Source organism: Streptomyces sp. NPDC014623, assembly GCF_043088245.1.
In the GTDB taxonomy this organism is placed as follows: Bacteria; Actinomycetota; Actinomycetes; order Streptomycetales; family Streptomycetaceae; genus Streptomyces.
This window is the reverse complement of the sequence record NZ_JBIBZU010000016.1, coordinates 112,685-170,355: the sequence shown is the minus strand read 5'-3', so window position 1 is coordinate 170,355 and position 57,671 is coordinate 112,685. Positions and strand designations below refer to the sequence as shown.

Annotated in this window: 43 protein-coding genes and 5 pseudogenes (2 of these 48 running past the window's edge); 19 read left to right on the top strand and 29 right to left on the bottom strand. The window is 70.9% G+C overall.

Going from position 1 to position 57,671, the window contains the following annotated elements:
• Window positions 1–3,860, top strand: partial view of a beta-ketoacyl synthase N-terminal-like domain-containing protein gene (locus tag ACF1FZ_RS24960; protein ID WP_391775613.1) — the 3' portion only. It extends 3,745 nt beyond the left edge of the window; the window shows 3,860 of its 7,605 coding nt (coding positions 3,746–7,605); the start codon falls outside the window, past its left edge; it ends in the stop codon at window positions 3,858–3,860.
• Window positions 3,861–4,335: 475 nt separating this feature from the next.
• On the top strand, window positions 4,336–4,896 hold the full coding sequence (locus ACF1FZ_RS24955) for a transglycosylase SLT domain-containing protein (RefSeq protein WP_391775644.1): 561 nt from the start codon (window positions 4,336–4,338) through the stop codon (window positions 4,894–4,896).
• Window positions 4,897–5,059: 163 nt separating this feature from the next.
• Here the strand turns inward: ACF1FZ_RS24955 and ACF1FZ_RS24950 are convergent, their stop codons facing one another.
• The 5 genes from ACF1FZ_RS24950 to malX form a co-directional block, all read right to left on the bottom strand.
• Entirely contained in the window at window positions 5,060–5,428 is a 369-nt protein-coding gene (locus ACF1FZ_RS24950) for an STAS domain-containing protein (protein WP_391775612.1), read from the bottom strand.
• An 83-nt stretch (window positions 5,429–5,511) separates the two neighbouring features.
• A complete protein-coding gene (locus tag ACF1FZ_RS24945) occupies window positions 5,512–6,003 on the bottom strand; it encodes an ATP-binding protein (RefSeq protein ID WP_391775611.1) in 492 nt (163 codons plus the stop codon).
• Between the two features lie 223 nt (window positions 6,004–6,226).
• Window positions 6,227–6,649 (bottom strand): VOC family protein, encoded by a 423-nt coding sequence (locus ACF1FZ_RS24940; RefSeq protein WP_391775610.1) that lies wholly within the window; start codon window positions 6,647–6,649, stop codon window positions 6,227–6,229.
• A 709-nt stretch (window positions 6,650–7,358) separates the two neighbouring features.
• Window positions 7,359–8,558 carry a MalY/PatB family protein gene (locus tag ACF1FZ_RS24935; RefSeq protein WP_391775609.1) on the bottom strand — a complete coding sequence of 400 codons (1,200 nt, stop codon included), beginning with the start codon at window positions 8,556–8,558 and terminating at the stop codon, window positions 7,359–7,361.
• A 1-nt stretch (window position 8,559) separates the two neighbouring features.
• Window positions 8,560–10,176: a maltose/glucose-specific PTS transporter subunit IIBC gene (gene malX / locus ACF1FZ_RS24930; protein WP_391775608.1), complete on the bottom strand. Its 1,617-nt coding sequence runs from the start codon at window positions 10,174–10,176 to the stop codon at window positions 8,560–8,562.
• Window positions 10,177–10,580: 404 nt separating this feature from the next.
• Between malX and ACF1FZ_RS24925 the strand changes: the two genes are divergently transcribed.
• Window positions 10,581–10,658: a 50S ribosomal protein bL37 gene (locus tag ACF1FZ_RS24925; protein WP_374104540.1), complete on the top strand. Its 78-nt coding sequence runs from the start codon at window positions 10,581–10,583 to the stop codon at window positions 10,656–10,658.
• A gap of 303 nt (window positions 10,659–10,961) precedes the next feature.
• On the opposite strand, the gene ACF1FZ_RS24920 is transcribed toward ACF1FZ_RS24925, so the two are convergent.
• Window positions 10,962–11,102, bottom strand: a complete 141-nt coding sequence (locus ACF1FZ_RS24920) for a hypothetical protein (RefSeq protein WP_391775647.1) — start codon at window positions 11,100–11,102, stop codon at window positions 10,962–10,964.
• 133 nt (window positions 11,103–11,235) lie between these two features.
• Between ACF1FZ_RS24920 and ACF1FZ_RS24915 the strand changes: the two are divergent.
• Window positions 11,236–11,381 (top strand): annotated as a pseudogene (locus tag ACF1FZ_RS24915) (30S ribosomal protein S14); the annotation flags it as partial.
• Between the two features lie 184 nt (window positions 11,382–11,565).
• On the opposite strand, the gene ACF1FZ_RS24910 reads toward ACF1FZ_RS24915, so the two are convergent.
• The 4 genes from ACF1FZ_RS24910 to ACF1FZ_RS24895 all read right to left on the bottom strand — a co-directional run bounded on the left by ACF1FZ_RS24910 (window position 11,566) and on the right by ACF1FZ_RS24895 (window position 14,853).
• Complete coding sequence (locus ACF1FZ_RS24910; RefSeq protein ID WP_391775607.1) at window positions 11,566–12,351, bottom strand: ABC transporter permease; 786 nt, start codon at window positions 12,349–12,351, stop codon at window positions 11,566–11,568.
• Window positions 12,348–13,355 (bottom strand): ATP-binding cassette domain-containing protein, encoded by a 1,008-nt coding sequence (locus ACF1FZ_RS24905; protein WP_391775606.1) that lies wholly within the window; start codon window positions 13,353–13,355, stop codon window positions 12,348–12,350. The genes ACF1FZ_RS24910 and ACF1FZ_RS24905 overlap by 4 nt, the downstream gene beginning before the upstream one ends.
• A gap of 57 nt (window positions 13,356–13,412) precedes the next feature.
• On the bottom strand, window positions 13,413–14,255 hold the full coding sequence (locus tag ACF1FZ_RS24900) for a DUF4097 domain-containing protein (protein ID WP_391775605.1): 843 nt from the start codon (window positions 14,253–14,255) through the stop codon (window positions 13,413–13,415).
• 82 nt (window positions 14,256–14,337) lie between these two features.
• Window positions 14,338–14,853, bottom strand: coding sequence for a hypothetical protein (locus ACF1FZ_RS24895; protein ID WP_391775604.1), 516 nt, complete (start codon window positions 14,851–14,853; stop codon window positions 14,338–14,340).
• A gap of 386 nt (window positions 14,854–15,239) precedes the next feature.
• On the opposite strand from ACF1FZ_RS24895, the gene ACF1FZ_RS24890 reads away from it, so the two are divergent.
• A complete protein-coding gene (locus tag ACF1FZ_RS24890; protein WP_391775603.1) occupies window positions 15,240–15,896 on the top strand; it encodes a class I SAM-dependent methyltransferase in 657 nt (218 codons plus the stop codon).
• 466 nt (window positions 15,897–16,362) lie between these two features.
• Here ACF1FZ_RS24890 and ACF1FZ_RS24885 read toward each other — a convergent pair whose 3' ends face one another.
• From ACF1FZ_RS24885 to ACF1FZ_RS24865, 5 genes and pseudogenes are all read right to left on the bottom strand, one after another.
• A complete protein-coding gene (locus ACF1FZ_RS24885) occupies window positions 16,363–16,974 on the bottom strand; it encodes a dihydrofolate reductase family protein (protein ID WP_391775602.1) in 612 nt (203 codons plus the stop codon).
• Between the two features lie 173 nt (window positions 16,975–17,147).
• A pseudogene (locus ACF1FZ_RS24880) lies at window positions 17,148–17,613 on the bottom strand (aminotransferase); the annotation flags it as partial.
• Between the two features lie 151 nt (window positions 17,614–17,764).
• Window positions 17,765–19,165 (bottom strand): hypothetical protein, encoded by a 1,401-nt coding sequence (locus ACF1FZ_RS24875; protein ID WP_391775601.1) that lies wholly within the window; start codon window positions 19,163–19,165, stop codon window positions 17,765–17,767.
• A complete protein-coding gene (locus ACF1FZ_RS24870; protein WP_391775600.1) occupies window positions 19,162–19,962 on the bottom strand; it encodes a TIM barrel protein in 801 nt (266 codons plus the stop codon). Before ACF1FZ_RS24870 ends, ACF1FZ_RS24875 begins: the two co-directional genes overlap by 4 nt.
• 98 nt (window positions 19,963–20,060) lie before the next feature.
• A pseudogene (locus ACF1FZ_RS24865) lies at window positions 20,061–21,107 on the bottom strand (zinc-binding alcohol dehydrogenase).
• 137 nt (window positions 21,108–21,244) lie between these two features.
• Here ACF1FZ_RS24865 and ACF1FZ_RS24860 point away from each other — a divergent pair.
• The 5 genes and pseudogenes from ACF1FZ_RS24860 to ACF1FZ_RS24840 all read left to right on the top strand — a co-directional run.
• Entirely contained in the window at window positions 21,245–22,648 is a 1,404-nt protein-coding gene (locus ACF1FZ_RS24860; RefSeq protein WP_391775599.1) for an ABC transporter substrate-binding protein, read from the top strand.
• A 33-nt stretch (window positions 22,649–22,681) separates the two neighbouring features.
• Window positions 22,682–23,662: a carbohydrate ABC transporter permease gene (locus tag ACF1FZ_RS24855; protein WP_391775598.1), complete on the top strand. Its 981-nt coding sequence runs from the start codon at window positions 22,682–22,684 to the stop codon at window positions 23,660–23,662.
• 80 nt (window positions 23,663–23,742) lie between these two features.
• Window positions 23,743–24,609: a carbohydrate ABC transporter permease gene (locus ACF1FZ_RS24850; RefSeq protein WP_391775643.1), complete on the top strand. Its 867-nt coding sequence runs from the start codon at window positions 23,743–23,745 to the stop codon at window positions 24,607–24,609.
• An 87-nt stretch (window positions 24,610–24,696) separates the two neighbouring features.
• Window positions 24,697–25,911, top strand: coding sequence for an ROK family transcriptional regulator (locus ACF1FZ_RS24845; RefSeq protein ID WP_391775597.1), 1,215 nt, complete (start codon window positions 24,697–24,699; stop codon window positions 25,909–25,911).
• A 36-nt stretch (window positions 25,912–25,947) separates the two neighbouring features.
• Window positions 25,948–26,241: pseudogene (locus ACF1FZ_RS24840) on the top strand (Gfo/Idh/MocA family oxidoreductase); the annotation flags it as partial.
• A gap of 127 nt (window positions 26,242–26,368) precedes the next feature.
• Here the strand turns inward: ACF1FZ_RS24840 and ACF1FZ_RS24835 are convergent.
• Window positions 26,369–26,653: a hypothetical protein gene (locus tag ACF1FZ_RS24835; protein WP_391775596.1), complete on the bottom strand. Its 285-nt coding sequence runs from the start codon at window positions 26,651–26,653 to the stop codon at window positions 26,369–26,371.
• A 12-nt stretch (window positions 26,654–26,665) separates the two neighbouring features.
• Window positions 26,666–28,480 (bottom strand): SpoIIE family protein phosphatase, encoded by a 1,815-nt coding sequence (locus ACF1FZ_RS24830; RefSeq protein ID WP_391775595.1) that lies wholly within the window; start codon window positions 28,478–28,480, stop codon window positions 26,666–26,668.
• 395 nt (window positions 28,481–28,875) lie between these two features.
• Here ACF1FZ_RS24830 and ACF1FZ_RS24825 point away from each other — a divergent pair.
• Window positions 28,876–29,148, top strand: a pseudogene (locus ACF1FZ_RS24825) (IclR family transcriptional regulator C-terminal domain-containing protein); the annotation flags it as partial.
• A gap of 72 nt (window positions 29,149–29,220) precedes the next feature.
• On the opposite strand, the gene ACF1FZ_RS24820 reads toward ACF1FZ_RS24825, so the two are convergent.
• Window positions 29,221–30,894, bottom strand: coding sequence for a protein kinase (locus ACF1FZ_RS24820; RefSeq protein WP_391775594.1), 1,674 nt, complete (start codon window positions 30,892–30,894; stop codon window positions 29,221–29,223).
• A gap of 309 nt (window positions 30,895–31,203) precedes the next feature.
• Here ACF1FZ_RS24820 and tkt point away from each other — a divergent pair, with 309 nt between their 5' ends.
• Window positions 31,204–33,384: a transketolase gene (tkt, locus tag ACF1FZ_RS24815; protein ID WP_391775593.1), complete on the top strand. Its 2,181-nt coding sequence runs from the start codon at window positions 31,204–31,206 to the stop codon at window positions 33,382–33,384.
• A gap of 9 nt (window positions 33,385–33,393) precedes the next feature.
• Here tkt and ACF1FZ_RS24810 read toward each other — a convergent pair whose 3' ends face one another.
• From ACF1FZ_RS24810 to ACF1FZ_RS24795, 4 genes are all read right to left on the bottom strand, one after another.
• A complete protein-coding gene (locus ACF1FZ_RS24810; RefSeq protein ID WP_391775592.1) occupies window positions 33,394–36,252 on the bottom strand; it encodes an NHLP bacteriocin export ABC transporter permease/ATPase subunit in 2,859 nt (952 codons plus the stop codon).
• A gap of 1 nt (window position 36,253) precedes the next feature.
• The gene (locus tag ACF1FZ_RS24805; protein ID WP_391775591.1) at window positions 36,254–38,524 is read right to left on the bottom strand and encodes an NHLP family bacteriocin export ABC transporter peptidase/permease/ATPase subunit; all 2,271 of its coding nucleotides are present in this window, start codon (window positions 38,522–38,524) and stop codon (window positions 36,254–36,256) included.
• On the bottom strand, window positions 38,521–39,327 hold the full coding sequence (locus tag ACF1FZ_RS24800) for an HlyD family efflux transporter periplasmic adaptor subunit (protein ID WP_391775590.1): 807 nt from the start codon (window positions 39,325–39,327) through the stop codon (window positions 38,521–38,523). The genes ACF1FZ_RS24805 and ACF1FZ_RS24800 overlap by 4 nt, the downstream gene beginning before the upstream one ends.
• 83 nt (window positions 39,328–39,410) lie before the next feature.
• Window positions 39,411–39,638: a type A2 lantipeptide gene (locus ACF1FZ_RS24795; RefSeq protein ID WP_391775589.1), complete on the bottom strand. Its 228-nt coding sequence runs from the start codon at window positions 39,636–39,638 to the stop codon at window positions 39,411–39,413.
• A 767-nt stretch (window positions 39,639–40,405) separates the two neighbouring features.
• Between ACF1FZ_RS24795 and ACF1FZ_RS24790 the strand changes: the two genes are divergently transcribed.
• Window positions 40,406–43,108 (top strand): cellulose binding domain-containing protein, encoded by a 2,703-nt coding sequence (locus tag ACF1FZ_RS24790; protein WP_391775588.1) that lies wholly within the window; start codon window positions 40,406–40,408, stop codon window positions 43,106–43,108.
• Window positions 43,109–43,377: 269 nt separating this feature from the next.
• On the opposite strand, the gene ACF1FZ_RS24785 is transcribed toward ACF1FZ_RS24790, so the two are convergent.
• A complete protein-coding gene (locus tag ACF1FZ_RS24785; protein WP_391775587.1) occupies window positions 43,378–45,558 on the bottom strand; it encodes a discoidin domain-containing protein in 2,181 nt (726 codons plus the stop codon).
• Between the two features lie 659 nt (window positions 45,559–46,217).
• Here ACF1FZ_RS24785 and ACF1FZ_RS24780 point away from each other — a divergent pair.
• Window positions 46,218–47,018 carry a hypothetical protein gene (locus tag ACF1FZ_RS24780; protein ID WP_391775586.1) on the top strand — a complete coding sequence of 267 codons (801 nt, stop codon included), beginning with the start codon at window positions 46,218–46,220 and terminating at the stop codon, window positions 47,016–47,018.
• 117 nt (window positions 47,019–47,135) lie between these two features.
• Complete coding sequence (locus ACF1FZ_RS24775) at window positions 47,136–47,834, top strand: class F sortase (RefSeq protein WP_391775585.1); 699 nt, start codon at window positions 47,136–47,138, stop codon at window positions 47,832–47,834.
• Between the two features lie 919 nt (window positions 47,835–48,753).
• Here ACF1FZ_RS24775 and ACF1FZ_RS24770 read toward each other — a convergent pair.
• Window positions 48,754–49,329: a DNA polymerase ligase N-terminal domain-containing protein gene (locus tag ACF1FZ_RS24770; protein ID WP_391775642.1), complete on the bottom strand. Its 576-nt coding sequence runs from the start codon at window positions 49,327–49,329 to the stop codon at window positions 48,754–48,756.
• 129 nt (window positions 49,330–49,458) lie between these two features.
• On the bottom strand, window positions 49,459–49,986 hold the full coding sequence (locus tag ACF1FZ_RS24765) for a DUF4232 domain-containing protein (RefSeq protein ID WP_391775584.1): 528 nt from the start codon (window positions 49,984–49,986) through the stop codon (window positions 49,459–49,461).
• 194 nt (window positions 49,987–50,180) lie between these two features.
• Between ACF1FZ_RS24765 and ACF1FZ_RS24760 the strand changes: the two genes are divergently transcribed.
• Window positions 50,181–51,101 carry a family 16 glycosylhydrolase gene (locus tag ACF1FZ_RS24760; protein WP_391775583.1) on the top strand — a complete coding sequence of 307 codons (921 nt, stop codon included), beginning with the start codon at window positions 50,181–50,183 and terminating at the stop codon, window positions 51,099–51,101.
• A gap of 52 nt (window positions 51,102–51,153) precedes the next feature.
• Window positions 51,154–52,146, top strand: a complete 993-nt coding sequence (locus ACF1FZ_RS24755) for an aldo/keto reductase (RefSeq protein ID WP_391775582.1) — start codon at window positions 51,154–51,156, stop codon at window positions 52,144–52,146.
• A 10-nt stretch (window positions 52,147–52,156) separates the two neighbouring features.
• On the opposite strand, the gene ACF1FZ_RS24750 is transcribed toward ACF1FZ_RS24755, so the two are convergent.
• The 3 genes from ACF1FZ_RS24750 to ACF1FZ_RS24740 form a co-directional block, all read right to left on the bottom strand.
• Complete coding sequence (locus tag ACF1FZ_RS24750) at window positions 52,157–53,386, bottom strand: serine/threonine-protein kinase (RefSeq protein ID WP_391775581.1); 1,230 nt, start codon at window positions 53,384–53,386, stop codon at window positions 52,157–52,159.
• A 190-nt stretch (window positions 53,387–53,576) separates the two neighbouring features.
• Window positions 53,577–54,266 carry an HAD family hydrolase gene (locus tag ACF1FZ_RS24745; RefSeq protein WP_391775580.1) on the bottom strand — a complete coding sequence of 230 codons (690 nt, stop codon included), beginning with the start codon at window positions 54,264–54,266 and terminating at the stop codon, window positions 53,577–53,579.
• Window positions 54,267–54,288: 22 nt separating this feature from the next.
• Window positions 54,289–54,768, bottom strand: coding sequence for an Lrp/AsnC family transcriptional regulator (locus tag ACF1FZ_RS24740; protein WP_391775579.1), 480 nt, complete (start codon window positions 54,766–54,768; stop codon window positions 54,289–54,291).
• A gap of 293 nt (window positions 54,769–55,061) precedes the next feature.
• Here ACF1FZ_RS24740 and ACF1FZ_RS24735 point away from each other — a divergent pair, with 293 nt between their 5' ends.
• Both ACF1FZ_RS24735 and ACF1FZ_RS24730 read left to right on the top strand, forming a co-directional pair.
• Complete coding sequence (locus ACF1FZ_RS24735) at window positions 55,062–55,241, top strand: hypothetical protein (RefSeq protein ID WP_391775578.1); 180 nt, start codon at window positions 55,062–55,064, stop codon at window positions 55,239–55,241.
• A 410-nt stretch (window positions 55,242–55,651) separates the two neighbouring features.
• On the top strand, window positions 55,652–56,737 hold the full coding sequence (locus ACF1FZ_RS24730; protein ID WP_391775577.1) for an amidinotransferase: 1,086 nt from the start codon (window positions 55,652–55,654) through the stop codon (window positions 56,735–56,737).
• 67 nt (window positions 56,738–56,804) lie between these two features.
• On the opposite strand, the gene ACF1FZ_RS24725 is transcribed toward ACF1FZ_RS24730, so the two are convergent.
• Window positions 56,805–57,671, bottom strand: the 3' portion of a protein-coding gene (locus ACF1FZ_RS24725; RefSeq protein WP_391775576.1) for a hypothetical protein. It continues 813 nt past the right edge of the window; the window shows 867 of its 1,680 coding nt (coding positions 814–1,680); its start codon lies beyond the right edge, outside the window; its stop codon occupies window positions 56,805–56,807.

Here is a 57,671-nt window from a genome sequence, read left to right as displayed (position 1 = left end):
AGGCGACGGACATGCGCACGCTGATCGTGCGGCAGACCAGCCGTGTGATCGCGCTGCACCAGGAAGTCCTCGCCCACCAGCTGCACCTGCACCAGAGGTTCCTGGGGGCCAGGGCCGCACTCGCCACCGCGCTCGCACGGGCGGCGGACGGGGCCGCCCCGCCGGCCCCGTCCGGTCCGGACGCGCATCCGGCCGTTCCGCCCGCTCCCGTCACCGCCGGGGCCGGGCGGTCCGGTCCCGCGCCGGTGACGGTGTTCGACCGGTCGCAGCTGGAACACCTCGCCTCTCATCCGGTCTCCGCCCTGCTCGGGCCCAGGTTCGCCGCGCAGGACGCGTACGAGCTGCAGACCAGGATGCCCGGGCCGCCGATGCTGCTCGCCGACCGGGTCACCGGCATCGACGCCGTCCCCGCCGCCCTGGCCGAACTCGGTGAGGAACACGCCACCGGCACGATCCGGACCGAGACCGACGTCCGCCTCGACAGCTGGTACCTCGACCCGGCCGGGCGCATGCCGGCCGGCCTCATGATCGAGGCGGGTCAGGCGGACCTGCTGCTGATCAGCTGGCTCGGGATCGATCTGCTCAACCGGGGCGAACGGGTCTACCGGCTGCTCGGCTGCGAACTGACCTATCACGGCAGTCCGCCCAGGGCGGGGGAGACGCTGCGGTACGAGATCCACATCGACAGGCACGCCCGGCACGACGGCATCCGCCTGTTCTTCTTCCACTACGACTGCTACGTCGGCGGCGAACTCCGGCTGAGTGTCCGGGACGGGCAGGCGGGCTTCTTCACGAAGGCCGAACTCGACGACACGGACGGTGTGCGCTGGGACCCCGCCTCCTGCTCACCGGCCGCCGACGTCCCGCACGACGCCCCGGCCGTGCACTGCCCCCGGCCGGCCTTCACCGCTGAACAGGTCCTGGCCTTCGCGGCCGGCCGGCCGGCGGACTGTTTCGGTCCCGGCTGGGACATCACCCGGTCACACGTACGCTCTCCCCGCCCGGACGGCGGCCGGCTGCTGCTCCTGCACGAGGTCACCGAGTTCGACCCGGCCGGAGGACCGTGGGGCCGCGGTTACCTCCGCGCGGAGACGCCTGTCTCACCGGACGACTGGTTCTTCGAGGGGCACTTCAGGAACGACCCGTGCATGCCCGGGACACTGATGCTCCAGGCCGGTCTGCAGGCGATGGCCTTCCACCTGGCCGCTCTGGGCTTCACCGTGGCCAGGGACGGGTGGCGTTTCGAGCCGGCCGCCGGGCAGCCCTGCACCGCCCGGTGCCGTGGACAGGTCACCCCCGACAGCCGGCGGATCGTGTACGAGGTGTTCGTGCGCGGCGTCTCGGCCGGCCCCGAGCCGACGCTGTACGCCGACATCCTGGGCACCGTCGACGGGGTCAAGGCCTTCCACGGTCAGGAAGCCACACTCCGGCTGGTGCCGGACTGGCCCCTGGAGCACTGGCGGCAGCTCGGCGGACGCACGGAGCAGACCAGCGGGAGCCCGGTGCCGCTCGCCCGTCTCGGCGGGCTCATCGGCCACAGCGAGTCCGAGCCGGTGACGCAGTCCGACGGTTTCGTGTTCGACTACCCGTCGTTGCTGGCGTGTGCGTGGGGGAAGCCGAGTGCGGCGTTCGGCGTCCAGGCGCAGGAATTCGACGGCACGCGCAGGATCGCACGGCTGCCCGGACCGCCGTACCACTTCATGACCCGCATCGTCTCCGTGGACGGTCCGCAGCGCGCCATGCGCCAGGGCAGCCGGGTGGTCGCCGAGTACGACGTACCCGGCCAGGTCTGGTACTTCGAGCAGAACGGTGACCGGACCATGCCGTTCGCCGTGCTCATGGAGATCGCCCTGCAACCGTGCGGGTGGCTGGCCGTCCACGCGGGCTGCCCCTCGGCCACCGGCGTCGATCTGCTCTTCCGCAACCTCGACGGGAGCGGGACGGTCACCGGCGAGATCACGCCGGCCACCCGGACCGTGCGTACCGAGGCCGAACTGACCTCGGTCTCGCGGACCGGTGAGATGATCATCGTGTCGTTCTCGGTCAGGTGCTCGGCCGACGGTGAAGAGGTCTTCGCCCTCTCCACGGTCTTCGGGTTCTTTCCGCCCTCGGCCTTCGAGCATCAGGCCGGGCTTCCCGTCCCGGAGAGGGACAGGGCCGCGCTGGAGGCACCCGGTGAGCGCGTGGTCGACCTGACGACGAGGCCTGCCCGGTACTTCGCCGGCGCGGCCGCCCTGCCCGGTCCGATGCTGCTGATGATCGACAGGATCACCGGTTACTGGCCGGACGGCGGCAGCGCGGGGCTGGGGCGGCTCCGGTCGGAGAAGGACGTCGACGCGGGAGAGTGGTTCTTCAAGGCCCACTTCTTCCAGGACCCGGTGCAGCCGGGTTCACTCGGCATCGAGGCCATGTGCCAGCTGGTCCGGTTCTACCTGATCGAGCGAGGCCTCACCGCAGGGGTTCCCCGTCCCGCGTTCGAGCCCGTCATGCCCGGCCACGAGATCACCTGGAAGTACCGGGGCCAGATCACCCCGCACCATCGCCTCATCAGGATCGATCTGGAGATCCTGGAGGCCGCGGAGGACACGCGTGGGCCCTACGCGGTTGCCGAAGCCCGTCTCTGGGGCGATGACACCTGCCTCTACCACGTCCGCGGACTCGGTGTCCGCGTCGTGTCCGGAGACGTTCTCTCCGGCGTGGCGGAGAAGACGCTCGATCCCGCCGTCGACACCTGGACGGGTGACCACTGCCCGACGTTCACGGTCCCCGCGCTGCCCATGATGTCGGTCGTCGACCAACTCGCCCAGGCCGCGGCGGACCACACCGGCAGCCAGGTGGCCGCCGTGCGCGACGTCGACCTCCGGCACTGGATTCCGCTCGCCGGACCGGTCCGGCTGAGGACGGAGGTGGCGTCCACCGAGGCAGGGCTGGAAGTGAAGCTGCTGACGTGGCGTGAGGCGACGACGCCCTCGCTGTCCCGGTTCGAGGTGGCAGCCAGTGGCACCGTGCTGGTGGGTGACCGGCCCGGCCGCCCCGAGCGCTTCGCCCCGCTGCCGGACGCCGTGGCGCAGCCGGACCCGTACGCTTCGGCCGAGCTGTTCCACGGACCCGCGTTCCAGTACCTGACGTCGTTGGCCATCGGGGCGGCCGGCTCCTCCGGAGTGGCAGACCTCACCCGTGGCACGGTGCCGAAGGGCTGCCTCAACCAGGGACTCATGGACACGCTCCTCCATGTGATCCCGTCCCACAGTCCGTGGCGGTGGTCCCGCGAGGTCGGCCGGGGCGTGGTCGGCTACCCCGTCAAGGTGGAACGGCTCGAGCTGTTCGAGGCGCCGCCGGAGGCCGGTGAGGCCGAGATCGAGGCCCGGTTCGACGGCTTCGTACCCCAGGGGGCGAGCCCGTGGCCCATGTCGGCGATCGACGTCCAGCTGTGTGTGGGCGGGCGGGTCGTTGCCGAACTGCGGATGATCAACGTCCTGCTGCCTGTCGGCCCGCTCTCCTCCGCCTCGCCGGCCGAGCGCCGGGATTTCCTCGTCCGGCGCCGTGTCGTCCCAGGAGTGGGCTTGGGCAGGGACGTCGGGGGGACGACGGAACTCCTCGCCGAGGAGGTCGACGAAGTGGACTGGCTCAGGGGCACCGTCGCGAGGGCCGTGGGCCTGCCGCCCGGCTCCAGGGGCAGGGACCACCTGGAGGTCATCGCAGTGAAGGACCATGTCGGCCGGCTGGCCGGCGTGCATCCGTGCACGGTGCAGGTGAGCGAGGATCTGCGGTCCGCCCGTACCGCTTCGGGCGGGGTCCACGCCGTCCAGGTGGCCCGCAGCGGAGACAAGGTCACGGTCCGCTCCGTCGGCGAGCAGTGACCGGAAGACCGGACCGCGTCCCCGGCCCGGGCATGGGAGAGACGTGCCCGGGCGCCTCGGTGTACCCGCTGTCAGGCGGCGGTACGTGCTTGACGTGCTGACCGTGCCGGTGACGATCGGTCCGGTCACGTCGGGCGTGGTCCCGCACCCTCCCGCGGACGGCTGCGGACCGGGCCGGAGCCGGCATGCGACTGTGAGCCGGCCCATAGGCCGCAGATCACATACGAGGCGCGGCAGTAGGGGGCGGCACGGGAGCTCGCGGTGGTGGAGCGCACCGTTCGGTCTCTCGGCGGCTTCCTGCGTAGGCGTGTAGTAATGCCGGTCGTTGCCCTCGTCCCGGCGTGCCGCTCACCATGGCCGGAGCCCACGGGAGCTGGGGCTCCGGACCGGTCGGGCGCCGTGTTCCGCCCTCACGCGCCCCCGTCCGCAGCCGGCCCCCGTGGCGTCCCTGACACCAGCGCGAGGAGAGTGTTTTATCCGTACGTCCACCCGGTCCACGACCTCCGCGGCCCGTGCCGCCCGGATCCACAGCTTCGCGGTTTCCGGATTGTGCGCCGTCGGAGCCGCAGCAGCGGCCCTGGCTCTCGCGCCGTCCCCCGCGCAGGCCGCCGAGCCGGCCTCGCACAGCGCCTCGGTGACGGCCGGAGTCCCGGCAGCCGGAGTCTCCGCGCAGGCGGACGCCCTCGCGGAGAAGGCCGACAAGGCGGCGGCCGACCCGGACAACCTGGACGGCTGGATCCGAGAGGCCCTCGAGGTCATGGATACCAAGGGAATCCCGGGCACCTACGAGGGTCTGCACCGCAACATCATGCGTGAGTCCGGCGGCGACCCCGAGGCGGCCAACGGCTGGGACGTCAACGCGCAGAACGGCACGCCCTCCAAGGGCCTCCTGCAGGTGATCCAGCCGACGTTCGACGCCTACCACGTCTCCGGCACCCCGCAGGACCTGACCGACCCGGTCGCCAACATCGCTGCGGCGGCCAACTACGCCGCCGACAAGTACGGCTCCATCGACAACGTCGACTCCGCCTACTGAGCACCTGCGGCACCACGGCACGGCGGCACACCCGAAGGGGGGTGCGGCCGTGCCGTACCGCGTGGGCGCCTCCCACGGACTGCCATTGCGCCGTCATGGGTGCACCACGGCAGAGATCCTGTCCGCGTCCCCGGCCGGGGACGCGGACAGGATCTCTGCCGTGTCAAGCCGTGCGTGCTTCTTCCACGGTCGGTCTGACGGTCAGGACCCGGTCGGCGCCCGTGATCCGCATCAGCTGCAGGAGAGCCGGGCCCGGGGCCGCGATCCTGAACGCGGTGGCCTGGTGCATGCGCAGGAGGAGGGTCAGGGCGGTGGAGTCCGCGAAGGTGATCGCACCGGCGTCCAGGATCACCGAAGGATGCGAAGCGGCACCCGCTTCCAGAGCTCCCTGAAGCACGGGCACCGTATCCATGTCGAGCTCACCGGCCGCGACGACGACCCAGGCACCCTCGATCGGGTACCGGTCCACGATCACGGGGCGGACCGAGACCTCGGGCTGGGTGGATTTTTTGTGATCGTCGTGTGTGGACATCCCTGCAGTATGCACGTGTAGGGGAGCACTTCCTTCACGGGGTGCTCACATCTCCGCTCCGCGGCGGACGAGTCACGAGGGCATCACCAGGGAGTGGGGCCGGCCGGATCCCCGTGAGGGCCTTCGAGCAGCGAGATCTGCACGCGGACGCGTTTTCCCACAGGCTCACGTCGTACCTCGAAGCTCTGGCAGACCGCGAGAACGATCTCCAGGCCGTGCTGCCCGGCGCGAGTGGGGTCGGCCTGCAGGGCGGCGGGGAGCACGGAGCCCGAGTCCCACATGGTGATGCCCAGCATGTCACCGTCCACTTCGAGATCCAGCAGACAGGGGCCCGGGGCGTACTTGCAGACGTTCGTGGCCAGCTCGCTCACCACCAGTTGCGCGATGTCCAGGGTCCGCGAAGGCACCTCCAGACCGTGCGTGGACCGAGCATCGGACAGGAACTGCCGTACGAAGCCGCGAGCGCGGGCGATCTCACCCGACGTCATGTCGTAAGCAGCGCTGTCCGTCAGAACACCCGGGCCGGAAACCCGCCTGTCCCGTTCCGTCCCGCAGTCCGTCGTCAGCCGTTCCATCGCACATCCCCCGTCCACTCAGCCGCACCACGCAGCCGGCACATCGCCCCGTCTACCCGCCCCCACACGTTTCAGACCGGACAGAAGCGAGAAATCGAATCCGGCTCCTCACCGGTGCGGCGAGACGTGCGGGCCCGGTGGACCCGCACGGGCAGGCGGCCGCCCCCCGGCGCCTCGCCCCGGGCAGGTGCCCGGGGCGGTCCGGCACAGCCACCCCGCTACGTCAGCCGTCGTACGGCACCGCCACGTCCAGGACCCAGACGACGCCGAAGCGGTCCTTGAGCATGCCGTAGAGCGGCGCCCACCGCGCGGGCTCCAGCGGTTGCACCACGGTCGCGCCCACGGACAGCTCGGACCACAGAGCGGTCACCTCGTCCACGTCGTCACCGCGAACGGAGACGAAGACGGCGTTCTCGCCGGGGTTCCACGGCATCCGGGAGGGCACGTCGCAGGCCATGACGCGGAAGCCGTTGTCCGCGACGACCTGACCCCACATCACCCAGTCCGCCTCATCCGGATTCTGCACGTTGCCCGCGTCCTTGTAGGTGACGGCAACCACGTTGCCGCCGAAGACGCAGTGGTAGAAGTCGAGCGCTGCGCGGGCATCGCCACGCAGGTTCAGGTGGGTCGTGGTGGTGACGGACATGATGACTCCTGGCTTTCGGTCGACTCGGAAGAGGGCGCCGGACGAGGTCGTGTCACCCACGGTGATCGTGTTTCCGCGGGTCCGGTCGACGCCGAGGGCCCACACTTCCACCGGTGGAGGACAGGTGCGGTCCTCTGCTCCACAACCGCTTCCCGGTCCGCCCGATCACCTCAGGGGCGGCCTCACGGCACAGGCAGGCCACGCAGACCGGCACCGTGCGGCCGACAGCGGTGGGGCCGGTGTCGGCCGCACCACGGTGCACGGATGCGCATGTGCCTCTCCTCGTTCCGCGGGGCCGCCTTTCCCGCACCACTCCCCGGCAAGGAGGCTCTGCCCATCGGAACCGGGCGGCGTCCCCCACGGACGTGGAGAAGGCCGGTCTGGGCGAACTGGCTGCCGAACTGCCGTTCGTCCTCGGCTGACCGTCCGGCCCGGGCGGCCGAGGGCCGCCGCCGCGCACCGCCCGGCCCGCGCGCTGCTCCAGGGATCGGTGCCCCGCGAGTCGCCGGCCGTGCGGCTCACCGGACCAGGGGTGTCCGAGTGCGGCGTTCCGTCGACGAAGAAGCGCACCGACGGTGCGCGCGCGAAGAAGAGGGCGGCGCGCCGCCCGGCTCCTGTCCGTCCGCGCGGCGAGCACGCGGACGTGCGGCCCGCCCAGCCCGCCGCACGGGCAGGCCCGCAGGGGGCAGGGCCTGCCCGCCTGCTCCGCTCATGCGAGCCGGAGCAGCGCGCGCACCAGTGCATCGACCCCCGCTTCCGCCTTGGACCGGGGGCATCCCACGTTGAGCCGCACCCACCCCGGAGAGCCGTAAGCCGCCCCCGGCATGATGGCCACCTTCTCCACCTCGACGAGTTCGCGCTGCAGCGTGCCGTCGTCGACGCCGAGCTCCCGCAGGTCGATCCAGGCGAGGTACCCCGCCTGTGGGGGCGCCCATCCGAGCTGCGGGAACTCCTTGTGGAGGCGGTCCGCGACCATCGCGAGGTTGGCCGCGAGGTACGCGCGCAAGGAGTCCAGCCAGGACGCCCCTTCCCTGTACGCGGCGATGTGCCCGACGAGCGACAGCACCGCGGGGGAGGAGAGACCGTCCGCCTCCTTGAGCTGACGCAGGTAGGCGGCGCGCGACTCGGGATCACCGATGATCCCGTAACTCCCGGTCAGAGCCGGTATGTTGAACGACTTGGATGCCGAGGTGATCACGGCCCACCTCCCCTCGCCGCAGAGTCCGGCCCACGGGCGGTGCACATGCGGGGCGTGCGCCAGGTCGGAGTGGATCTCGTCGCTGATGACGGCCACGCCGTGCCGTGCGCACAGCCTCGCCATCCGGTCCAGGTCGTCCGCGGACCAGACCCTCCCCGTCGGGTTGTGCGGCGAGCACAGCAACAGCACCGCCGTGTCGGGCAGCGCCAGGAGCCGTTCCAGCTCCGCCCAGTCGTCGAGCGGGCACTCGCGGAGCCGCCGCCCGTGTGCCGCCACGGTCTTCGGGAACGCGTCGTACATGGGGGTATGGGAGACCACACCGTCACCGGGGCGCGACCACAGCCGGAGCAGCTGCGACAACTGGTAGACGACGGAGGGGGCGTAGACGATCTGTTCGGGGTCGAGGGCCGTCGCGTGCCGCGTCGCGTACCAGTGGACGATCGCGGAGAGGAAGTCGTCCTGTCGCCACCGCGAGTAACCGAGCACGCCGTGGTCCAGACGGCCGCGGAGGGCGGCCAGGACCTCCGGCGCGGTCTCGAAATCCATGTCGGAAATCGTGAAGGGCAGCAGACCGGGCACGCCGAAGCGGTCCTCGACGTAGTCCCACTGCGTGCACCAGGTGCCGTGCCGGTCCACCGGGATGCCGAAGCCGTACGGGTCCTGCGCGGCTCCACGGGGCCGGCCGGAGGAGGCGGAGTGAGGGGGAGTCATCTCAGCCCACCGGGAGCATGGCGGCGATTGCGTCCTTCACCGACTGCACCTGCGGCCCGATGACGACCTGCACGTTGTGGCTGTCGAGCTTGACCACGCCTACGGCGCCGAGCTTCTTCAGCCGTACCTCGTCGACCTGTCCGGCGTCCTGCACCGTCATGCGCAGACGAGTGATGCAGTTGTCGAGGGACCGGATGTTGCCGGCACCGCCGATCGCGTCGAGGATGGCGACGGCGTCGTACTTCCCCGCCACCAGCTCACGCGCAGGCTTCTCCGCCCGGCCGGGAGTGGCGTCCTCACCGTGGTCACCGCCCTCGTCGTCCGGCTCCGGGTCCTCCTCACGGCCGGGAGTCCGGAGGTCGAAGCGAGTGATCGCCCAGCGGAACAGGAAGTAGTACACGGCGAACCACACAGCCGCGATCACCGGCACCAGGTACCACTTGGTCGTCGAACCCTGCAGGACGCCGAAGACCAGCCAGTCGATGACGTTGCCGTCGGTGTTCCCGATGAAGACCCCGAGCACGGCCGCGGTGAGGAAGCCGAGGCCCACCAGGACCGCGTGAACGGCGTAGAGCCACGGTGCGACGAACAGGAACAGGAACTCCAGCGGCTCCGTTATACCGCCGACGACACAGGCCACCACGCCGGACACCAGCAGGGCCTTGATCTCCGGGCGCATCTTCTTCTTCGCGCAGTGGTACATCGCGAGGGCCGCACCCGGGAGGCCGCCCAGATAGGCCGCCATCTTGCCCTGGGAGAGGAAGTGCGTCGCGTCCGTGACGGCGGCATTCGGCGCGCCCGCACACTCCAGGTGCGCGTAGAACATGCTCAGGGCCCCGGAGACGTCGTCCCCGCACACGGTCCCCGAACCGCCGACGTCGGTGAACCGGAACATGGCGACGAGGATGTGGTGCAGCCCGATCGGTCGCAGCAGCACCTCTCCCATGCCGAAGAAGAACGGTCCGAAGACACCGGTGTGCCCGATTCCGCGGCCGACGGCGGTGATCCAGCCGTTGAAGACCGGCCACACCAGGGGGATGAGCAGGCCAAGGGCACTGAGGACGAGAGCGGAGACGATCGGGACGAAGCGCAGACCGCCGAAGAAGGCCAGCGCGTCGGGCATCCGCTGGGTACGAAAGCGCTGGTGGAGAAGGCTGACAACGATGCCAACAGCCACGGCTCCGAGCAGTCCCGTATCGATCGACTGCACTCCGAGCACATCGGCTGTGCCGTAGTGCTTGATCGCTTCCTCGTCCTCGAAGTCGACGCCCTTCGCGGTGAGGTAGAAGTTCACCGCGAGATTCATGGCGGCGAAGCCGACGAAGCCCGAGAACGCGGCCACCCCCTTGTCCTCGCGGGCGAGACCGAGCGGAATCGCCATCGCGAAGAGGACGGGCAGGAAGGTGAAGGCGACCAGGCCCGTGTTGGCCATCCAGGTGAAGACGAGGTGGAAGCCCTCGGCCTTCAGGAAGGGGAGGTTGTCGCTGACGGCCTCGCTGGAGAGTGAGGAACCGATGCCCAGCATGATGCCGCAGAACGCGAGCAGAGCCACCGGGAGCATGAACGTCTTGCCGAGCCCCTGGAGGAATTCCCAGAGTGCGGTCTTGGTCTTCTGCATGTGTACGGAACTTTCGAGCCTGGGGGGACGGACCCGGGCGCTCGCCGTGGCGATGCGGGGACCCACGGGTGATCGAGCGGCGTAAGACATGGTGCGGGGTTCGGTCCACCCGTGTGCGCGGCATACCCGGGGGTCGCCCGGTGAGCAGCACCGGACAGAGCCGTTCCGCCGCACGGATCACATCACAGCAGGTCGGCGGCTGTCCATGGAGGTCGGAGTGCCGATCCGGTTCGGAGCGCAGGAGGCGACGCGCGGAGTGAACGAGCTGTCGCACGCCGTGACGTACGCCACTCACTCGCTTCCTCGTCGGGTGTTTGCCGTGGAGTGGGTGGGTAAGGGCTCTGTGATCACCGGGCCGACAATCCGGTGGATAGCCCGTAAAAGCTATTGAATGAGGAGGCTCGATGTCCTCGAAGCGACGTCGTAAGAAGAGGGCCCGCCGCAAGAACGGCGCGAACCACGGCAGCCGTCCCCAGAGCTGAGCGTGTCGGCGCTTACGGGGGTGGCTGGGGCCACCCCCGTAAGTGCTCCCAGGCGTGTCCGGATGACCGGGCGCACCGGGCTGCGGGTCCGGGCCGGCGGCGCTCCGGACCGTGGCCGGGTGAGCAGTCGGCCGCGGTGGGAGGCGCGAGGGGCGGCGGACAGCAGGGCGTGGATCTGGGGGCCGGCCTGGCCGAGGCGTGTCACGGCCTTCGGGAACGGCGGGCGCACGTCGCGGTGGGCCCCGGGGTGCTCCAGGCACAGGGGTCCGCCGGAGCGGTCCATCGCGAGCGGGAGGGCGCGCGTCACACCCTTGTCCGGCTGCGGTTGTGCGAGGCGCAGAAGCAGGGGGCCAGTTCGCCGTGCCCGTCCATCAGGTGGGTCGGCATCGCCCTCTCACCGGTGGCGATCGGACCGGGATCCGTCTCCCGCAGGGCGTCCAGCACGTCGAAGGCACGGCCCCTGGTCCTCGAAGTCCGCCCGGCCGGGCTCCACGCAGGTGTTTTCCGCGGCATCCGTGCTGTACGGGGCCGGCGGCAGACCGGTCACCGTGACGCGGGCGCGCATGCGGTCCCGCGCCGGCGCCGGCCGCGTGACGCCGGTGTCACGCGTGTCCGCAGCAGGGACAGCGTGGACGGACGGTCCCGGGGCGCCTGCGGAAGTTCGGGTCGTCCTGCGTCAGGATGCGGGGACAGGCCCACGCCGGGCTTCTGTCCGGGGTGACGAGCCGTCCTGCTGGGGCTGCTTCTCTGCGTCCGGGTGGATGGCGTCCGGTTGCCGGGCGGCCGTTGACGGGGTTCCCGCGCCCGGGGTACGCCGACGGGGCGGCGTATCCCGGAACCGTTCCGGGGTACGCCGCCCTGCAGCCGGGCGAGTTGCCGGCCGCGGCTCTTTCGAGCTGCCCTCCCGCTACTTCGGGTCGCGGTTGAACTTCGAGGTCGACCAGAAGTAACCGAGCACCACGAGCGCCAGGCACCAGGCGACGGCGAGCCACCCGTTGTGGCCGATCTCGGTGCCGAGGAGGAGTCCGCGCAGGGTCTCGATGGCGGGGGTGAAGGGCTGGTACTCGGCGATCGGCTGGAACCAGCCGGGCATGGCGTCCAGGGGGACGAAGGCGCTGGAGAGGAGCGGCAGCAGGATCAGCGGCAGCGCGTTGTTGCTGGCGGCCTCGGCGTTCGGGCTGATCAGCCCCATGCCGACCGCGATCCAGGTGAGCGCCATGGCGAAGAGCACGAGCAGACCGAACGCCGCCAGCCACTCCAGTGCGGTTGCGTCTGCGGACCGGAAGCCGATGGCGACGCCGACGGCGCCGACGAGGACCACGCTCATGACCGACTGCAGGACGCTGCCGGTGACGTGTCCGACGAGTACGGAGCTGCGGTGGATGGCCATGGTGCGGAAGCGGGCGATGATGCCCTCGTTCATGTCGGTGGAGACGGACACGGCGGTGCCGACGACCGTGGAGCCGATGGTCATGAGCAGGATGCCGGGGACGATGTAAGCGATGTAGGCGGAGCGGTCTTTGCCGCCGATGCCCGCGCTCATGGTGTCGCCGAAGATGTAGACGAACAGCAGCAACAGCATGACCGGGGTGAGCAGCAGGTTCAGGGTGAGGGAGGGGTAGCGCCGGGCGTGCAGGAGGTTGCGGCGCAGCATCGTGGAGGAGTCGCGGACGGCGAGGGAGAGGTTGCTCATCGGGCGTTCTCCTTGGGCTGGGTGGCCTGGGCGGGGACGGTGGAGCCGGTCAGGGCGAAGAAGACGTCGTCGAGGTCGGGGGTGTGCACGGTCAGTTCGTCGGCCTCGATGCCGACGGCGTCCAGGCGGTCGAGGATGGAGCGCAGTTCGCGCTGGCTGCCGTCGTTGGGGATCTGCAGGGTCAGTGCCCGGTCGTCCTGTGTGACGTCGCCCAGTGCGGAGGCGGCGCTCCGGTAGGCGTGCGGTTCGGAGAAGCGGAGCCGGACGTGTCCGCCGGGGATGAGCCGCTTGAGTTCTTCGGCGGTGCCCTGGGCGGCGATCTTGCCGTTGTCGAGTACCGCGATGCGGTCGGCGAGCTGGTCGGCTTCTTCGAGGTACTGGGTGGTGAGGAAGACGGTGACTCCGTCGGTGACGAGCTCGCGGATGATCTGCCACATGTTGTGGCGGGCACGGGGGTCGAGGCCGGTGGTGGGCTCGTCGAGGAAGATGATCCGCGGGCCGCCGACCAGCGTCATGGCGATGTCCAGGCGGCGCTTCATACCCCCGGAGTAGGTGGAGGCGGGCTTCTTCGAGGCCTCCACCAGGTCGAAGCGCCGCAGGAGTCCGGCGGCGACCCGCCGGCCCTCGCTCCTGGACAGGTGGTGCAGGTCCGCCATGAGGAGCATGTTCTCCTCGCCGGTGATCAGACCGTCCACGGCGGAGAACTGCCCGGTGACACCGATCGCGGCACGCACCCCGTCCGCTGATGTGGACAGATCGTGGCCTGCGACCTGAGCCTGCCCGCCGTCGGCGGTGACGAGCGTGGAGAGGATCTTCACCGCGGTGGTCTTGCCTGCACCGTTCGGACCGAGCAGCGCGAACACGGACCCGGCCGGGACGCGAAGGTCGATGCCGTCGAGGACGACCTTGCCGCCGTAGGACTTGCGCAGACCGAGCGTGGAGACGGCGTCCGGGGACGGGGGACCGTACGTTCCATTGGATGTGGGCATGACAGAACTGGGCATGGTGCTCTCCGTTCGAAGGGCGGGGTGACTGGGGGCCTGCCGGGGGCGGTGGTGTGCTCAGACCTTGGCGCGACGGATGTCGATGTTGCCGTGCCGGGTGCGCGCGTGGACCTTGACGGTGTCCTCGGCACCCTCCGGGGACTCGGACGTGGTGAGCGTGTTGCGCACCTGGCCGGAGCCCGAACTGACGTCGAGCCAGGCAGCCGTGCCCTCCCGGACCCCGACCTCGATGGCGCCGTACGAGGTCTGCAACTGCACGGTGCCCCGGGCGACCTCCCCCACCCGCAGGGTGCCGTGGGCGGTGGTGGCGGTGACCGAGTCCTCGGTGCGCCGGATCTCGATGTCGCCGTTGGCGCCGCTCACCCGCAGCTCGCCGGCCGCGGCGCCGACGGTCGTGGTGCCGTGCGAGTTCTTGAGGACGGCGGGGCCGTCGACGAACCCGACGCGAAGGCTGCCGGAGCTGGTGGTGATCTCGGCTGTGCCCTCCACCCGGTCCACGGTGATCGAACCGTGCGACGCGGTCAGCTTCAGCGGCCCGGTCGTGTCGAGGCGGACGTCACCCGAGGAGACCTTCACGCGGACCTCGCCGAGCCGGCCCTCGCCGAGCACCTGGGCCCAGGCGCCGGTCGTGTCGACGTGGGAGCCCGTGGGCAGTTCGACCGTCACGTCGACGACGCCGGTGCGGCCGAACAGATTGGGCTTGGGCGTCCGGATGGTCAGCACGCCGCTCGCGTACGTGACTTCGGTCTGATCGGCAGTCCGTACGTCCTGGTCCTTCTTCGGGTCCCGCGGTCGTACCTCGACGACGGTGTCGAGGCGGTCGCCCGCGGTGAACTGGATGGAGCCGGCTTCCACATGCGCTCCGGCCGAGATCGCTTCGGGAGTTTCGAAAGAAGGCATGGCTGTCCCGTCCTCATGGGTCTGCAGGACGTCCCCGCTGGTGGGACGTGGTGTGAGTGGAAGTGGTGCGGGCTGGGCGCGGTCAGCGCACCCAGCCGGTGAAGCTCTGTCCGACCGTCCGGGCCTTCTCCGCCGTACGCGGCTGGGTGCCGCCGGCGTCCACCGCGGCCGACACGGCGCGCACCAGCCACGCGTTGACCGACAGGCCCTCGCGGGCCGCGGCCTCCTCGGTGCGGGCCTTCAGGTGGGCGGGCAGGCGCAGGTTGACGCGGGCGGTGCCGCCCTCGTCGCTCTCGGCCGGGGCCCTGGGCGGTTCGACGGACCCGGCCGGCTCCGTGGCGGCGCCGCTGTCGGCGGGCGGGGGTGTCACCACGAAGTCGGGATCGAGCCCGCGCAGTCGTACGTCGACCGAGCCGGGGGCGAGTTCGCGGGTGATTTCGTCCGCTGCGGCCGAGAGCACGTTGAGCATCGTCAGCCGGGCCGCCGACTCCAGGGGGGCGGTGAGCCTCTCCGCCAGCTCGCGGGCGTCGTCGCCGCCTGCCTCGGCGGCCACCGCGAGCTCGCGGCGGAGGGTCTCGACATAGGGGGTGAGGTCCATGGCGTCATAGTGGCATCATTGTGGCGCCATGCGCAAGCGGTAAGGATGCAGTTCTGGGTCCGGCTTCTCGTGATGAGCGTCTGGCCTGCGAAAACCTTCTGGTGTACACGGGATCGGTACGGTGTCACGCCTGTTCAGGAGCGTCGTGGGGCGGGGAATGGTGCAGCTTGGCGCCGGATGGCGCCAAGCTGTGCCATTCGATGCCGTGTGGTGCCGTACGAGGTCGCAGGGCGGCGCCGGGCAGAAGCGGCTGGGTCCGGCACGGCGCCGTCGGCGCGCCTTCTGCGCCACCTGATTCCACGGGCCGAGGCCGGCGGGCGTCCGGGAGGTGGTCGCGTTGTCCGCAACAGGGTGTGCGTGCTGCCGGGGCTTGGTGAACTGGGGGGATGAAGTCGATGGCATCCCGCATCCTGCAGGCTCTTGAGCGGTTCAACGCCGCCTACCCCTGGGACCACAACGCTCATTACCATCGCTGGATCCTGCGGCAGCTGCCGAGACGCTACAGCCGTGCCCTGGACATCGGTTCGGGCAGTGGCGACCTCACGAGACTCCTGGCCCGGCAGGCCGCCTCCGTGACGGCGGTCGATCGCGACCCGGTGATCACCGCCCGGGCCCAGGCGCTGACCCCTGCCGAACTGCCTGTGGCCTTCATCGTCGCGGATGCGGCGGCCGGACTGCCCGCCGGCCCCTACGACGTCATCACGTGCGTCGCCACGATCCACCACCTGCCGTTCGCGGAGGTGCTCGCCTGTTCGCGCCGTCACCTGGCGCCAGGGGGGACGTTGGTGATCGTCGGCCTGTACCGCGCCCGGACTCCTGGGGACCACCTGCTCGGCGCCGTCGCCGCTCCGGCCAACGCGGCCATGGGCTGGCTGAGGAACAGGGGCCGCCCCTCGTCCCGGCCCGTCTCCATGACGGCCGCCGTACGCTCGGCGGGCATGACCTTCGCCGACGTCGCCCGCGAAGCCGGAACCGTCCTCCCCGGCGCACAGCTGCGACGACGACTGTTCTGGCGTTACACACTCGTATGGCGCCACCCCTGAGGCTTATCGGGCCGGCTCTCCGGGTGCCGCTCAGTCCTTCGGGGGCGAAAGACCGTGCTGACAGGCCGCTGCCGCCCCGTGCCCCGGTTGCCTCCGCGGCCCGGCCAGGGGGCCGGGCCGCGGACGGCCGGCGGGAGGGGGAGCCGGTGTGCCGATCCATCGGTCAAGAAGCATTCGGGACAGGGGTGCTGACGATGTCTCCTGCGGCGTGCTCGACGGAGGTTCCGCCCGGGTGCGGACACGCCCCACGCACGGCGGGCGGTATCCGGTGCGCACCGGCCGCAGTCCCCGGCCGCCTCGCCGCCTGCTGCTGACCGTCGCGGGGAGCCGGGCCCGAACGGATCCGGGGCGGCCGTGCGCGAGGCGCGGCCGCCCCCGTGTTCACCGTGGGCACCGAGGTGTACGGCGGCGCCCGGCCGCCGGCACGACTACGGGACGGCCCGGAGCACATGGCCGGGTCAGATGTTCAGCCTCCGGCTCCGTACACCCCCTGCTCGGGGGACCCCGCCGATTCGAAGATGTGCACCGACAGTCCGCGCGGCGTCGTCCTGTGGCTGACCAGCCGCAGACCGGCCGGAGCGCCGCCGTCCGGGAAGAGCCTGCGACCACGCCCCACCACGACCGGGGCGATCACGAGCCGCAGTTCGTCTACCAGGCCCGCGGCGAGCAGGGACTGGGCCAGCCGGGAACTGCCGTGGACCTGCAGCTCCCGGCCGGACTGCCGCTTCACCTCGGCGACCTGGGAAGGCACGTCCCCGTTCAGGATCGTCGTCGGGTTCCACCCGGCAGTCGTCAAGCTGTGGGAGGCGACGTACTTGGGCAGGCCGTTCATCACCGGGGCCAGGGGGTGTCCGGTCATGTGCGGCCAGTCCCGTGCGAAGTTCTCGTAGGTACGGCGGCCGAACAGCAGTGCGTCCGCCGCGCGGAGCCAGGTGGCAGCCAGCTCCTCGAATTCCTCGTCCAGGTGCGGTACGAACCAGCCGCCCCGGTCGAAACCGTCACTCGGGTCCTCGTCGGGCGAGCCCGGGCCCTGGGAGACACCGTCCAGGGTCAGGAATTCCTGTACGACAAGCCTCATCACGCACCACTCTTCCCTGCCGTCGGCAAGACGGCCTCTTCGTCACGGGACACGCCCGTGTCCCCACCCTTCTGGACACCGTGGCAGGTGAAAACTCATCGGTCCACATGCCGCCCGTGCGGGCCGGGTGGCAGCCGTCGCATGAGCGGTCCGCTCCTCCACGCCTCCTCTTCCTACGGCCGGGACGCCGGGGGCAGGAGCCCGTGCTCCTCCCGCAGCGCCGTGAGAACGGCCAGAGGGCCGGCGCCGCCCACACCTGTGGTGAGCAGGAATGGGGATACGGCACCGGGCGGGGGCGCTGGGTGCGGGAGTAGCCCGCCATGACCTCGGGCAGCCGGTGGCCGTGGTGCGCCGAAGCCTCCAGCAGGCCGAGGGCGACCGTCCGCGCCTCCTTTCTCAGGCCGCAACGCGCCAGCCCGAGCAGGATGACCGCGCTGTCGTGGGGCCAGGACGTGCCCCGGTGGTACGAGAGGGGGAGGCGGTACGCGGGTTGACCGGATGCCGGCGTGCGGATGGCCCAGCCGGAGAAGAAGTCGGCTTCCAGCAGGCGCCGCCCCCGCGCTGCGCGTGCCGCCCCTCCAGGATGCCGGACCACAGCAGGTGCCCGGCGTCCGAAGCCGGCGAGACGATCTGTCTGCCCCGTCGAAAGTCAGTGCCCACCGGCTCAGATGCGGGGCGTCACGGTGGAACAGACCGTCGGGGGAGGTGCCGCCACGGCCGCTCACCCCGCCGTCGGTCCCGAGAACGGCGAAGGCCCCCGCACGGACCAGGGTGGTGCCCGCTGCGCCGCTCACGCCGGTACTCCGACCGGAAGAGCGCTCGTCGCCCCGGCGGGAGCGGCGCCGTCCGCCGTCCGCGCCGCGGCCAGCAGATCGAGGGTGAGGGCTGCCGTCCATCCGAAGGAGCGGGTGCCACGGGCCCGGGCCGTGAACGGGTCCACGTACTCGGCGAAGGAACTGGCACCGGCGGCGTCGAGCATGGCCGCGCGCAGTGCGTCCGCCGCGGCGGTCTGCCCGTACCGGCGCAGACCGCGTTCGAGCAGCCAGTTGGTGTTGAACCAGGCGGGACCACGCCAGTAGCGGGAAGGGTCGAAGGCATGGCCGGTGAAGTCGTACGACGGCACCATCGGGACCTGGCCGAGGCGGAAGCCGGCACCCCTCGTCGTGTCCAGCAGGGCGTCCACGACGTCCTGGGGGAGGCCGGGGACGATCAGCGGGACGAGCCCGGCGACGCTGCGCTCGGGAATCAGTTCGCCGCCGACCAGGTCACGGCAGAGGAACATGCCGTCGGCGGGCGACCAGAGCCGCTCCACCAGGGCCGAGGTGAGGCGGGCCGCCCGTGCCTCGTGGGGGGCGGGGTCCGCCCCCGCTCCGTCGGCGATCCGGGCCAGGGCGTGCTCCGAGACGATCAGCAGCGCGTTGACACAGGGATCCTCGACCGCGAAGGCGTGCCCGCCCCGCAGATCCGCGTAGCCGCTGTCCCGGTAGTCGGAGGCCAGCCGCACATACCGTCCGTAGTCCAGGTCGGTGGGGCGTTCCGAGGCCTGTCCGTGGTCGAGATCGGCGCGCCGGTACGAACCGGGGGCGGCCGGCTCCACGCGCCGCAACGGGCCGTCCCAGCAGGGGCTGTTGTCCATGCCGGGCTCCCATGGGTGCACCATGGCCGCCAGCCCGCCACCGCCGAGGTCGCGGCGGCCCGTGAGGTAGTCGTGCCAGGCCACGAGCCTGCCGTACACACGAGGCAGGAAACGGCGGCTGCGCGAGGCCTCCGGGTCCGACAGGTGGACGAGCCAGGCGGCGAGCGCGTGCACCGGAGGCTGCACGATGCCTGAGGTCTCGGTGCCGGACGGGGCGCCCGCCGGGGCGCCGGCCGTGGAGGAACGCCAGAAGTCCGGGCTGGGGAAGTACGCGTCGAGAGGCACCGCGGGACTGAACACGATGTGCGGCACGCGTCCGTCGGCCCACTGCGCGCCCAGCAGGCTCTCCAGCTCGCGCTGGGCCCGGCGCACCGAGAGGTGGCGCAGCCCGATCGCGATGAAGGCGGAGTCCCAGCTCCACTGGTGCGGATACAGGCCACGCGAGGGGACTGTGGAGGAGCCCGTCCAGTTGGTGAGGAGTACCCGGGCCGCGCCGCGCCGAAGAGCCAGGTGATCGGCGGCGGTGGACACCGGGGTTTCGAGCAGCGACGTCACGCGCCGGACCTCCGGAGGAACGCGGGAATGGAGCGTACGGCCGCGACGGGGTCACCCGTGAGCCGGCACTCGGCGGCGAGGTGGCCCGCGTAGCCGATGCTGTGCAGGGCGCCGGCCCAGGACGCCCGGTCGAGGTGGCCGGCCCCGGGCTGGAAGCGGTTCGAGTCGCTGACCTGGGCATGGCCGATGCAGAGGGCTGCCGCCAGGATCGAGGCCGGGGGATCGGCCTCCTCGATGTTCATGTGGTAGCTGTCGATGCCGATGCGGACGGAGTCCAGGCCGACCGTGCGGATCAGGTCGACGGCCTGTTCCAGCCGGTTGACCATGTGGTCCTCGTACCGGTTGAGCGGCTCCAGACAGAGGGTGACGCCCTCGCGGCGGGCGTGCTCGCCCAGCTCGGAGAGACCGGAGAGCAGCACCTCGCGGTCCTGTTCCTCGGTGCGAGTCGGCTCGAACGGGGGGAGTCTGCGCGAGAACATCCCGTAGGACGCGGGGGTCCGGACTCCCAGCGCCCCGATCTCCGCCGCGACGGAGAGCTGCGATTTCATCTGTTCCAGCGCGTCACGGCGCAGTCCGTCGTCGAAAGCGGCGAAGAAGTGCAGCATGTCGACACAGACGGTCGGCATGACCACACCGTCGGCCCGGGCCTGCTTCAGCTCGGGCAGACGGTCACGGAAGTGGAAGTCACCCTTGGACCGAAGCTCCACCGCGTCGTAGCCGGCGTCCTGGGCGAAGGCCCGTTTCTCCTGGAGTGTGTCGCCGGGGAGGAGCTGTTCCTGACAGGCGGTTTTCAGCATGGGAGGCCTTTCGGCGCCCACGGAGGGCGCTCTGGGGTTCTGACTGTGCGTACGGGGCGGACGGGCCCCCGGGCCCGGGTCCGGGGGCCCGTCCGGGCTCAGAACTCCAGGACGACCTGGAGGGCGTCGGCCGGGGTCTCGTCGAGCAGCACATATGCCTCGGCGGCCTCCGCCACCGGGACGACATGGCTGACCAGGGACTTCACATCGACCAGACCTTCGGCCACCAGTGAGAGGAACGTCCGCTGGAGGCGCTCGACGCTCCAGCGTCCCGCCAACTACGGGGGAACCCCGCCGATCTGCGAGCAGATCAGCTGCCCCCGGTTGTGGTGGAACTCGTCACCGAGGCGCAGACCGGCGCCGTCGCCCTGGTAGAAGCCGGATGCCACGACCCGGCCGCCGGCGGTGACGGAGCGCACGGCCTCGTGCAGGGCCGGGTACACACCGCTGATCTCGATGGCGACATCGGCGCCCGCCCCGCCGGTGGCCGCACGGATACGTTCGGCGACGCTGTCGGTACGGGCGTTGAGGGTGTGGCGCGCACCGTATTCACGGGCCGTCGCGAGCCGGCCGTCGAGCGCGTCGACCGTGGTGACGCGCGCGCCGCTGAGCTGGGCGAGAGGGGTGGTGAGCAGACCGATGACGCCCTGGCCGAACACGGCCACGTCCTCACCCAGGCGGATGCCGGCGGCGGGGATCGCGTTGTGAGCGACGGCGCCGACCCGGGCGAAGGCTCCGGCGAGCGGTTCGAGACCGGCGGGCAGGGTGTGGCCGGCCATGCGCTCGGCCGGGACGATGCCCTCGCTGCGATGACCCCGGATACCCCAGACCAGGTCGCCCGTGACCGGTAGACCGGGCGTGCCGACGAGTTCGGGCGAGACCTCGGTGACCTCACCGACCTCGGAGTGGCCCCAGCCGGCCACCGGGTACTCGATCCCGGCCGTTCCGTCGCGGAAGATCCGGGCCCCGGCGTCCCAGGTGCGCGTCAAGTAAGGGTTCGTGACCCTGTATGCGGTTAGTTCGGTTCCTGCGGAAATACCGGAATAGTGAGTGCGGACCCGGAGGTGCCCGGCGGGGAGCGGGGTGCTCTCGTGCTCGGTGACTTCGGCATGACGGAGACCGGTGAACTGGACGACGCGTTCCACGGGGGCTCCGGTAGCGCTGGGAGGGGGCTGTTGCTCGCTGACTTCAGTCGAAGATATCCCAGAGTTATGTCTTGTCAACAAACAAAAGTATTGCTGAGGTGCATCAGGAAAATGCGTAAGCGGCGTGAGGGCACAGCATGGTGATGAAGATCCGACGGTCGAAGGGGACCCTGTCCGGGCTCGCCGCGACCCTGGCAGCCGGTCTGCTGGCCGGCTGTTCCGGTGGCTCCGGCGCGGAGCGGCCCGACAACAGGATCACGGTGTGGTCGCAGGAGAACCTGCCGCCGCGGATGACGGCGACTGAGAAGGTCATCAGCCGTTTCGAGAAGGAGAGCGGTGTCCAGGTCGATCTCGTCGGTGTGGACGAGGCCCAGCTACCGCAGCTGATCATGTCAGCGGCGGCGGCCGGAAAGCTCCCGGACGTGATCGGGGCGGTCCCGCTGGGCCAGGTCTGGCAGATGTACGGCAACGGCCTGCTCGACACCGGGATCGCGGACCGCATCGTGAAGGACCTGCGTCCGGACACCTTCAACAGCAACGCGCTCGCGCTCACCTCCGACCGCGGCACCAGGCTCGGCGTCCCCTCCGACGCCTGGCTCCAGATCCTCGTCTACCGCAAGGACCTGTTCGCCGAGGCCGGGCTCGACGCACCGGACGACTATGCGAGCGCCCTGAAGGCCGCCGAAGTGCTCGACACGGGAGGGCGGGACGGTATCTCGCTGGCCACCGACCCCTCGGACGTCTTCACCCAGCAGAGCTTCGAGGACCTGGCCCTGGCCAACGGCTGTCAGCTGGTCGACGAGGCGGGCGAACCCGCTCTCGATTCCCGGGCGTGCCGCAACGCCTTCGCGGCGTACGACGGTCTCGCCCGCGAGCACGGAGCTCCCGGCACCCAGAGCGTGGACAGCACCCGTGCCACCTACTTCGCCGGGAAGTCGTCGATGATGGTCTGGTCGTCCTTCCTCCTGGACGAGCTGGCGGGCCTGCGGTCGGACGCGCTGCCCAGCTGCCCGGAGTGCGGGAAGGACCCGAAGTTCCTGGCGCGCAACACCGGCGTCGTCACCTCCCTGAAGGGCCCCGACGGCAAGGAACCCGCCCAGTTCGGCGAGATCACGTCCTGGGCCGTCACCAGGACCGCCGAGACGGACGCCTCCAGGAAGTTCATCGAGTACATGATGGGCAAGGGGTACGCCGACTGGTTCGGCATGGCGCCGGAGGGCAAGATCCCCGTCCGCACCGGGACGGGGGAGAAGCCCGGCGTCTTCGTGCGGGGATGGCGTGCCGGCGTCATGGGCGTCGACCGCCGCGAGTCCATGCAGGAGGCCTACCCCGCGGCGCTCCTGGACCAGCTCGTCGCCGGTGTCGGCGGTATGAAGCGATGGGGCCTGACCCAGGGCCAGGGCACGCTCGTCGGTGCCACGAACGGTGAACTCCCCGTCGCCAAGGCCATCGGAGCGATGACCAGCGGCCAGCTCTCACCCGACGAGGCGGCCGAAGACGCCGACGACGAAGTGACCGCCCTCCAGAAGTCCCTCCAGTAGCCGCACGCCGCTCCCTCACGAGGTAACCGACCCATGAGCACAACCCAGAGCGGCGCGAAGAAGCGCCGTGCGACACCGCAGAGTTCGAGCAGGAGGGAGAACCGCGCAGGCCTCGCCTTCGTGACCCCCACCTTCCTGGTGGTCCTGGTCGTGGTGATCCTGCCGATCCTGTGGACCGTCCTGCTCGCCTTCCAGAACGCCAGGCTGGTCGACATCCAGGAGAGCGGCCTCTTCGGCCGTTGGACCCTGGACAACTTCTCCCAGGTCTTCGGCTCACCCGGCTTCTGGAGCAGTCTCGGCACCACGCTCCTCTACACCGTCGGCTCCACCGCCGGCTCCGTCGTCCTCGGGCTGGTCGCCGCCCTCGCCCTGCGCAGGCCCTTCCGGGGGCGGGGCGCACTGCGGGCCGCCATGCTCCTGCCGTACGTCGCTCCCGTGGTCGCCGTCTCCTTCGTCTGGGAGGTCGCGCTCAGCCCGCAGTACGGCATCGTGAACGAATGGGGCCGCACGCTCCTCGGGTGGGAGGACCCGATCGCCTTCCTGTCCACCAGGGCCTACGAAGTGAGCCCGTTCGGGATCCACTTCGACATCCCGCTGGCGCTGCTCACGGTCATCGCCTTCGAGACCTGGCGCTACTTCCCGTTCGCCTTCCTCTTCATGCTCGCCCGCCTGCAGGCGGTACCGGCCGGCCTGGAGGAGGCCGCGGAGGTCGACGGCGCCACGCCGACCCAGCGCTTCCGGCACATCCTGCTGCCGCAGCTGATGCCCGTCATCGCCCTGCTGTCCGTCCTGCGCTTCATCATGACGTTCAACAAGTTCGACGACATCTACCTGCTGACCGGTGGCGGTTCCGGCACGGACGTCGTGGCCGTCCGTGTCTACGACTTCCTCACCTCGCGTTTCGACGTCGGAGCTGCCTCCGCCCAGGCGCTCGTCCTCGCCGTCGTGCTCATGGCACTCCTGGGCGTCTACTTCAAATTCTTCGGCAGGAAGATGCAGGAGGAAGCGGCATGACCCCCGCCCCGGCCATGACCCGCGCACAGGCGAAGGGCGCGGCCCGTCCGCTGCCCGGAGCGAGGCGGCCCCGGGCGCGGCTGACCCGCGCCCGGTTCGAGGAGCGGTTCTTCGGAGCCCTGCGGTGGGTGGTCATCGCCTTCCTCGCGGCGATCACGATCGTGCCCTTCTCCTACATGCTGATGTTGTCGGTGAAGCCCATCGACGCCCTCCTCCTGGACCCGGGCAGCCTCTGGGTCTCGGCGAAGGACTTCACGCTCGACACGTACGAGAGCGTGCTCAGGCCCTCGGCGGAGGGCGGCCAGGGCTTCCTCGGCATGCTGCTCAACTCGGCACTCGTCGCCGTCGCCACGGTCCTGCTCACGCTGGCAGCCGCCGTGCCGGGCGCGTACGCCGTCAGCCGGCTGAAGTTCTTCGGCAACCGGAAGGTCAGCGCGATCTTCCTGGCCGTCTACCTCTTCCCGGCCACGCTGCTGGCCGTCCCGCTCTTCGTCATGTTCGCGAAGATGGGGCTGTCCGGCAGCCTCGTCGGGCTCGCCGTCGTCTACATCGCGCAGACCGTCCCCGTCTCGATCTACATGCTGAAGAACTACTTCGTCACCATCCCCTTCAGCATCGAGGAAGCGGCGGCGATCGACGGCGCGTCGCGGCTGCAGACCGTACACAGGATCATCCTGCCGCTCGCCCTGCCGACCCTCATGGCCACCGGGCTGTACGTCTTCATGATCGCCTGGAACGAATTCCTGTTCGCTCTCCTCTTCCTGGCGGCCGACCCCGAGCGGTGGACCGTCTCCCTGGGGCTCCAGCAGCTGGCCAACGGCATAGAGGTGTCGAAGACGGTACTGATGGCCGGGTCGGTCGTCCTCACCATCCCTGTGGTACTCCTGTTCTTCTCCGCCGAGCGGCTCCTCACCGAGGGCCTGACCAGCGGTGCGGACAAGGGCTGACGCCGGAGGCCGGGACGGCCGGCAGTCAGGAATCCGACAGCCCCCCGGGCTGACACGGACGCGACAGACAGGGCGAGGACGGCGGGGATGGCAGGAAACCAGGCCAGCGCGGGGCATCTGCTGCAGCTCATCCGCAGCGGTGAGGCCACCACGCGCGGAGAGCTCCAGCAGGCGACCGGTCTGTCCCGCTCCACCGTGGGACACCGTCTCGACCAGCTCTTCAAAGCGGGCTGGCTGCGCGGCGCCACCGGCACCTCCACCGGTGGACGTCCCTCCGCCCGGCTGGAGTTCGACCCGGCGCATGCCGTGGTGCTCGTCGCGGATCTGGGGACCCGGCACACCCGTGTCGCCGTGCTCGACCTCTCCGGAACCGTCCTCGCCGAGCACACCGGGGCCCTCGTCATCGCCGAGGGGCCCGACAGCACCCTGGACCGGCTGGCACGTCGGTTCGGCCCCCTGCTCACCGAGGCCGGGGCAGGACCCGAGCGGGTCTGCGGCATCGGGCTCTCCGTGCCGGGTCCGGTGGACTGGGAGTCGGCCCGGATCGTACAGCCGCCGATCATGCCCGGCTGGGACCGCTTCCCGGTACGGGAGCGGCTGCGCCAGGCCTGGACCGAGCACGTCGGCGCGATGCCGGCCGCCGGCCCCCCGCCGGTCTTCGTCGACAACGACGCCAATCTGATGGCCCTGGCGGAGCAGCGGGCCGGTCACCCGGACTGCAGCGCGTTCGTCCTGGTCAAGGCCTCCACGGGGATCGGCGCCGGAGTCGTCGTCGGAGGCGAGGTCTACCGGGGCGTCGACGGGGGAGCGGGCGACATCGGCCACATCCGTCTGCACGACCGCCCCGACGCGCTGTGCATGTGCGGTTCCTACGGATGTCTCGCGGCGGTGGCCAGCGGCCGGTCCATCGCCGGGCAGCTCACCGCCGCCGGTGTCCCCACCGCATCGGTATCCGACGTGCGCGAGCACCTGGCCGCAGGTCAGCCGGATGCCGTCAGGCTCGCCCGCGAGGCGGGGAGACGCGTCGGTGAGGTCCTGGTCACGGTCGTCACCCTGCTCAACCCAGGCGTGCTGATGCTGAGCGGCGATCTGGCGGGCACCCCGTTCCTCACCGGAGTCCGCGAACTCATCTACCAGCGCGCCATGCCACGCACCACCGCCCACCTCCAGGTCGTCACCTCCGAACTGGGTGACCGGGCCGCCCTGGCCGGCGCCGCCCGCATGGTCATCGACCACCTGTACGCCCCCGACCGCGCCGACTCACGCCTCGCGGCCCTGGCCCGCGCCGGTGACGGCGCCTGAGCGCACCGCGCCCCCAGCACGACGGCGGAGAGCACCATGTCCACCGCCCCTCTCTCGGACACCTGGCCCTACGAACCGGTCCGCGTCGGCCTCGTGGGCGCCGGCCCCCGGGCACGGACCATGCACGCCCGCATGCTCACTGCCGGGCCGGAGACGGAGCTGGCGGCGGTCTGGGCGCGCCGCCCCGAGGCCGCGGCCGAAGTCGCCGAACCTTACGGGGCGCCGGTCGCCGCCTCCTTCGAGGAACTGCTGGGACGATGCGAGGCGGTCGCCTTCGCCGTGCCGCCCGCCGTCCAGGCCGCTCTCGCCCCGCGCGCCGCAGCCCACGGCCTGCACATACAGAAGCTGCTCGACCAGGCCGCGCGGACGGCCGGCTGAGTTCCACGGCACGGAGCCCCACGCCACCGCGGCACGCCCGGACCGAAGCCCCGTGCGCCGTGGTGGCACCGGGGCCGGCTCACCTGTGGCCCTCGCCGCACAGCGCGGCGTCCACCGAGCCCTGGAGATGGTCCAGGCGGTCGTCCTCGCCCGCCCACGTCGTGGTGCGGACGGTCACGGTGCCCCGCCCGCCCGTGGCCCGGCCGCCGCTCACCGAGTCGCCCGGCAGGTCGCCGCCGTGGCCCCGATGAGCGCCGCCGCAGCCGAGCGGGATGGACGCGACGCCGTAGCCGTAGCGGCTGCCCGCCGGGCAGACGTCCCGGCCGCCGGCATCGGAGGTGCCCCCAGCCCTCTTGCCGGACACTCCGGCGTGTGCTCAGGAAGGTTCGGAGGTGTCCCTGACGGGCGTCTCCTCGATGCGTGAGCCGGGCGCTCCGCGGTTGGAGGCGGCAGGGCTGTGCGCGTGCTGCGGCGGCGCCTCGTCGTCACCGGAGCCGGCCGGCGGGGTGCGCAGGACCAGCAGGGCGACGTCGTCGCCACTGGGGTCGATGCGGATCAGGAGTTCGTCGAGGAAATCCTCGACGTCCCGGCGGGCCAGGGCCACGGCATGCCGGCGCAGCGTGGCGAGGCCGGCCTCGATGTCACGGGTCCGGCTCTCGACGAGCCCGTCGGTGTAGAGCAGGAGAGTCGACTCGGGCGGAAGGTCCGCGCGGGCGTCGGGCCACCCCAGTCCCATGTGCAGGGCCGAGCTGAGACCGAGAAGCGGACCGTGGCCGGCCTCGAGGAAGCGGGTCTGCCCGTCGGCCGTGATCAGGAGGGGCGGCGGATGGCCGGCGTTGACCCAGTGGAGCTGCCAGGGGCCGCCCTCCGCGCCCTCGACGCGAGCGAAGACACAGGTGGCCATGGGAGCGTCGCTCGTATGGGTCATCGCCTCGTCCAGACGGCGCATGATCAGGCTGGGGGGCTCCGTCCGGTCCCAGGCCAGGGCGCGCAGCATGTTGCGGACCTCGGCCATGTGGGCGGCGGCCTTGAGGTCGTGGCCGACGACGTCCCCGATGACCATCGTCAGGACTCCGTCGCCGAGGAGGAAGGAGTCGTACCAGTCCCCGCCGATCTCGGCGGCACTCTCGGCGGGCCGGTAGCGGGCCGCCAGCGTGAGGTGGTCGACCTGTGGCAGGGGGGTGAGGAGCTGCCGCTGCATGGTCTCGGCGACGTGGCGCTGCTGTTCGAAGAGTTCTGCGGCCTCCATGACGAGGCCGGCGCGGCGCGCGATGTCGGAGAGCAGGAACACCTCGGCCTCGGTGTAGGAGGAACCCGGGGCGACGCGCGCCACGGTCAGCGCTCCGAAGACCTTCCGCCGGGTGTGCAGGGGGACCACGACGGCGCAGGTGCCTCCCAGCCGGTCGAAGAGCTTCCGGTGGGAGGCGGCGAGCGGGTTGTCCGGCTGCTCTGCGAGGCGCTCCGCGTCCAGGAAGACGGGCTCCGCGCTCCTCAGCGCCTGGATCACTGCCGAACGGGTGGATTCGGGCAAGGACGGCAACGGGCCGGTGAGTGCGTGCGCCGTGTCGTGGTCGCCGGCGGCGCGGACGGCGGCGCGGTGCATCCCGCCGGTCTGTCCCGTGCGGACGTCGATCGCAGCCCAGTCACCCATGTCCGGTACGAGCAACCCGGCCAGCCTGTTCAGCATCTCCGGCGTGTCCAAGGTGGAGATGAGGACCGTGGAGACCTCCGCCACCATCATCAGCCGGGCGGTGAGCCCTTCCAGGGCGGCGAGGTAGGCCGCGGTCTGCTCGGCGGCGTCACGGTGGAGGCTGAAATCGTGGAAGACGACCACCGCGCCTTCCGCCCGCCCCTCGTGCCGCAGCGGGGTGGCCGCCCAGATGACCGGCACCAGGCTGCCGTCCCCGCGGAGAAAGGATTCCTCGCTCCCCTCGGCCGGCCGGCCCGTCTCCAGCACCGTCAGCAGGCCGCACTCGCTCCGCGGGGCCGCGCCGCCGTCCTTCCGGCGGTGCAGCAGATCATGCATGTCGTGCCCGAGCATCTGCTCCTGCGGACGGCCGAGGAGCCGCTGTGCGCGTGGATTGCACGCGGTGAGGCGTCCGGCGGTGTCGGTGACGAAGACCCCCGCCCCCAGACTGTCGAACACCGTGCGCATGAAGCCGGTCTCCAGCAGCCCGTCCGTGGACCTCATCGCACGGCCCTCGCCGTCACCGGGCGGACTTCTCCGCCCGTGCCCGGCGTCGTCACGTCTTCCGGTCCGCCCGGCGGCAGTCGCACGGGCGGCACCCGGTCCGCCACCGGAAACGCGGTGTGGGAGGTCATGCGCTCATGCCCTTCCGCTTCATGGTCGGAGCCCTGCCCGGTCCGTCCGGCAACGAGGCCGGACGGACCGGCAGCACCACAGCATCTGTTCATCATTCATCCGGCCCGCCCGTTTCGCCGCTCGGGAGAGGTCCGCCGCGGTGAACGCGTAGGCCGAAGCCTTCAGCCCCCGGGGCGCCGCGCCGAAGTCCTCAGCCGAGGAGAGCGGGCGGGCCGAACGACGCCGGATCCGTCGCGGGGACTACCGCTCCAGCACCAGCGCGGATCCCTGGCCCGCCCCGATGCACGGGTCGCCACGCCGGCCCCGCACACCCTGACCCGCCGCACCGAACTCGAGGCCGTCCTCCTGGACCGGGTACGCGTGGAGGGATACGCCCTGGTGACGAGGAGCTCGAAGCGGGCCTGCGCTCGATCGCCGTACCTGTCCGCGACCGGGCCGGCACCACGGCCGCGGCCCTCGACGTCGCCGTGCACAGCAGCGGCCGGACGATTGGCGAATGCCTGGAACAGGTGCTGCCCCCACTCCGCCTCGCCGCAGACCGCATCGAGTCGGAGTTCCGTCCCGCGGCCCGGTTCACGACGTGGCGGTGGCGTGAGCCGCCCGTCCCCTCAGGCGTGGAAGCCGTTGCACACAACGGGGGTGAACTCCTCGGGCCCGCCCTCGACGTGGTACAGCACCACGGTCCAGTCGCCCCGGTCGTCGCCCACCGGGGGGGCCTCGACGACCCGTTCGCCGAAGTGGGCCCGGAAGTCGCCGGGATACCTGAAGGTGACGGTCCCGCCCGAGGACCACGCCGAGAAGAGGTCGACGGGCTTGCTGGTGAAGCCGGCCCCCTTGCCGACGGCCCGGGTGGGCCGGCCCGTGGCGGGATCGGTCCCGTGCGGAGGCCGGACACCGACGGCCACGTAGTAGGGCGCGGGCCGCTTCCCCTCGCCGGCGTTCTTCGGGCGCACGGTCACCGAGGCGGTGTCCGAGCCGGTGGTGTGCGAGACGGATGTCTGCAGGCCCGCCGGGAGCGACCCCGGGTCCAGGCCGTCGGACAGGTCGCAGGAGCCGATGCCCTGGGCCGCCTCCGCAGGGTCCTCGGACAAGGTCCAGCGGTCCTGTGACTCACGGTCGTCCACGATGTGGTCCGGCGGTTCTCCGGCCGGTGCGGTGGTGGCCGGCCGCCGGGACGCCTCCGCGCCGTACGTGGGCCCCGCACCGGCCGACCCGCCCTCCGGCGGCCCCGAGAGCAGCCAGGCCGTCGCCGACGCGGCCAGCACGGCCGCCACCGCCGCGAACCCGAGCGATCCCCTGAGCCCGCTGCGGGAAGGGCGCGTCCGGCGGTCCGGCTCGTCGTACGGTGTGGGACCGGGCGGACCCGCGGACACGACCGGCTCCGCCGCGTCGGCCGGCAAGGCGGCGGTCGTCGTGTCCTCCCGGACGGCGGCGGCTCCGGCCTGGGGCAGTGAGCGGTAGTGGGGGTCGGTCGCCAGGGCCGAACCGACCGCGCACCGCGCGATCACGGCAGCGAGGTCCGGCCGGCCGGCCGGATCCTTGGAGACACACTCCCGGATCAGCGCGGCCAGCGCGGGGCGCACGCCGGCCAGGTCGATCTCCTCGTGCACGGCCCGGTAGCTCACCACCGCCGCGTCCCCGGAACCGTAGGGAGGCCTGCCCGTCGACGCGTAGGCGAGCGTCGCACCCAGCGCGAACACGTCCGCAGCGGGGCCGGCCTCGTTGCGCAGGATCACCTCGGGCGCCGAGAACCCGGGGGTTCCCGTGGCCGCCCCGTCCCGTGTGAGCACCGTCTGCCCGAGGGTCCGGGCGATCCCGAAGTCGATCAGCTGCGGTCCCTGCGGGGAGAGGATCACGTTCTGCGGTTTCAGGTCCCGGTGGGTCACCCCGTGGACGTGGACCGCGGCCAGCCCCTCGGCGAGGGCGGCGAACAGCTTCAGCGCACTGTCGGGCGGAAACGGCCCGGCCGCCTGCACCGCTCCCCTCAGGGTGGGCCCCGCCACGTACTCGGTGGCCAGCCAGTAGGGCGGGGCGTCGAGTGACGCCTCGATCAACTGGGCGGTGTAGGCGCTGCGTACGGCTTCGACGGTGGCGGCCTCCCGGCGGAAGCGCGTCAGGGCCTCCGGGTGATCACTGATCTCGTCCCGGATCACCTTCACGGCCACCAGCCGTCCACCGGGGGAGCGGCCGAGATACACCTGCCCCATTCCGCCGGCGCCGAGACGGCCGAGCAGCCGGTACACGCCTATGCCGGAGGGGTCCTGGGGCCGCAGCTCGTCCACCGGCACGACTGTGCCACATCTGCCGTCCGCCGGAGCGCGTCTCCCCGGATCCGAGCCGCTCCTTGTCGTCCGCGTGCGGCGGCACGGGCCTGTCCGTAACCGCAGCGGGTAGGCGACCCGTCGGCGGGACGTGTGCGTCACCGCGACCCGCGCCGCGCGTCGCACCGCCCGGCGGGCATCGGGTCCCACCGCACCGCCGGGCACGCTCCGGATGCGGCGGACGACGAGGGCGCAGAGGATGCGAGGGGTGGCGAGACGCACCGGCCGGTCCCGTCGAACCGAGCAGCGACGTCCGAGGGAGACGACACCATGGCGCCCGAGCGATCCTCTTCCGGCAGCACAGCATCGCGAGACCCCGGTCTCGCCCGCCCGCTGGCCGAACGTGCGGGGTGGAGCGACGTGGACGTGCGCGCGGTGGACACCGTACGGGTGCTCGCCGCCGACGCCGTCCAGAAGACCGGCAACGGCCATCCCGGTACGGCGATGAGCCTCGCACCACTCGCCTATCTGCTGTTCCAGCAGGTCATGCGGCACGATCCCGAGGACGACCAGTGGCTGGGCCGGGACCGCTTCGTCCTCTCGTGCGGCCACACCAGCCTCACGCTGTACATCCAGCTCTACCTGGCCGGCTACGGACTGGAGATGGAGGACCTGAAGGCGCTGCGTACCTGGGACTCGGCGACCCCGGGTCACCCGGAGTACCGGCACACCCGCGGCGTGGAGATCACCACGGGTCCGCTGGGCCAGGGGATGGGGGCCTCCGTCGGCATGGCCATGGCAGCACGCCGGGAGAGGGGCCTGCTCGACCCGGACGCGGCGCCGGGCACCAGCCCGTTCGACCACCACGTGTACGTACTCGCGTCCGACGGCGACATGATGGAGGGGGTCGCCTCCGAGGCCGCGTCGCTGGCCGGCCACCAGCAACTGGGCAACCTCATCACCTTCTACGACTCCAACCACATCTCGATCGAGGACGACACCGACATCTCGTTCAGCGAGGACGTCCCCGCACGCTTCACCGCGTACGGCTGGCACGTGCAGACCGTGGACTGGACCCGCACGGGCGACTACGTCGAGGACGTCGACGCCCTCCTCGCCGCGATCGAGGCGGCGAAGGCGGAACGGTCCCGGCCCTCGCTGATCATGCTGCGCACGATCATCGGATGGCCCGCCCCGACGAAGAAGAACACCGGCAAGGCACACGGGTCGGCCCTGGGGGACGACGAGGTCGCCGGCACCAAGCGGCTCCTCGGCTTCGATCCCGGGACGTACTTCCCGATGGAGGACGAGGTTCTCGCCCACACACGGGCGGTCGGGGAGCGGGGCAGGGACGCCCGGAAGAGCTGGCAGCGGACCTACGAGGACTGGCGGGCCGCCGCCCCGGAGCGGGCAGCCCTGCTGGACCGGCTGAGGGAGCAGAAGCTGCCGGACGGCTGGACCGACGCCCTTCCGGACTTCCCGGCCGACGCCAAGGGCATGGCCACCCGCAAGGCGTCCGGCCAGATCCTCACCGCGCTCGCCCCGGTCCTGCCCGAACTGTGGGGCGGCTCCGCGGACCTCGCGGGCAGCAACAACACGACCATGGACGGGGAACCCTCGTTCATCCCCGCGGACCGGCAGACGGCCGAGTTCACGGGAGGCCCCCACGGACGGACCCTGCACTTCGGTATCCGCGAGCACGCCATGGGCGCCGTGCTCAACGGCATCGCGCTGCAGAGCCTGACCCGCCCCTACGGCGGCACCTTCCTCACGTTCAGCGATTACATGCGCCCCGCGGTCCGTCTGGGCGCCCTGATGAAGCTCCCCGCCACCTACGTGTGGACCCACGACTCGATCGGACTCGGCGAGGACGGACCCACCCATCAGCCCGTCGAACACCTGGCCGCCCTGCGGGCGATCCCCGGCCTCGACGTCGTACGCCCCGGTGACGCCAACGAGACCACCGTCTGCTGGCGGGCGATCCTGGAACACACCGACCGCCCCGCCGGTCTCGTGCTGACCAGGCAGAACCTTCCGGTGCTCGACCGCTTGGACGGTGTCCACGCCCCGGCCGACGGAGCGGCTCGCGGCGCGTACGTCCTCGTCGAGGCACCAGGAGACGTCCCCGACGTCATCCTCGTCGCGACCGGGTCGGAGGTCCACATCGCTCTGGACGCCCGGAAGCTGCTGGCCGACGAAGGGCTGGCCGTCCGCGTGGTGTCGATGCCGTGCCGCGAGTGGTTCGCCGAACAGCCGCTGTCCTACCAGGACGAGGTGCTGCCGCCGGACGTGCGCGCCCGCGTCAGTGTCGAGGCCGCCGTCGGCCAGGGCTGGCGCGAGGTCGTCGGCGACGCCGGCCGGATCGTCAGCCTGGAGCACTACGGCGCGTCCGCCGACTACGAGCGGCTGTACGAGGAGTTCGGGATCACCGCCGAAGCCGTCGCCGCCGCCGCGCGGGCGAGCATCCGGGACGCGGTGGAACCCCCCAGGCCCGGCGGGCGGCGGTCGTAGAGGACCTCGTCAGCTCATCTGGCGCCGCACCAGTTCGTGGAGCTGCCCGTCCGTGTCCGCGAGGAGCTCGGCGGGCGGCCCCTCCTGGACGACACGGCCGTCCGCCATGACGACCACGCGGTCCGCATCCATGACGGTGGACAGCCGGTGCGCGATGACGACACGGGTGGCCCGCAGGGACCGGGTGCTCTCGGTCACGGTGCGCTGGGTCCCGTTGTCGAGTGCGCTGGTGGCCTCGTCGAAGAACAGGACGCGGGGGCGGCGGACGAGGGCCTGCGCGATCATCAGCCGCTGGCGCTGCCCGCCGGAGATCGAGCCACCGCCGGAGATCATCGTGTGCAGACCCATCGGCATGCGCTTGATGTCCTCGGCCAGCCCCGCCATCGCGGCGGCCTCCCACGCCTCCTCCTGGGTGAAGGCCTCGGCGCCGCAGATGCAGTCCAGGATCGATCCGGACAAGGGCTGGGCGTTCTGCAGGACGACCCCGCACTGACGGCGTACGGCCGCCTGGTCGAGCGCCGCCAGATCCTGGCCGTCGTACAGGACGCTGCCCGAGACCGGCTTGTCGAATCCGATGAGCAGCCTCAGCAGCGTCGACTTGCCGCAGCCGCTGGGGCCCACGATCGCGACGAACTCGCCGGGCCGTACGGTCAGCGACACGTCGTCGAGGACGACGGGGCCGTCGTCGGAGTAGCGGAAGGACACACCCCTGGCCTCGACCTCCCCGGACAGGGCGCCGGGCTGGACACTGGTGCCGCGTACCTCGGGCGCCTCGTCGAGTACCGGCCTGATCTGTTCGAACATCGGCAGTACGGCGGCGGCGGACACGAACGCCCCGGTGAGCTGGGTGACGGCCGTCAGCAGCATCGTCACGGACGTGTTGAAGGCCAGGAACTCGGCGGCCGTCAGGGACCCGCGTGCCGGGCCCGCCAGCAGGACGAAGATGACCAGCGAGCACAGCGGCAGATGGACCGCGTTGAGGACCGTCGTCAGGTTCTTGATCCTGCCTGCCCGCTTCTGCAGCTCACGGCTGCGGGCGAACTCCGCCGCCCACGCCCCGTACGCGAAGCTCTCCGCCGCCGCGACCCGCAGCTTGGGCAGCCCGCGCAGCGTCTGGAACGCCTGGTTGTTCAGCTTGTTCCCGAGCTCGACCAGCCGGCGCTGCCAGCGGAGTTCCCACATGCCCATGGTCAGGAACACCCCGGCGATGACCACCAGCATCGCGACGGCGGTGAGGGCCAGCGGAACGCTGAACCAGAGCAGCAGACCCAGGTTCACCGCCCCGAGCGTGCCCGCCTGCACCACGACGGGCCCGGTGCCGGACAGCACCCGCCGGACGGAGCTCACGCCCATCGCCGCACTCGCCAGTTCTCCCGTGGAGCGCTGGGCGAAGAACTTCGCCGGCAGCCGCAGCAGCCGGTCCCACACCGCCGGCTGGAGCGTGCTCTCGATCCGCCCCTCCATGCGCAGGATCGTGAGGTTCTGCAGCAGCATGAAGGCCGCCGAGACGACACCGGAGATGATGACGGCCAGCGACATCTGCACGATGAGAGCGTTCTGGGCGCTGGGCACGTACACGCCGAGCACCTTGCCGGTGGCGATCGGCACCAGCGACCCCAGCGCGACCGTCACCAGACCCGCCAGCACAAGGTTCCTCAGGTCACCCCGGGTGCCGAACAGACCGAAGCGCAGCAGCTTCCGCCTGCTCAACGGCTCTTCCGGCAGCGGCCGGTAGAACATCACGGCGCGCTCGTCGAATTCCTGTGCGGAGTCGCTGCCGACACGGCTGCGCCGCCCGGTCAGCGGGTTGACCGCTTCGTAACGGCCACGGCGCCAGAGCAGGGCGACCGGCGCTCCGGACGCCGCGCGGTGCCCCACCAGCGGCCCCGAGTTCTCCCGCCACCAGCGTCCGTCGAGCCGCACCGCGCGGGTGCGGATGCGTGAGGCGACCGCCACCTGCTCGACCGGATCGATCCGGTCGCTCACCGCCCCGCCCGCCGCGGGCTCCGCGAGGACGATCCCGGAATCCCGGGCCACCAGACGGCAGGCCGCGTACACCGCGTCCCGCGACGCCCCCTTCGCAGGCGAAGGGCCCTTCCCGGACCGCCCGATCGAGGTCAGCAGCGCCTGGTCGGCCTCCTTGCGGACGGCCTCACCCGCCTTCATGCCCGCCGCGGTCCGGTCCTCGTGAGCACGCTCCAGCTGTTCGATCCAGCGGTCCAGCGCCGACAGCAGGCGGTACTGCTGACTGACCATCCCCTGCCACATCGCGGGGCCGACGAGCAGGTCGCCCGCCGCCTCGGCACTGAACGCGGCGCCGTACTGCACGCTGCCGGGCGACACCGGCAGCCACAGGACGTCGTCGTCGCCCACCGTTTCGTCGAGGGCCGTCCGCCCGTCCAGCGGAGCCTCGAAGAGCACGCGCTGACTGCGGCCCACACCGAGTGAGAAGGCGTGCTCGAGCAGACTCAGCGTGGCGTCCCCGGTGTCGTAACGGCTGCGGTACTGGCCTTCGTACACCCCTCGACCGTCGCACTCCGGCCGGTACAGCTCACGCAGCGGGATCCGGCGCAGCACACATTCCTGGAGCGGTCGTCCGACCAGGGTGTGCTGCGGGCCCTCGACCGGACCCAGCACGAGGGTTCCCGGTTCGAGCCGGCCCAGGAAGTGCCAGTGCCCCTGTCCCACCGCGTCCACCGCGAACAGGTCGAGGGCGCCGCCGACGACGAGCCACAGCACCTGGGGGCCTTCGAGGGACAGGCTCCGCAGCCCGGTGCAGTCGACCGGCATCCCGAGAGCGCCCAGTGCGCCGAGGACCGGGTCCTGCCCGGACGCCTCCGTGCCCGCGAGCGGATGTACGGATGCCATGTCAGTGCTCCCTGACCAGTTCGGCGTACGGGCCCCCGGCGGCCACCAGATCCTCGTGCCGGCCGCGCTCCACGACGGTCCCGTGGTCCAGGACCACGATCTCGTCGCTGTCGCGCACGGTGCTCAGCCGGTGCGCGATCACCACACAGGCGCAGCCGCGCCGGCGGAGGTTGTCGATGATGACGCGCTCCGTCTCGGCGTCCAGCGCGCTGGTGACCTCGTCCAGGACCAGGATGCTGGGGCGGCGCACGAGCGCCCGGGCGATCTCCAGCCGCTGGCGCTGCCCGCCGGAGAAGTTGCGGCCGTCCTGCTCCACCCGGCTGCGGATGCCGCGGGGGCGGCGGGCGACGACGTCGTACAGGGCGGCGTCCCGCAGGGCTTCGGCCACGGCCTCGTCCGGGACAGAGGGGTCCCACAGCGCCACGTTGTCCCGGACCGTCCCCTCGAAGAGGAAGACGTCCTGGTCGACGAAGGACACGGATGCGGCCAGCGCACCGCGGGATGTGTCCTCCAGACGCTGTCCGTCGATGCGGATCGTGCCCTCCCACGGGCTGTAGAGCCCCGAGAGGAGCCGGGAGACCGTCGACTTGCCGCTGCCGGAGCCGCCGACGAGGGCCACCTGCTGTCCGGGGCCCACGGACAGGGAGAAACCGGTGAGCAGGGGCTTGTCGAGAGGGCTGTAGCCGAAGGTGACCTCCTCCAGCGTCACATGGCCCTTGAGACGGCGGGTGCTCGCGGCCGGCTCGCGGCGGGAGTACAGGGCGTCGACCGGGAAGTTCTCGACGTCCTTGAGGCGTGCCACGTCGGCAGCGAAGTCCTGGATCCGGCCCGCCACCCCGTTGAGCCGCGCGACCGGCGCGGTGAAGCGGGTCACCAGCGCCTGGAAGGCGACGAGCAGACCGATCGAGATGTGCCCCTCCACGGCCCGCAGCCCGCCGATCCACAGGATCAGCGCGCTGTTGACCGTCGCGAGAGCTGGAGCGACGACGCCCAGCCAGGCGCTCGGTACCCCGAGGCGCTGCTGTTCCTCCAGTGTCGTCGCGTGCTGCCCGGCCCACCGGCGGAAGTACCCGTTCTCGCCGCCCGTGGCCTTCATCGTCTCGATCAGCTGGAGACCGGTGTACGAGGTGTTCGTCAGCCGTGCGCTGTCGGCCCGCAGCTTCTGGGTGCCGGTGGCCCGGAGCCGCATGACGATGCGCATCGCGACCACGTTGAGCAGAGCGATCCCCACCCCGATGACGGTCAGCTGCGGATCATACGTCCACAGCAGGAACGCGTAGAGGAGAACGACGATGCCGTCCACGCCGGCCGCGGTGAGATCCCGGGCCAGCGTCTCGGCCACGGCGTCGTTCGACTGGAGGCGCTGGACGAGGTCGGCGGGGCTGCGCTGGGAGAAGAAGGTGACAGGCAGGCGGAGCAGATGCCGGAAGAAGCGTGCGCTGCCCAGCGTCGAGGAGATGATCCGCCCACGCAGCAGGTTCGCCTGTTGCAGCCATGTCAGTACGACGGTGAGGGCCGCCATGGTGCCCATCGCGGCGAACAGCACGCCCAGCAGCGAGGTCTGCTCGCCAATCATGAACATGTCGATGTAGGTGCGGCTCAGAGCCGGGAGCGTCGCTCCGACGGCCACCAGCAGCAGGCTGGCGAACAGGGCGGCCAGCATCGTGCCGGTGGTACCGCGCAGCCGGGCCGGCAGTGAGGCCATGACACCGGGCTTCCGGCCGCCGCGGCGGAAGTCCTCACCGGGTTCGAGGACGAGGACGACCCCGGTGAAGCTGGTGTCGAAATCCTCGATCGGTACGAAACGGCGCCCCTTGTCCGGGTCGTTGATGTGCACGCCACGCCGCCCGAGACGGCGGCCCACGCCGTCGTACACGACGTAGTGGTTGAACTCCCAGAACAGGATCGCGGGGGCCTGGACCTCTGCCAGGGCCGCGGGCTCCATCTGCATGCCCTTGGCCTGGAGGCCGTAACTCCGCGCGGCCTTGAGCACGTTGCTGGCGCGCGAACCGTCGCGCGAGACGCCGCAGGCGATCCGCAGCTCCTCCAGCGGCACATGACGGCCGTAGTGACCGAGCACCATCGCCAGTGAGGCCGCACCGCACTCCAGGGCCTCCATCTGGAGCACGGTGGGGGTGCGCACGGTCTTCGCCGGAGCGGATTTCGGCGCGGGACGCGACCGCCGCCTGCTGCCCGGGCCCTCCGGGCGGTGCCTGCCGCGGCCGGGAGGCGGCAGCTGCTGGGCGGTGGGGGACGGGAGCGGTGCGGTCACGGGAGCAGCCAATCGATCGGGCGCCGGTCGGCGAGACGGATGGAGCCGGCGGCCAGGGTCATGGAGCCGATCGCGTACGGAGGGCCCTCGGCCGAGGACCACCGATAACCGGACTCGGTGGAGTCCGACCGCTCGATCTCCACCAGGACCGCCAACGGCCGTCCGTGCTCGGAGAACTGTTCACCGAGCTGTGCGTCGCCGAGGAAACGGGCGATCTGCTGCTGTGTCTGCGCGGCCCTGCCCACCGCGGCGACCTTGCCGCGCAGCACCCCGTACTGCTGGGCGGGGACGGACTGGACGGTGAGGTCGACGGAGGCGCCGACCGGGACCGAGGCGGCCCTGCTCCCGGATACGTACAGCAGGGCGACCAGTGGATCGCCGGCGCCGTCGATCCGTTCGACGCTCGCCACGTCCGCGCCGGTGGTGACCACCGCACCGATCGTGGCCGTCACCGAGGTGAGCCGGCCCGCGTCGATCGTACGGACGACGCGTTCGCCCTGCTCCGTACGGACCTTGAGGAGGGGGGAGTCGCGGGGCAGGGTCTCGCCCTCGTCGGCGAGCACCTCGGTGATCTGCCCGGCGACGGGGCTCTGCAGGATGTAACTGCCACGGGAATGCGTGAGGACGCCGGGCGCGTCGAGTGTGCCGGCGACGGAACCCGTCACGGCCCAGAAGCAGGCGGCGGCCGTCACCGCGACGGTGACGCAGAGGACGAGCAGGCCCTGCGGGCGGGCGAAGCGCACCGGAAGATCGAGCTGTTCGGGCGACTGCAGCTTGGAAAGGGCCTGTTGGCGGAACTGCACGTAACTCTTCCCTCACCTGTCAGCGGTCGGCACCGAGCCCCGGAACCGACGGGTCCCGGGGCTCGGTGGGGTCCTGCCGTGTCTCAGAGACCGGCGGTCAGGCCGGTGGCCAGACCGGTGACCGCGCCCGGGTTCACGCCGGTGGCGGACTCGACGAGACCGGTGGCCGAGCCGACGACGCCGGCGACCGGGACGATGCTCTCCACGGTGCCCGTGACGTTGCCGACGAGGCCGCCCACGAGGCCGCCCGAGACGTTGTCGAGGTCGCTGTCGGAGATCTCGGCGGTCTCGACCTGGGGGGTGTAGTTCATGATGAGCGCTGCCCTTCGTATGGAAATTGCTTTTCTACGGAAACCCGTGGTGCAGCCTCCGTATGGCCCAGGATCAAAGCACGCCCGTGCCTCGCGCAGCCAATCGAACCGCGGCGTATCTGTGGCTGCCGGCCCACTGGAATCGACTTACGTGCAGAAGTGTTCATTCCATGACGGCGGATCCTTCACGAGCTTCACCGGATGAATTCCGTGCCGCCGCGGCTTCATGCTCCGGAATCGGGGCAGGCCCACCTCAATCGACTCGCCGAACGGTCTGGACCTGGCACTTCGTGCCGGAACGCGTGACCGGGGTGCGCATGCCGTGTGCAGGTTTCTTCGCTCCGGCTGTCTGTGGGATTCCAAAGGCATGTGGTGTGCGCGGCCGGGTGGAGTTCGGAAACCATCGGTATTCACGTCCTTGTGAAAGCTGAGCGCGTCTCTTTTTCCCTTGTGTTCCCCCTGCGAATTGACCGGTGTATTTATGGAGCATTCCGCGGGTCTGTGTGTTACCGGCCTCACATCACCTCCGGGTGTGTGGAGAAGGCGTGCCGCCTTTCCCGGCGCCCGGGGGAGGTGTGAGCACCCGCGGGCCCGTTCGGCCGGGAGGTGAGCGAAGAGCGGTCTGATTCATCCGATGAAACGGCCGCACTGCCCTTCTCTCGGGCGGCATGCGGCGCTACCATCGGGGTGCCGTATGGGAGCGCTCCCACCTCTGCTCGTTTCCGTACCGCCGCTGTGCGGCGGTCCAGCTCGGAGAGGACGTTTCCGTGTGCTTGAGCACCAGACCAATCGCCGCCCTGGTGGCGGCACTTGCCCTCACCGTCGGGTTGTCGCTCACCGGCAGTCCGGCGGTGGCACGTTCGGACGAGGGGCCCGTCGCGGCCGAAGCATCGGATGTGTCCGTCGCGGCGGACACCTACACCTGGAAGAACGCACGGATCGACGGCGGCGGCTTCGTGCCGGGCATCGTCTTCAACCGGTCCGAGAAGAACCTCGCCTACGCGCGCACCGACATCGGCGGCGCCTATCGCTGGGACCAGGCGGGCAAGAAGTGGACTCCGCTGCTGGACTGGGTGGACTGGGACCGCTGGGGCTGGTCGGGGGTGGTGAGCCTGGCCTCCGACACGGCCGATCCCGACAACGTGTACGCCGCCGTCGGTACGTACACCAACAGCTGGGACCCGACGAACGGAGCGGTTCTGCGTTCGTCGGACCGCGGCGCCTCCTGGAAGGCGGCCACACTGCCGTTCAAGCTCGGCGGCAACATGCCCGGACGGGGGATGGGGGAGCGGCTCGCGGTCGACCCCAACAAGAACTCCGTGCTGTACCTCGGCGCACCCAGCGGCAACGGATTGTGGCGGTCCACCGATTCGGGGACCACCTGGTCGGAGGTGACCGCCTTCCCGAACCCCGGCAACTACGCGCAGGACCCGTCCGACACCAGCGGATACGGCAACGACAACCAGGGCATCGTGTGGGTGACGTTCGACGAGCGCTCCGGCAGCGCGGGCAGTGTCACCCAGGACATCTACGTCGGCGTGGCCGACAAGGCGAACACCGTCTACCGCTCCACGGACGGTGGCAGCACGTGGTCCAGGATCGCCGGCCAGCCCACCGGATACCTCGCGCACAAGGGCGTACTCGACTCCTCGACGGGCCACCTCTATCTGACGCTGAGCGACACGGGCGGCCCGTACGACGGAGCCAAGGGGCAGATCTGGCGGTACGACACGGAGTCCGGCGCGTGGACGGACATCAGCCCCGTGGCGGAGGCCGACACCTACTACGGTTTCAGCGGCCTCTCCGTCGACCGGCAGGCACCCGGGACCCTGATGGCCACCGGCTACAGCTCATGGTGGCCCGACACCCAGATCTTCCGTTCCACCGACAGCGGTGCGACATGGACCCAGGCGTGGGACTACACCAGCTACCCGAACCGCTCCAACCGCTACACCATGGACGTCTCCTCCGTGCCCTGGCTCAGCTGGGGCGCCGTCCCGTCCCCACCGGAGACCGCACCCAAACTGGGATGGATGACGGAGTCCCTGGAGATCGACCCGTTCGACTCGAACCGGATGATGTACGGCACGGGCGCGACGGTCTACGGCACGGAGAACCTCACGTCCTGGGACTCCGGTGGCCAGTTCAAGATCACGCCCATGGTGAAGGGGCTGGAGGAGACAGCCGTCAACGACCTGGCGAGCCCGCCATCCGGCGCACCGCTGTTGAGCGCGCTCGGTGACATCGGCGGTTTCCGGCACACGGATCTGGACGCGGTGCCCGCCATGATGTTCACCTCGCCGAACCTCGACTCGACCACCAGCCTGGACTTCGCGGAAGCGTCCCCGGGCACGGTCGTACGGGTCGGCAACGCCGACGCCGCTCCGCACATCGGCTTCTCCACCGACAACGGCGCCAACTGGTTCCAGGGTTCCGAGCCCGCCGGGGTCACCGGCGGCGGCACGGTCGCAGCGGCGGCGGACGGCAGCGGATTCGTCTGGAGCCCGGACGGCGCGGCCGTCCATCACACCACCGGATACGGTAACTCCTGGACCGCCTCCGCCGGAATTCCGGCCGGAGCGACGGTGGAGTCGGACCGGAAGAACCCGAGGAAGTTCTACGGGTTCAAGGCCGGCACCTTCTACGTGTCGACCGACGGCGGAGCCACGTTCACCGCGAAGGCGAAGGGGCTGCCGACGGAAGGGAACGTCCGCTTCAAGGCGTTGCCCGGCACGGAGGGCGACATCTGGCTCGCCGGCGGCGCCCCGGCAGGCGCGTACGGGCTCTGGCGCTCCACGGACTCCGGCACGAGTTTCACCGAATTCTCCGGTGTGGACCAGGCGGACAGCGTCGGATTCGGCAAGGCGGCCGCCGGGGCCTCGTACCAGACCGTCTTCGTCAGCGCGAAGATCGGTGGGGTGCGCGGCATCTTCCGGTCCACGGACGCGGGCGCCACCTGGACGCGCATCAACGACGACGCGCACCAGTGGGCCTGGACCGGAGCGGCGATCACCGGAGACCCGCGGGTCCACGGCCGGGTCTACGTCTCCACGAACGGTCGGGGCATCCAGATCGGGGAGTCCTCCGACACCGGTGGCGGAGACCCGGACCCCGATCCCGACCCGGACCCGACCGAGCCGCCGGCGGAGGCCGACTGCTCGGTGACGTACAAGGTCACCAACCAGTGGTCGGGCGGCTTCCAGGCCGAGGTGACAGTCACCAACACCGGCAGCACGGCCTACGACGGCTGGCAGTTGGGCTGGTCCTTCCCGGGCGACCAGAAGGTCACCCAGATGTGGAACGCCTCCCACCGGCAGGAGGGGGCGAAGGTGACCGCGACGAACGTCGGCTGGAACGGCAAGGTGGCCCCCGGTTCCTCGGTGGGCTTCGGCTTCACCGGAACATCCACGGGTGGCGATTCCGAGCCGGACGCGTTCACGCTGGACGGTGACGCCTGCACCGTCGGCTGATGCCTGTGGGCCGGCGCTGGCTGCGCCGGCCCCGAGGGTGACGAAATGGACGCGCCTCCCCCGATGTGATGCGCCGGGCGGACGGCCCGGAACCGCCCGCACATCCGGAGATGCTGCCGGAGGCGTGAGCGGCGGGACGGCGCGGAGCGTGAGCGGGCTGTGATTCGCCCCGCATGACGCGGGGCCCGTAACCCGAAGCTTGGGTCTCGGGTTCTCGCGGACCCCGCGCCTTCCGTCCGATGAGCCGGCTCCGCTCCTCTCACCCCGCCTCAGGGAAAGGACACCACCTGAGAGGGGATGGTCGACGTACCGGATGTGGGGGATCCGGTGTTGTTGATGACGTGGTCGTACTGGCCCTGGCCGCCGAGGGACACGACGAGCAGGCCATGGAACTTCACTCCGGGTTTCACCGGGGCCTGGAAGCCGTGCTGCTGGCGGATGGACGGGTCGACGTTGTAGTAGCAGTAACTGCCCATGCCCCATCCCTCGTGAGTGGTGACGGAGTCGGCGACCTTGTAGGCGGCGTAACCCTTGATGTCACCGTTCTGGATGGCGGCCTGGCCGGGGGCGTCGTACGCCTTCTCGTTCTGGAAGAAGATCGTCTTCCCGTTCTCGCCGTACCACTGGACGTCGTACTTGTTGAAGTGTTCGACGAACAGGCCGGTGGCCAGCACGTCGTCACCGTTCACCCGGAGGCCGTAGTCGGACCGGTTGGTCTCCCAGCCGACCCCGTCACCGTGATCGGCGCGCCACAGCCACGTGTGGTCGATGATCGTGTCGTCGCTGTTGACCACCATGGCGGTGGTCGCCTTGCCGGCCCCCGCGCCACCGACGCGGACGAACACGTCCTGGAGGCTCGTCGGGTTGACGGAGTGGTCTGCCGACGCTCCCTCGGGGCCCACCTGAACGAGGACCGGGGAGTTCTGAGTCCCGGCATCCACGAGGAGTCCGGCGAGCTTGACGCCGTCGACGTCACCGACCTTGATCGCGGTCACCCCGTTGTCCGGGATGATCGTGGCGAGGCCGAGGCCCAGTGCCACGGTGTTCGCGCGGTTGATCTCGATGGGTTCGTTCACGTGGTAGATGCCCGGGGTGAACAGCAGGTGCAGTCCCTGGCGCACCGCCGCGTTGATGGTCTGGGCGGTCGCGCCCGGCTTGACCACGTAGAACTGGCTCAGCGGGATCGACTCGCCCTGTGGGGTGCCGTTCCAGGAGACGCCGCGTGCGGCGGTGCGCTTGGCGGGGACGAAGACCTTGTAGTCGTTGCCGTCGAGGTGGAGGAAGGGCTTCTCGCGGGAGACCGGGGTGTTGTTCAGCGTGGTGTACGGCGGTTCGGGGAAGCTCTGGGCGGGTGCTCCCTCGACGCCGGAGAACGTCATGTTCCAGACGCCGTTGCCCCAGCTGCCGATGGAACTGTCGCGGGTGTACCACTGTTGCTGGGAGTAGGGGCCGACCTGGCCGTCGATCTTGCTGTCGGCGATGTAGCCGCCGCTGGCCCAGCCGTAACCGTTCGGTGCGAGGTTGAGGCCGCCCTTGACGTGCATGCGGCGGAAGGGGGCGGCCTGAGAGACGGCCCAGCGGTTGGTGCCGCTGACCGGGGCGAGGGCCAGGTTCTCGGCCGAGCGCCAGAAGTTCTGTGTGGCGTTGCCGTTGAACCAGCCGGCGTCGACCGTGACATCGCCGTTGAAGGTGGTGTCGTCGGGTTTGAGGCCGAGCCCCGCGATCTGGGTGTAGAAGCCGATCTGGGCGTTGATGTTGTTGTAAGTCCCCGGCTTGAACATCAGGGCGTAGCGGCCCGTGCCGAACTGTGCGGACTCCTGCTTCTTGAAGATCTCGTCGACCTTGGCCTGGATGTTCGGCGTCGAGGGGTCGAAGACCAGCACGTTGGGACCGAGGTCGCCGCCGCCGGGGATCTGCGGGTCGCCCCCGCCGGCCGTGCCGAACACCTGGAACTCCCAGAGGGAGTGGCCGTAGCCGGTGGCGCGCGCGGTGCCGGTCAGCCGGACGTAGCGTGCGGTGCCGGAGACGTCGAGGGTCTCCGTACCGCCGGGACCGGTGGCGGTGGAGTACACGGTGTTCCAGCTGTTGTTGTCCGAGGAGAACTCGATCCGGTACCCGGTGGAGTAGGCCGCCTCCCAGCGCAGCACGATCTGGCTCACCGAGGCGGTGGTGCCGAGGTCGATCTTTATCCATTGGGGGTCGGAGAAGGTGCTCGACCAGCGCGTTCCGTTGTTCCCGTCCACCGCCGCCGCGGCGGGGGTGCCGCCGTTCTCCTGGCTGGACGAGGTCACCGCCTTGCCCTGGGAGAGGAGCGCGGGGGCGGCACCCGCGGGGGCCTGGGGGACGAAGGCCAGGAGCGAGAGCACGAGACCGGCGAGGACGGCCAGGACTCCGGTGCGTCTTCCGGTCGGTGACGGAAGGGATCTGCGGGGGGTCGGAGGTGCGTACATGGGGTCTCCTGAGTCGTGGGGCGGGTACACGACGCGTACAGCCAGAGAGCGCTCTCTCCGACTGTGCGAGATACTCCACCCTTGTTGCGAACGCGTCAAGATATGTGCGGCGGCGGATGCCTCAGGGCTCGTTGCCGCCAAGAACTGTCGGCTCCGTCGTCGCGACGGCCCCCGCGGACCGTTCTCCTCGGTGGCGGGGTGCCGTATCCGGTGGATCACGGGTTCAGGAAGTGACGGATGGCTCGGGCCGTACGCTGCTCGTCGGTCACCGTCGCGGCTGGGGACGCGCGCGACTCGGGCGGTCCCGTGGTCACGGGCCGTCCGTGGGCACCCGGTGACACCCGTGACAGGCCTGGACAACGGGTGCATGCGGCCCTCCTGCACCGGTGGCGGCATCCGGACCGTGAAACCACGAGCACCACGGAAGCCCCCTACACAAATGATCGTCTTTTCCCAAACCTCCTCCCGGCGTGGCGTGCCGTCCAACGGGTGACATCTGGCCACCTGTCACACGATGAGCCCACCGTGTCGCTCGAATGCGGCCTCCCCGAGTGGTGCGTCTCCGGATTTCAGCTGACGGTGGATCACGTCGCACCCGTGATCCGATGAGCCGAACAACCAGTCGGCCAGCGCGGGGGTGGTGAAAGGACTGTGTATTCATGCGCTCTGCCCGCACCCTGTTTGCATCGGCCGCCGTCACGGCGGTCCTCGCGGTTTCCGCCCCCGCCGCTTACGCCGTGACCTCGGCGGACGACTGGGACAAGGACAGCGGCTCCTCCGCCAGTAGCAACGACGACCGTGAGAAGCTGGACTCGTGGAAGCACGACAAGCCCGAGGGCAAGGAGTCGGACAAGGAGTCCGGGTCCGGCGGCAACGACGACCGTGAGAAGCCGGACTCGTGGAAGCACGACAAGCCCGAGGGCGGTGTGCACGCCGGTGGCGGTGCGCTGGCCGGCGTGTCGGCCGACGACTGGCAGAAGGACAAGGACAAGGACGAGGACGAGGGCAAGGAGTCGGAGAAGGGGTCGGACAAGGAGTCCGGGTCCGGCAGCAGCGACGACCGTGAGAAGCCGGACTCGTGGAAGCACGAGAAGCCCGAGGGCGGTGTGCACGCCGGTGGCGGTGCGCTGGCCGGCGTGTCGGCCGACGACTGGCAGAAGGACAAGGAGTCCAGCTCCGACGACTGGCAGAAGGACAAGGAGTCCAGCTCCGGTGGCTGGGAGAAGGACAAGGAGTCCGGCTCCGGTGGCTGGGAGAAGGACAAGGAGTCCGGCAGCAGCACGGACGGTGAGAAGACCTGGAAGCACGAGAAGCCCGAGGGCGGCGTGCACACCGGCGGTGGCGCGATGGCGCTCTCCGGCAGCGGTCTGGCCGCCGGCTCGGTGCTGATGCTCGGTGGTCTGGGCGCCGTCGCGTACAAGCTGCGCCGCCGCAGCGCCTCGGGTGCCACGGCTGTCTGAGCGATACCCCGTACCGCTGGATGAACCCCGTCGTGGCCGCCGCCCCTACCCGGGGCGGCGGCCACGACGGTTTCCCCCGTACAACCGCCCGCCCCCTACGCGAAAGGCAGCATGCGCATGGCCGCCCCGCAGCCGTCCGACCCAGACCCCGCCGCCCCTGCCCTCGGCCGTTCCCTGCTGTGGCCCGTCGCGGCGGTGGGGCTGGGCTTCCTCCTCGTCTACAACTCCTTCGACGCCTCGGCAGGAGTCCCACCCGCCCCCGCCGTGGTGTCCCTCCCCGCGGTCCCGGCACCCGCCGCCTCGGCGTCCGCCACGCCCACCCCGTCGGCCTCCGCCACGCCGCTCGGGCTGCCCCGGTCCGAGCCCAAGCGGATCTCGATCAAGTCGATCGCGGTCGACGCCCCCTTCACGCCGTTGTCCATCGGTCCCTCCGGGCAACTGGAGGCGCCGCCCGCGAACGACGCGAATCTGGCGGGCTGGTTCAAGGGTGGCGCCGCTCCCGGGGAGCGGGGCACCTCGGTGGTGGCCGGGCACGTCGACACCAAGACCGGCCCTGCCGTGTTCCTGCTGCTCAGCACGCTCAAGGCAGGCAACACCGTGGACATCACCCGTAAGGACGGCGTCGTCGCCACCTTCAAGGTCGACTCGGTCAAGACGTTCAGCAAGGCGGACTTCCCCAGCGAGCGGGTGTACGCCGACAACGGCACCGCCCAACTGCGACTGATCACCTGCGGTGGTGTGTACGACAGGAAGAAGAAGGACTACGAGGACAACGTCGTGGTGTTCGCCCACCTGGCCTCCGTCAAGAACCCCTGAGGCCACCCGTTCCTTGCCGTCGGCACTCGGGTGGCGGCTCCATGCCCGTAGGCCTCCGGTCCGCCCGCACCCCCAGCACACAGGGCTCCGGCCGCCGCCCGCTCCGGGGCCGGCGCCCGGGACGCCGAACCACCGCACCGGGTGAGGCGTTCGGCGTGCCGGCCCCGTCCGCACCCGGCAGAGCGGGACGGGGGCCCGGCGGTCCGCACTGCGAGCGGCCCTCCGCTGCCGGCCACTCCTGGGGCGAAGCGGATCCGGAGCGGCTGCGAGCCGAGGGGTGCGGTGGGCCCGCCGAGGGGCTCCTCCCGGACGAGGGGCCGGGTACCGTACCCCGTCCGGCGGCCTCCGCCGGAGCGGCCCGCCGTCCCGGTCCCTCCCCGTACCACCCCTCCCGCCGGCGCGGTCCCTCGCCCGGGTCGCGCGCAACCGCTGCGTCCGGCCCGTACGGGCGGTCTCGAGCAGGCACGAAGGGCCCTCGCCCGTCTCACGAAGGGGCTCGGCGGCCGGGTGCCGGAGCGGGGCCCCGCCCGGAAGGAGGCCATCGGTGAACCGCTGATCCATCCGCGGCCCGGGGCAGGCTGCACGCCCACCGGGCCTCACGCACCATGCCGGAGCGGTCTGCGCACCTGTCCCACACCGCCGTACTGCTGGACCACCCGCAGCCGGACCTCAGACGCACGGTGATCGGAACGTCCTGCCGCGCCGGATGGGAACCTGCCGTTCCGGCGTCGGCCGCTCTGCCCGGCCACGCGCATCCGGCCGTTCGCGCGGAGACGCCGAGGGCTGCTGCTGATGGGCGGCGCCGTGGCTCCCGCTCTGCGGCCCGCCATCGGCCACGCCCCCGGCAAGTGCCCCCGCTACCCGGTTCTCCTGGAGCGGCTCACCGGTGAAGAGGGCTCGCTGTTCCAGCCGTGGGTTCTCAGCGGGTGCTCTCCTGATCCGCCACGGAGACCTGGTGCAGTGTGCGGCCGGTGCGGGCCGAGCGTGCGTGGTACGGGTCGGGAGTGCCCGGCCGGTCGTGGACGGCCTGGCGGTCGTCGGCCTTGATCAGCAGCCAGGCCTCCGGCCCGCGGATCCCGTCCTCGTCGTCGATGTGGAAACGGGTGAGCGCGAATTCACCGTGCAGCTTCGCCCCGTCGAGCCAGAACGTGGCGTGTCCGCGGTCCAGGGACTCGGCGAACGGGACGGGGGCGCCCGTGAGGTCGTGACTGGTCGGGCGGTAGGTGCCCTGGTCCCAGACGATCACGGTGCCGCTGCCCTGCTCGTCCTGTGGAATGACACCCTCGAACTCGCGGTACTCCAAGGGGTGGTCGTCCGTCGGCACGGCCAGCCGCTTGTCACTCGGGTTGTCCGACGGGCCGCGCGGCACCGCCCAGGACTTCAGGACACCGTCCACCTCGAGACGGAAGTCGAAATGCATACGCCGGGCGTCGTGGATCTGCACCACGAAACGCCGTGTGCTCTCGCTGTCCACGCCTGTTCCTCCCACCGGGATGCGGTCGGACGACACGGGCCTGCCCGGCCGAGGCCGCGCGGGCCCGCACAGTCCGTGTCTCCACTGTGCCGCCCACGGCCGCACGCCGCATGGCGGCGGCCGTGCGTGGAACCCGCGTGGAGAGGCCGGTCAGCCGGTGTGGCGTTCGAGTGCCGCGTCGGCCGCCGCGCTCGAACGGTGCCACCAGGTGGTCACCGGCTCCCAGACGCGGACCCCGTCCGGCGCCCCGAGCGAGGCGGCGTCGAAGGTCCGTCCGCGGTGCGCGGGGTTCCCGGCGACCGTCAGCCGTTCCACCACCCGCAGCTCCGTGGCCGCCGGGTCCAGGGTGCGCACCGCGGCGTAGGCGGAACTTCCGGCCGACAGGCGGTACGGACCGCTCCCGCCTTCTGGGACCGGCAGGGCGGGGCCGTCCAGATCACCGAAGACGACCGTGGGGACGCGGTCGACGGCGCATGCCTGTGCCCCGCGGTTGGTGACGCTGATCCGCACCGTCTCGGGCTGGTCCGAGGCTGCGGCACCGATGCGCAGGCTGTTCTCCCGGCAGGTGGGGAGAGCGGGCACGGCGGCTGAGGAGGCCGTCGCGGCGCCGGCCGGAGCCAGCAGGGCGAAGGCCAGGACGAGAGAAGCGGGAAGGGCGACTTCGGTACGGATGCGCATGAGTTGTCCGTTCCCCCTCGCGACGACCTCTACCCGTACCTGCCCGGTCCGCACCAGATCCTTGACGGGCCTCGGGCCCACTGCCTTAAATCAAGTGTTGAAAGATACGCCTGGGGTGCGTGCGTCACGCGTTCACCTCTCGGTGTAAATCTGTCATGCGCATGACTTCAATCCCCCCACTCCGAAATGATGTGATGACCGTGGCATCTCCCCGTCACGTCGTGCGACGCCACTCGAAGAGGCGCCGCGCGACGCTGTACACCGCTCTCTCCCTGCTCTGCTGTTCCATGGCCATGACCGCCCTTCCCGCCGGAGCCTCGGCCGCACCCGACCCCCACACGGTTACGTCCTCCGCGGCTTCCCGCACGGCGGAGGCCCTGGTCTTCGCCGATGAGTTCGACGGCGCCGCGGGCTCCGCGGTCGACGGCGGCAAGTGGCAGACCGAGACCGGCGACAACGTCGACAACCATGAACGGCAGTACTACACGGCGGGCAACGGCAACGCCGCCCTCGACGGCCGGGGCAACCTCGTCATCACCGCCCGCAAGGAGAACCCCGGCGACTACCAGTGCTGGTACGGGACCTGCGAGTACACCTCCTCCCGGCTCAACACCTCCGGGAGGTTCACCGCCACGTACGGGCACGTCGAGAGCAGGATGAAGATTCCCCGCGGACAAGGCGTCTGGCCGGCCTTCTGGATGCTCGGCGCCGACATCGGCAGCGTCGGATGGCCCAACAGCGGTGAGATCGACATCATGGAGAACGTCGGCTTCGAACCCGGCACCGTCCACGGCACGCTGCACGGCCCCGGTTACTCCGGCTCGGGCGGTATCGGCGCCGGCTACACGCTCCCCGGCGGAGCCGCCTTCGCCGACGACTTCCACACCTTCGCCGTGGACTGGGCCCCCGACTCCATCACCTGGTCCGTCGACGGCACCGTCTACCAACGCAGGACACCCGCGGACCTCAACGGCAACGACTGGGTGTTCGACAAGCCGTTCTTCCTCATCCTCAACCTCGCAGTCGGCGGCTACTGGCCGGGCGACCCGGACGGCAGCACCAGCTTCCCGCAGCAGCTCGTGGTCGACTACGTCCGTGTGACCACCGGCGACTGAGTGCGGCGCGGGACCGGCGGCCCTCGCCACCGGTCCCGCGCACCGACGTAGCATGATCTGCATGGAGCAGCGCACACTCGGCAGGACCGGCCGTGACGTATCGGTCGTAGGACAGGGCACCTGGCAGCTGGGCGGGGACTGGGGCGAGGTGCGGGAGGCCGACGCCTTCGGCGTCCTCGATGCCGCAGTCGAGTCCGGAGTCACCTTCTTCGACACCGCGGACGTGTACGGCGACGGCCGCAGCGAACAGCTCATCGGCCGCTATCTGAAGGACCGGCCGGACGCGGACGTCTTCGTCGCCACCAAGATGGGCAGGCGTGCCGAACAACTGCCGGAGAGTTACGTACTGGACAATTTCCGCACCTGGAACGACCGCTCGCGCACCAACCTCGGCGTCGACACCCTCGATCTCGTTCAACTGCACTGCCCGCCGACGTCCGTCTACGCCTCGGACGCGGTGTACGACGCACTCGACACGCTGGTCGCCGAGCAGCGCATCGCGGCCTACGCGGTGAGCGTCGAGACGTGCGCCGAGGCACTCACGGCGATCGCGAGGCCGGGTGTCGCCAGTGTCCAGATCATCCTCAACCCGTTCCGGCTGAAGCCGCTCGACGAGGTCCTCCCGGCCGCCGTCGAGGCCGGGGTCGGCATCATCGCGCGCGTTCCGCTCGCCTCCGGGCTGCTGTCCGGCAGGTACACCGCCGACACGGTCTTCGCTCCGGAGGACCACCGCACGTACAACCGCCACGGCGAGGCGTTCGACCAGGGCGAGACCTTCTCCGGCATCGACTACGCGACCGGCGTGACCGCCGCCGCGGAGTTCGCCGGACTCGCTCCCGAAGGCGCGACCCCGGCGCAGACCGCGCTGCGCTGGATCATCCAGCAGCCCGGCGTCACCAGCGTCATCCCCGGAGCGCGTTCGGTGGACCAGGCCCGTGCCAACGCTTCTGCCGCAGCGCTCCCCTCGCTCCCGCAGAGCACCCTGGACGCCGTGCGTGACCTGTACGACCGCCGGATCCGCGCGGAGGTCCACCCGCGCTGGTGAGCCGGTGGGCTCAGTCGTCGTCGCCGTCCTGAGCAGGAGCCGCCGGTCCGGACGGCGCCGGCGGTTCGAGCCCGGCCGTCGGGGCCGTGCCGGGGTCGGGAGTGTCCGCCGCCCCGGTGTCCGGCGCGAAGAGGATCGTGCCCAGGTACACCGCAGCCAGGAACGCGACCGTGCCGGCCACAGCGCTCGCCACGCGAGGACGGCGGCGAATGGCCTCACGCGTGCTGATCCGGCGCGCCGTGGCCGGTCCGGACGCGGATCTGGACACCCGGGGGGCGGGAGCCGCCCGTCTGCGCCCGGTGGCCTGCGGCAGCCGGTAGGTCGACACGCCCCCGGAAGCCGGGGCGCCCGGAGCCTGGGCCGGCGAGGAGACGGCCGGGGCGGCGGGGCGCGGGGCGGTGGGAGCGTGCTGCGGCAACGGCTCGGGCCGCCCGCGCCACGCGTCCGTACGGAACCAGTCGGAGACCTGCTGGGCGCTCGGCCGGTCCTCGGGCTGCTTGGCCAGCAGGCCCAGCAGATACGAATCGAAGGCGGGGGAGACGTCAGCCCCTCGCTGCCGAACCGGCACCGGGGGTGTGTCCACGTGCTGATAGAGCGTCGCGGTCGCCGTGTCCGAGCGGAACGGCGGCTGCCCGACCAGCAGGTGATAGATGACACAGCCCAGGGAGTACATGTCCGACGCGGAGTCCGCCGTACGGCCGAGTGCCCGTTCGGGAGCCAGATACAGGCTCGTACCGACGATGTGACCGGCCGTGGTCAACGCCGTCGAGGGGTCGTCGACGAACTGGGCGATGCCGAAGTCCCCGATCTTCACCGACCCGTCGGCGTCCAGCATCAGGTTGCCGGGCTTGATGTCACGGTGGACGATGCCCTGCCGGTGCGCCGCGGCCAGACCGGCGGCCGCCTGGCCGGCGATACGGGCCACCTGCTCGGGATGGACCCTCTCCTGAGCCTCCAGCAGGTCTCCGAGGCTCCTGCCCTCGACCAGCTCCATCACCAGGTAGAAGCGGTCCTCCCAGGAGCCGAAGTCGAACACGGCCACCAGATGAGGGTGACTCAGACGCGCCGCAGTCTGTGCCTCGAGGCGGAAACGCGCGGTCGACGAGGCGTCGGCCTGGTCGCTCAGCAGCAGCTTCACCGCCACGGCCCGCCCCAGCACTTCGTCCGTGGCGCGCCACACCTCGCCCATACCGCCACGGCCGATGGGGGATATCAGCCGGTACCGTCCAGCAACCAGCACCTGTGCACACCAATCTCGAATTGTGGCCCGCTCCGACTGCCGCGGCGGCGACCTCGTCGGGCTCATCGCCTCGGTACGGTGCGTCGGGATGCGCGGCATGATCAGGATATCGGTCCTCCGGACCTCCACTCGCACGACCGGAGCCGTGGACGCCGAATTCGGCCGGCCGGCGTGCCGGACCGGCCTGGTCTCAACCGGCGGAGAGCCAGTCGAGCACGGCCGCGGCGGTGAATTCCGCCTGTCCGCCCGGGAACAGCAGCTCAGCCTTCCCGAACTCCGGCCCGTCCGCGCTCGTTGCGGCGTCGGGAACGGCGACACAGCGCATTCCCGCCGCGTGAGCCGCCCGTACGCCGGGGACGGCGTCCTCCAGGACCACACAGGACTCCGGCGTCACGCCGAGTCGCCTGGCCGCCTCCAGGAACACATCGGGCTCCGGCTTGCCGCGTGCCACCTCCTCCGCGGAGACGTACAGGGGAATACAGGCGTCCAGCCCCGTGGCCGCGAGCGTGGCCGCGATCACCGCCCTGGACGATCCCGACGCCACCGCCATCGGCACCCCCTTCTCGTGCAGCCGCTCGGCCAGGGCGCGCATCTCGGGGAAGGCGGTGGTGGAGGTCCCGGCGAGTTCCAGGTAAAGGGCGTTCTTCCCCGCCAGCAGTTCGTCCACCGGCGCCTCGATCCCGTACTCCTCGCGCAGGACGGTGAGGGTCTCACGGGTGCCGATCCCGATGAAGCGCGTGTGGTTCTCCCAGCTGAAGTCCCGCACACCGTACCGGGCGAGGAGCCGGCGCCCCGCCTCGTAGTAGTTCGGCTCGCTGTCGACGAGGGTGCCGTCGAGATCGAAGAGGACGGACGGTGCCGGGACGCGCGAGGTCTTCATGGCCCCAGCATGCCCGAGGCGGTCAGCCGGGACCCGCTGCGCGTCCCACCGCCTCGACCAGTGGCAGGACCCGGTGGGCCACACGCTCGCGCAAGGCCACCTCGGTCCGGGTCCTGACCACCCCGGGGAGCTGGATCAGCTGCTGGATCACGTCCTCCAGGTGCCCGTTGTCGCGGGCCACCACACGGGTCAGGAGATCACCGCCCCCGGTGGTGGAGAACGCCTCGATGATCTCCGGGACCGCCGCGAGTGCATCACCCACCTCGTCCAGATGCCCCTGGGTGACCTCCAGATGGACGAAGGCGAGTACCGGGTGGCCGAGCGCCGCGGGGGAGAGGGCGGGGCCTGTGCCCGTGATCACCCCGTCCCGCTCCAGGCGGTCCAGGCGGGCCTGAAGGGTGCCGCGTGCCACGCCGAGGATGCGTGCGTATTCGCGCACGCTGGTGCGTGGCTGCTCGATGAGCAGCCGGAGGATACGGGTGTCGAGGGCGTCCACCGCCATGTCCGGCTGTGCTCCTCCCGGCTCGGTGATCGGTCGCCCGACTGTATCCAGGCAGGACGACGGTGTACGGCACCGGCGTCGGATGCCCGGCCGGCTGCGCGGGGCCGGGGCGCCCGTGAGGCCGGTGTCCGGCTGCGGGAGCGGTCGACTCGCGCCAGGCGACGGAGGTGATCAGGTCATGCCCGCCGGGCTCCTGGGCACCGCGCGGGCCAGGTCCGTCCGGCTCCTGCGCGCCGCGCGGCTCATCGCTGCGCCGGCTCGTCCCGAGCGGTGCGATCGGGCAGGTGACGGGGGTGCGCTTCGAGTGGGTGCTCGAGACCGTGCACGGTGCCGACCTCGATCCGTCCGCCGTCGACACCGGCTCCACCGACGACGTCCGGCCGACGGGCCACAGGCTGGTGCCGCGAGGGCACTGGAGCCGAGCCGAGGAGGTCCCCGTCCCGGAGGGCACCCGGGGGGCACAGGAGCGGTGACGCGATCCTCCTCAAGGACGTCCTCCGCCGCGAGTTGCGTGCGGGGGCGGGTTCCCTGAGCCGGTCCGCCGGATACCTGGACGGAGCGCGTGCCGTCGCGGTCGGCGCGGCGGCGGACCAGTCCCCTCGCCACCGGACTTCCGGTCATGGTCGAGGACCTCGGTCCGGGTGTGCGCCTGGCGGACGGCCCGCCCACGGGGCGGGACCGGACCGGCCGGGCGGGAGTCCTCCGCCAGGCCGTGCGCCCCGGGAGCGGGCCGCAGCAGCGCTCCCCGGCGGGTCGCGAGGCCGGTGCCGCCCGTCCGGCCACCGGATCCTCTCGTTTGACGGGACTGCCCCTGCGTGATTGCTTTGAGTGGTGCATGAGAGGCATGGGGTTACTGCCGTTCTGTGACCGAAAGCAGCCGCATATGGATCTCGCTTCGCCGGTGAATTCACACAACGAGTGGGACCCGCTGGAAGAAATCATCGTCGGGAGGCTCGACGGTGCGACCATTCCCTCCAGCCACCCGGTCGTGGCGTGCAACATCCCGCCCTGGGCGGCACGGTTGCAGGGCGTTGCCGCGGGTTTCACCTATCCGCGCCGGCTGGTCGAGCGGGCACGGACCGAACTCGACCAGTTCGTCGAGGTGCTTCAGTCCCTGGGCATCACGGTCACGCGCCCGGACGCGGTCGACCACAGACGGCGTTTCAGCACCCCGGACTGGACGTCGCGCGGATTCTGCAACACCTGCCCGCGCGACAGCATGATCGTGATCGGCGACGAGATCATCGAGACCCCGATGGCCTGGCCGTGCCGGTACTTCGAGACCCACTCCTACCGGACGCTCCTCAAGGACTACTTCCGACGTGGTGCGCGCTGGACGGCGGCACCGAAACCGCAGCTGACCGAAGAGTTGTTCGACGAGAACTTCCGGACCTCCGGGGCCGACGAGCCCGTGCGCTACATCCTCACCGAGTTCGAGCCGGTGTTCGATGCGGCGGATTTCGTACGAGCGGGTCGCGACCTCTTCGTCACGCGAAGCAATGTCACCAACCGGATGGGCATCGACTGGCTGCGCCGCCATCTCGGCCCCGGATACCGCATCCACGAGATCGAGAGCCGCTGCCGCACCCCCATGCACATCGATACGACCTTCCTTGTGCTCGCTCCCGGAAAGGCGTTGGTTAATCCTGAATACATCGACGTCGACCGCCTGCCCGACGTCCTGAAATCGTGGGACATCCTGGTGGCCCCGGAGCCCGACCCGATCGACGACCGGCTGCTCAAGGTCACTTCGCTCTGCGGCAAGTGGCTCAGTATGAACGTTCTCATGGTCGACGAGAAGCGGGTGATCGCGGAAAGGCGCCACACCGGCATGTTGCGCGCGCTCGAGAAATGGGGTTTCGAGCCGATCCCGTGCGACCTGCTGAACTACGCGCCTTTCGGGGGTTCGTTCCACTGCGCGACGCTCGACGTCCGGCGTCGTGGCACGCTCGAATCCTATTTCGACTGACCGGACGGCTGCTCCGCCGTGGCCCGCGCGGGCGCCACGGCGGAGCAGCGGCCTCTGCCGGTCGCCCTTACCGGGGTCCGGACGGGGTCAGCCGCATCAGGGTGCCCTCGCCTTCGGCCGACAGGATGAGCGAGCCGTCCGGTGCGGCGGCGATCCCGGCGAAGCGGCGGGCGAGCCCCGGCAGGCCGTTGGCGAACAGCGCGGGCTCGTCCTCCGGCGGGACGGGAACGGCGTCCGGTGACGGACCGATCGGCAGGTCCTCGGCCACGGTCCAGCTCGCAGCCGTGGTGAGGGAGATCGCACGCACCCTGCGACGCCCCGTCTCCACCGTGTACAGCACATCGCCCAGGACCGTCAGCCCTTGCGGTGCACCCAGACCGCCGGCGACCACGACCGCCACCGCGTCCTGCTCCAGTCCCAGGACCGCACCCGCCTGCTCGTCACTGACGTAACACCTCCCCGCCGCGTCGAAGGCCACGTCGACCGGGCGGCCGAGCCCTTCCGCGAGCACGGTCACCTCGTCGTCCTGGCCGACGGCCAGCACCCGGCCGCCGTCCGCCTCGGCGACGACCAGCGAACCGGCCGGGCTCACGGCGATACCCATGGGCCGGTTCAGTCCTCCCGCACGGGTCCGCATCGAACCGTGTTCGGGGTCGTAGGTCCGGACGTCCCCGTACTGCGAGGTCAGGTGCAGGAGCCCGCCCTCCGCCGCGATGCCGTGGACGAAGGGGGCCAGGACGTGGCTGGCCGGCTCGCTCATGTCCACACGGACGGCACCGGCCGGGCCGCCCTCAGGGGTGGCGGAGGGGCCGGCCACCCGGTAGTGGTCGGCCGCGTACACCGCACCACCCGGGCCCACCGCGACGCCGTAGGGGCCGTCGAAACCGCGCGGCACGATCACCCGGGTCCGCCCGTCGGGGTGCATCTCGGTGAT

Bases quoted from the DNA above. Each gene is read 5' to 3' on its own strand.
- ACF1FZ_RS24795 (WP_391775589.1), bottom strand. From the start codon at position 39,638: ATGAACTACACCCCCCAGGTCGAGACCGCCGAGATCTCCGACAGCGAC.
- tkt (WP_391775593.1), top strand. From the start codon at position 31,204: ATGGCGCCCGAGCGATCCTCTTCCGGCAGCACAGCATCGCGAGACCCC.
- ACF1FZ_RS24950 (WP_391775612.1), bottom strand. From the start codon at position 5,428: ATGTCCACACACGACGATCACAAAAAATCCACCCAGCCCGAGGTCTCG.
- ACF1FZ_RS24910 (WP_391775607.1), bottom strand. From the start codon at position 12,351: ATGAGCAACCTCTCCCTCGCCGTCCGCGACTCCTCCACGATGCTGCGC.
- ACF1FZ_RS24940 (WP_391775610.1), bottom strand. From the start codon at position 6,649: ATGTCCGTCACCACCACGACCCACCTGAACCTGCGTGGCGATGCCCGC.
- ACF1FZ_RS24855 (WP_391775598.1), top strand. From the start codon at position 22,682: ATGAGCACAACCCAGAGCGGCGCGAAGAAGCGCCGTGCGACACCGCAG.
- ACF1FZ_RS24740 (WP_391775579.1), bottom strand. From the start codon at position 54,768: ATGGCGGTGGACGCCCTCGACACCCGTATCCTCCGGCTGCTCATCGAG.
- ACF1FZ_RS24945 (WP_391775611.1), bottom strand. From the start codon at position 6,003: ATGGAACGGCTGACGACGGACTGCGGGACGGAACGGGACAGGCGGGTT.
- ACF1FZ_RS24755 (WP_391775582.1), top strand. From the start codon at position 51,154: ATGATCTGCATGGAGCAGCGCACACTCGGCAGGACCGGCCGTGACGTA.
- ACF1FZ_RS24775 (WP_391775585.1), top strand. From the start codon at position 47,136: ATGGCCGCCCCGCAGCCGTCCGACCCAGACCCCGCCGCCCCTGCCCTC.
- ACF1FZ_RS24765 (WP_391775584.1), bottom strand. From the start codon at position 49,986: ATGCGCATCCGTACCGAAGTCGCCCTTCCCGCTTCTCTCGTCCTGGCC.
- ACF1FZ_RS24860 (WP_391775599.1), top strand. From the start codon at position 21,245: ATGGTGATGAAGATCCGACGGTCGAAGGGGACCCTGTCCGGGCTCGCC.
- ACF1FZ_RS24895 (WP_391775604.1), bottom strand. From the start codon at position 14,853: ATGGACCTCACCCCCTATGTCGAGACCCTCCGCCGCGAGCTCGCGGTG.
- ACF1FZ_RS24925 (WP_374104540.1), top strand. From the start codon at position 10,581: ATGTCCTCGAAGCGACGTCGTAAGAAGAGGGCCCGCCGCAAGAACGGC.
- ACF1FZ_RS24845 (WP_391775597.1), top strand. From the start codon at position 24,697: ATGGCAGGAAACCAGGCCAGCGCGGGGCATCTGCTGCAGCTCATCCGC.
- ACF1FZ_RS24745 (WP_391775580.1), bottom strand. From the start codon at position 54,266: ATGAAGACCTCGCGCGTCCCGGCACCGTCCGTCCTCTTCGATCTCGAC.
- ACF1FZ_RS24935 (WP_391775609.1), bottom strand. From the start codon at position 8,558: ATGACTCCCCCTCACTCCGCCTCCTCCGGCCGGCCCCGTGGAGCCGCG.
- ACF1FZ_RS24830 (WP_391775595.1), bottom strand. From the start codon at position 28,480: ATGAGGTCCACGGACGGGCTGCTGGAGACCGGCTTCATGCGCACGGTG.
- ACF1FZ_RS24810 (WP_391775592.1), bottom strand. From the start codon at position 36,252: ATGGCATCCGTACATCCGCTCGCGGGCACGGAGGCGTCCGGGCAGGAC.
- ACF1FZ_RS24890 (WP_391775603.1), top strand. From the start codon at position 15,240: ATGAAGTCGATGGCATCCCGCATCCTGCAGGCTCTTGAGCGGTTCAAC.
- ACF1FZ_RS24885 (WP_391775602.1), bottom strand. From the start codon at position 16,974: ATGAGGCTTGTCGTACAGGAATTCCTGACCCTGGACGGTGTCTCCCAG.
- ACF1FZ_RS24870 (WP_391775600.1), bottom strand. From the start codon at position 19,962: ATGCTGAAAACCGCCTGTCAGGAACAGCTCCTCCCCGGCGACACACTC.
- ACF1FZ_RS24730 (WP_391775577.1), top strand. From the start codon at position 55,652: ATGGATCTCGCTTCGCCGGTGAATTCACACAACGAGTGGGACCCGCTG.
- ACF1FZ_RS24785 (WP_391775587.1), bottom strand. From the start codon at position 45,558: ATGTACGCACCTCCGACCCCCCGCAGATCCCTTCCGTCACCGACCGGA.
- ACF1FZ_RS24780 (WP_391775586.1), top strand. From the start codon at position 46,218: ATGCGCTCTGCCCGCACCCTGTTTGCATCGGCCGCCGTCACGGCGGTC.
- malX (WP_391775608.1), bottom strand. From the start codon at position 10,176: ATGCAGAAGACCAAGACCGCACTCTGGGAATTCCTCCAGGGGCTCGGC.
- ACF1FZ_RS24900 (WP_391775605.1), bottom strand. From the start codon at position 14,255: ATGCCTTCTTTCGAAACTCCCGAAGCGATCTCGGCCGGAGCGCATGTG.
- ACF1FZ_RS24760 (WP_391775583.1), top strand. From the start codon at position 50,181: ATGACCGTGGCATCTCCCCGTCACGTCGTGCGACGCCACTCGAAGAGG.
- ACF1FZ_RS24905 (WP_391775606.1), bottom strand. From the start codon at position 13,355: ATGCCCAGTTCTGTCATGCCCACATCCAATGGAACGTACGGTCCCCCG.